Raw genomic sequence first — 57,671 nt, forward strand, 5'->3', positions numbered from 1 at the left:
GTGCGATCAGTTCTTCGACCTTCTTGCCGACGATCATCATCATGTCGGCGAATTCGTCGACCACCACCACGATGGTCGGCAGCTTGGTCAGTTTCGGCGCTTCGTCATGGATGCTTTCGCGCTTGTACAGCGGGTCATCGATAGTCTCGCCGCGCTCTTGGGCTTCCTTGATCTTGGCGTTGAAGCCCGACAGGTTACGCACGCCCATCTTCGCCATCAATTTGTAGCGGCGCTCCATCTCGGCGACGCTCCAGCGCAGGGCGTTGGCGGCGTCCTTCATGTCGGTGACCACCGGGCACAGCAAATGCGGAATGCCTTCGTAGATCGACAGCTCCAACATCTTCGGGTCGATCATGATCAGCTTGGCGTCTTCCGGGCCCGACTTGAACAGGATCGACAGGATCATCGCGTTCACCCCCACCGACTTACCGGAACCGGTGGTACCGGCCACCAGCAGGTGAGGCATCTTCGCCAGGTCGGTGATCACCGGCTTGCCGCCGATGTCGTGGCCCAGGGCCAAGGTGACCGGCGATTTGAAGTTGTCGTATTCCGGCGTCGACAGCACCTCGGAGAAGCGCACGATCTGGCGGTCTTCGTTGGGGATCTCGATACCCACGGTGGTCTTGCCGGGGATGACTTCCACAACACGTACGCTGGTCACGGCCAGGGAACGCGCCAAGTCTTTCGCCAGGTTGGAAATACGGCTGACCTTGACGCCGGCGGCCGGCTGGATTTCGTAACGGGTAATCACCGGGCCGGGATGGATCGAGTCCACCGACACTTCGACGCCGAACTCCTTGAGCTTGATTTCCAGAAGGTGGCCGACGGCCGCCAGGGATTCCGGGGAATAGTTGAGTTGTTTCTTTTCGGCCGGGTCGAGGATCGAGATCGGCGGCAAGGTGCCTTCGACGGCACTGTCGACGAACAGCGGCGCCTGTTTCTCTTTCTGCACGCGATGGCTCGGCTCTGGGGCCTTGGGCGGTGCCGGGGCGATCACCGGCGGCACCTGCTTCTCGCGGTCCGACATGTGTTTGCTCAGGGCCTGCTCGCGCTCAATGAGGCGCTCCTTGACCTTGGCCTGTTCGCGCCGGTCCGGCGTGGTCGGGGCCACCACTTCGTTGACGCGGGTGTCCACCTCACGCAGTTGGGCAACCATGCGCTTGCGGTCGACACGAGCCGCCCACCAGCGGTTGGCGGCGCCCTGGAACAGTTCCAGCAGGTCGAGGGTGATCTTGCCGGTCACGTCCATCACCTTGAACCACGACAGGTCGGTGAATACGGTGAGACCGAACAGGAACAAGGCGATGAACATCAGGGTGCTGCCCTGGATATTCAGGGTCCTGCGTGCCAGGTCACCGAGGCTTTCGCCCAACGCCCCGCCCGCGCCCGCCGGCAAGCCGGTCGGTGCATGAAAATGGATATGCGCCAGCGCCGCGCCGGACAGCACCAGAAACACCAGGCCAATCAGACGCCAGGAGAATAGCCAACCGCTCCACTGCCACGGCTCATGACGCTGGCGGAAGATCTGCCAGGTCTTGATCGCCAGCAGCAACGGGAAGATATAGGCGAAGTAACCCAGCACCATGAACAGGATATCGGCGCTGTAGGAACCGGCAGGCCCACCGAAGTTCTGCACGTCTTCGATCTTGCTATTGTGGCTCCAGCCCGGATCGTCCTTGCCGTATGTGAGCAAGGCCATCATCAGGAACAGGCACAGGGCGCCGATGGCGATCAGCGCGCCTTCCTTGAGGCGATAATGCAGGTGCTGGCGCCAGGCCGGCACGACTGCTGCTTTAGGTGTTGCGGCGGATTTCTTCAAAACGGGTCTTTTCCTGCGCCTTTAGCGCGTCCATCTGTTGAATGACTGCAAATACTGCCCAATCCGAGCAGTTGAAAAATGAACGAGCGTCGTTGAATCTACTTTTAACATTGGGCGCTTGCTGGATGAAATGACGAAAGCGCCACAATGCCCGCATTGTACGGGTTTGTGCCAGCGATGCCACGCCCTCGCCTTTTACTCGGCAGCATAGCCAATTTTGTGTCACAACATGTTCAATTTGAGCATGCATTGTCTTTGCTGACAAAGGCTTATGCGCTGTTTTTATCAATCCAGGCAAGCTTGGCAAATGGCCTGCATGGCACAGACCCGATTACGACCACGTCCCCGGCACAGAGTTGCAGAAACACCTGCTCACGCTAATCCACCTCAATAGCCGATTCGGACTGGCCCGATGGCGCCGTGTCGACAATAATCAGCACTGCGCAGACAGGTGTCATACCTGCCACTCCCCTCCCCTTCCGTAAGCCTGGATGCCATGCTGACCTGGTTACAACGCGACTCACTGACATTCCCTCCCCTGGCCAAGGCCATGCGCGAACCCAATGGCCTACTGGCTGCCGGCGGCGACCTTTCGGCGGAACGCCTGGTACACGCCTATCGCCATGGCTGCTTTCCGTGGTTTTCGGAGGGCCAGCCGATCCTCTGGTGGTCGCCCGACCCGCGCACCGTCATATTCCCCGACGAACTGCATGTCTCCCGCAGCCTGGGCAAGCTGTTGCGCCAACAGCGCTACACCGTGACCTTCGATCAGGACTTTGCCGCCGTCATCCAGGCCTGCGCAGCACCGCGCGCCTATGCCGACGGCACCTGGATCACCGAAAGCATCCAGAGCGCTTACCTGGAGTTGCACCAGCGCGGCTACGCGCATTCGGTCGAGGTGTGGGACGACGGCAAACTGGTGGGTGGCTTGTATGGCTTGGCGATGGGCCAGCTGTTTTTTGGTGAGTCCATGTTCAGCCGCGCCGACAACGCCTCGAAGTTCGGCTTTGCCACGCTGACCCGCCAGCTACAGGAATGGGGTTTTGTATTGATCGACTGCCAGATGCCCAACGATCACCTCCACAGCCTGGGTGCCCGCGCCATATCCCGCAGCGACTTCGCAGGTTTCCTGCGCGACCATCTGGATCAGCCCAGCGCTGGACCGTGGGTTTCCTAGGCGACTTCCGCGCTCCTGGCTTACACTTATTTCAAAGCTTATCCGAGGGTTGATCATGACCGAGTTGGCGCGTTTGAAGTTTTATGCCACTCAACCCCACTCTTGCAGCTATCTGCCCGACGAGCAGGCCACCACACTGTTCCTCGACCCCAGCCAGCCTATGGACGTGCATGTGTATGCCGACCTGTCGGAGATGGGCTTTCGGCGCAGTGGCGATCATCTGTACCGGCCTCATTGCCAGAACTGTAATGCCTGCGTACCGGCACGCATTCCGGTGGCGCAGTTTCTGCCGGACCGTAACCAGAAACGTATCCTCAAGCGCAATGCCGACCTGACGGTGATGCCGGCCAAGCCACGTTTCACCGAGGAATACTTCGATCTGTACCAACGCTACATCGAAGAGCGCCACGCCGACGGCGATATGTTTCCGCCCAGTCGCGACCAATTCTCCACGTTCCTGGTACGCGACCTGCCCTTTTCACGCTTCTATGAATTTCGCGCCGACGGCCGGTTGGTGGCAGTGGCCGTGACCGATTTGCTGCCTAACGGCCTGTCGGCGGTCTACACCTTCTACGAGCCTGCCGAAGAGCGCCGCAGCCTGGGACGCTTTGCAATCCTGTGGCAAATCGGCGAAGCACTGCGCCTGGAACTGGAGGCGGTCTACCTCGGCTACTGGATCAAGAACTGCAAAAAGATGAACTACAAGACCCAATATCGGCCCATAGAACTGCTGATTAATCAAAGATGGGTCGTGCTTAACTAGAACCCCTTGGCTTAAACACCCTTTTTCGGGCACAATGCACGCCGCTTTTGCCTGGCGCAGTTGCACCGGGCCATTCACTGGATACCGAGGGCTTTACTGCATGTCGAAAGAAGACAGCTTCGAAATGGAAGGCACTGTCGTCGACACCCTGCCCAACACCATGTTTCGTGTGGAGTTGGAAAATGGGCACGTCGTAACCGCGCATATCTCCGGCAAGATGCGCAAGAACTACATTCGTATTCTTACCGGTGACAAAGTGCGCGTCGAGCTGACGCCCTATGACTTGAGCAAAGGGCGCATCACTTACCGCGCTCGCTAAGCAAGTCAATACAAGACGCCCGGTTATGCCGGGCGTTTTTGTGTGTGCGCTATTTGACAATCACCACAGCCCCCACAGACAGCAAAAAGGCGCCTTTCGGCGCCTTTGCTTTATTGCAGCTATCGATCAGGCCATTTCAGCCGTGGTTTCGAACTCGAAGGTCAGCTCGCCATCCTTCAGGTCGATGTGCACCACGCCGCCATGGTCGGAAAGTTCGCCGAACAGGATCTCTTCGGCCAATGGCCGCTTGATCTTGTCCTGGATCAGACGCGCCATTGGGCGAGCGCCCATTGCCGCATCGTAGCCGCCCTCGGCGATCCAACTGCGCGCCGCTTCCGTGACATCCAGCTGCACGCGCTTGTCTTCCAACTGCGCCTGAAGCTCGGTGAGGAACTTGTCCACCACGCTTTTGATGACCTCATGACTGAGGCGACCAAACTGGATAATGGTGTCCAGGCGGTTGCGGAATTCCGGCGTGAAGCTCTTCTTGATCACTTCCATTGCATCGGAAGAGTGATCCTGATGGCTGAAGCCGATCGAAGCCCGCGCAGCCGTTTCGGCACCAGCGTTGGTGGTCATGATCACGATCACATTGCGGAAGTCCGCCTTGCGCCCGTTGTTGTCGGTCAGGGTGCCGTGATCCATCACCTGCAACAGCAGGTTGAAGACTTCCGGGTGGGCCTTTTCGATTTCATCGAGCAGCAGCACGCAATGCGGTTGCTTGGTGATTGCCTCGGTCAACAGACCGCCCTGGTCGAAACCGACATAGCCCGGGGGAGCACCGATGAGGCGCGACACGGTGTGACGCTCCATGTACTCGGACATGTCGAAACGCACCAGCTCAATGCCCATGGCCTTGGCCAACTGCCGCGCCGCTTCGGTCTTGCCGACGCCGGTCGGGCCGGCGAACAGGAACGAACCAACCGGTTTGTCCGGCGACTTGAGGCCCGCACGCGACAACTTGATCGCGGTGGACAGCGCATCGATGGCCGCATCCTGGCCGAACACGGTCAGCTTGAGGTCACGCTCCAGGTTACGCAGCAGCTCCTTATCGGAACTGTTGACGTGCTTAGGCGGAATCCGCGCGATCTTCGCCACGATGTCCTCGACCTGAGGCACGTCGATGCGCTTCACACGCTTCTCGACCGGCTGCAGGCGCTGATAGGCACCCGCCTCGTCGATCACGTCGATGGCCTTGTCCGGCATGTGCCGGTCATTGATGTAGCGCGACGCCAGCTCAGCCGCCGAACGCAGGGCTTCATCAGTGTACTCGATGCCATGGTGCGCTTCGAAACGCCCCTTGAGCCCACGCAGGATGCCGATGGTGTCTTCAACCGAAGGCTCGGACACGTCGACCTTCTGGAAACGACGCGCCAGGGCACGGTCTTTTTCGAAGATCCCGCGAAACTCCTGGAACGTGGTCGAACCGATGCAACGGATATCACCCGACGACAGCAGCGGCTTGAGCAGGTTCGAGGCGTCCATCACCCCACCGGAAGCCGCACCGGCGCCAATGATGGTGTGGATTTCGTCGATGAACAGGATAGCCTGCGGGCGTTTTTTCAGCTCACCAAGCAGCGCCTTGAAGCGCTTCTCGAAATCGCCACGGTACTTGGTCCCGGCGAGCAACGCGCCCAGGTCCAAGGAGTAGACGACACTGTTGGCCAGCAGGTCCGGCACCTGGTTGTCCACGATGCGCTTGGCCAGGCCTTCGGCAATCGCGGTCTTACCCACGCCCGCCTCACCCACCAGCAACGGGTTATTCTTGCGACGACGGGCAAGGATCTGCGCCACGCGCTCAACTTCAAGCTCACGCCCCACCAGCGGATCGATCCGCCCCTGGCGCGCCAGTTCGTTGAGGTTGCTGGCATAGGCATCCAGTGGATTGCCCGAAGAAGAAGACTCACCGCCCTCGTCGTCCTGCATATCCTGCTCACCCTCGGAATGATCGCCGTGCCCAGGCACCTTGGAGATACCGTGGGCGATGTAGTTGACGACATCGATACGGGCAACGCTCTGCTGTTTGAGCAGGAACACTGCCTGGCTTTCCTGTTCGCTGAAAATCGCCACAAGCACATTGGCGCCTGTGACTTCACGCTTACCGGAGCTCTGAACATGGAACACGGCACGCTGAAGCACCCGCTGAAAGCCCAGGGTTGGCTGGGTTTCACGGTCTTCATCGTGGACTGGAATAAGTGGCGTAGTGGAGTCGATAAACTCCTGCAGGTCATGCTTGAGTTTGTCGAGGTTGGCGCCGCACGCACGCAAAACGGTGGCGGCAGCTTCATTATCCAAAAGTGCCAGCAGCAGGTGTTCGACGGTCATGAATTCATGACGCTTCGAACGAGCCTCCTTGAAGGCAAGATTGAGGGTGACTTCGAGCTCGCGGTTTAACATAGCTTCACCTCATACCCAAGTGGTCGGCGTTAACCGTCCTTCTCGATTTCACAGAGTAGCGGATGCTGGCTTTCCCTGGCGTACTGGTTGACCTGCATGGCCTTTGTCTCGGCGATGTCGCGGGTAAACACTCCACATACTGCCCGTCCTTCTGTGTGAACGGCCAGCATTACCTTGGTCGCCAACTCGCGGTTCAGGTTAAAAAACACCTCGAGTACTTCGACCACGAAATCCATCGGTGTGTAGTCATCATTGAACAAAACCACCTTGTACATCGGCGGCGCCTGTAAGGCAGGCTTGGCCTCCTGAACAGCAATGCCTGCAGAACCGTCGTCATCATGTTCCTGATCCGGTCGATCCTGATTGAATGTTAGTCGAATCTGGCTGTTTGCATGCATGGAAAGAAAGGTTCGTCAGTGGTTCAAATACAGTGGTGGGGGCGACCTGTCAGAATTTCAACTCTGACCGACTGGTCGCCTTGACTATCGGCGAAACGGTGTTACAACCAATAGAACCCACAGTGGGTAAAAAAGGTCCGCGCAGTCAACCTTATTTATTCGGGTTAGGACGGATAAACTGGATGATACTCCAGTGATGGAGTCTGGTGCAGAGGGATATGGGTATGTCTGGCGTCAAGATCAATGGCAAGGTCAAGTGGTTCAACAATGCCAAGGGATATGGCTTTGTTAATGAAGAAGGGAAAACCGAGGACCTTTTTGCGCACTACTCAGCGATCATCATGGACGGGTACAAAACGCTGAAAGCGGGACAAGCGGTCACCTTTGAGATTATTCAAGGCCCCAAAGGGCTGCATGCCGTGAATATCGACACAGCAAAAACGGAAGTCACTGCCAGCCCAGCAGCACGCAAGAGCGAAGTAGAAAAGAAACAAACGGCGTGATCCGCCGCCAAGCGTGCAGCTAGCAAAAAAAAACGGCCACCCAATCAAATTGGATGGCCGTTTTTTATGCCGGCTTGTTTACATATGCGAAATCAATGCTTCACCAAAGCCCGACGACGACACCAGCTTCGCGCCATCCATCAAGCGCTCGAAGTCATAGGTCACAGTCTTGGCCGAAATCGCGCCATTGGTACCCTTGATGATCAAATCCGCCGCCTCAGTCCAGCCCATATGACGCAACATCATCTCGGCCGACAGAATCAACGATCCCGGATTCACCTGATCCTTGCCCGCATATTTAGGCGCAGTACCGTGGGTAGCTTCGAACATCGCCACGGTGTCCGACAGGTTCGCGCCCGGCGCAATACCGATACCGCCCACCTCCGCTGCCAAGGCGTCAGACAGGTAATCACCATTCAGGTTAAGCGTCGCGATCACATCATACTCGGCCGGACGCAGCAGGATCTGCTGGAGCATGGCGTCGGCAATGGCGTCCTTGACCACCACATTCTTGCCGGTCTTCGGGTTCTTGAACTGCATCCACGGGCCGCCGTCGAGCAGTGTGGCGCCAAATTCTTCGGCCGCCACTTCGTAGGCCCATTCCTTGAAGGCACCTTCGGTGAACTTCATGATGTTGCCTTTGTGCACGATGGTCAGTGAGTCGCGGTCGTTATCCACTACATATTGCAGGGCTTTACGCGCCAGGCGCTTGGTCCCTTCCTTGGAGACGGGCTTCACGCCAATCCCGCAATCCTGGTCGAAACGGATCTTGGTCACGCCCATTTCTTCCTTGAGGAACTTGATCACCTTGATCGCCTCGGGCGAACCGGCCTTCCACTCGATCCCGGCGTAAATGTCTTCGGAGTTTTCACGAAAGATGGTCATGTCCACATCGCCAGGCTTCTTGACCGGGCTGGGTACGCCTTCGAACCAACGCACCGGGCGCAGGCACACATATAGATCAAGTTGTTGGCGCAGGGCCACGTTCAACGAACGGATGCCGCCGCCGACGGGGGTGGTCAGCGGCCCCTTGATGGAAACCACGTAATCCTTGACCGCATCCAGGGTTTCCTGGGGCAGCCAGGTGTCCTGGTCGTAGACTTGAGTCGCCTTTTCGCCGGCATATACCTCCATCCAGGAGATTTTGCGCTTGCCGCCGTAGGCCTTTTCAACAGCTGCGTCGACCACCTTGATCATCACCGGACTGATGTCGACGCCGATACCGTCACCTTCTATATAAGGGATGATCGGTTGGTCAGGAACATTGAGAGAATGGTCTGCATTGACGGTGATTTTGTCGCCGACTGCCGGAACCTGAATCTTCTTGTATCCCATGCTGAACTCCATCTATGGATTGAACATCTGGCTGCGTTCGAGCCTACTCCAGATAAATGGCGACTGAAACCTCACGCCATGCTCATTTGCATCGAAAACAGCATAATTTGTCGCCTACAAGCCTGAAAGCAAAGGCAAAATCGCCAATCCTGAGCACATCGTGCGACTTTGGTAGCAACCTCGGCCCTGCGACCTTTAGACCAATGGACGACACACCTTTTGTATGAAGGCTCGGCGTAAGCATAGCGACCTATGTATAATGCCGCCGCTGACCCAAGAGTCACGACGGCTGACCGCTCTGGAACAGGTGCCTTCAGCTACAAAGCCGGACTATTACAATAGTCCACCCGCTTGACGCTCGACTGATGCAACCCAACATCACCGCGAAGAAACCTCGACATTTCGCTCATGGATGACTTTGAACGAACGCGCTCCACCCGGCGCATCTCGAGTTTCTGCGCACGCTTTCAGCAAAGAAGAGAGTTAATCCGAATATGCCCACCCGCTCGAAGATCATCTACACCTTCACCGACGAAGCCCCGGCCCTCGCCACCTATTCACTGCTGCCTATCGTAGAGGCCTTCACCGCTTCCGCTGATATTGCCGTGGAAACCCGCGACATCTCCCTCGCCGCGCGCATCCTCGCAAGCTTCCCCGAGCAACTGGGCGCCAAGGCTATCCCGGACCACCTCGCCGAACTGGGCGACCTGGCCGTTACGCCTGAAGCCAACATCATCAAGCTGCCTAACATCAGCGCCTCGACCCCGCAGCTGCAAGCCGCGATCAAGGAACTGCAGGCCCAGGGCTACGCCCTGCCGGACTACCCGGAAACCGTAACCACCGACGCGGAAAAAGAAACCCGTGCACGTTACGACAAGGTCAAGGGCAGCGCCGTGAACCCGGTACTGCGCGAAGGCAACTCCGACCGCCGCGCACCGCTGTCGGTCAAGAACTACGCACGCAAGCACCCGCACAAGATGGGCGCCTGGGCTGCCGACTCCAAGTCGCACATCGCCCACATGAACAGTGGCGATTTCTACGGCAGCGAAAAAGCCGTGCAGATCGAAGCCGCTGACGCTGTCAAAATCGAGCTGATCGCTCAAGACGGCACCGCGACTGTCCTGAAAGAAAAGACTTCGGTACAGGCCGGCGAAATCATCGACACCGCCGTATTGAGCAAGAAAGCCCTGCGCGCGTTCATCGCCGCTGAAATCGAAGACGCCAAGCAACAAGGCGTACTCCTGTCGGTTCACCTGAAAGCCACCATGATGAAGGTCTCCGACCCGATCATGTTCGGCCAGATCGTTGCCGAGTTCTATAAAGAAGCCCTGACCAAGCACGCCACCGTACTGGAACAGATCGGCTTCAACCTGAACAACGGCATCGGCGACCTGTACGCTCGTATCAAGGCCCTGCCGGCCGACCAGCAAGCGCAGATCGAAGCTGACATCCAGGCCGTATACGCGGCTCGCCCTTCCCTGGCGATGGTCAACTCCGACAAAGGCATCACCAACCTGCACGTGCCGAGCGACGTCATCGTCGACGCCTCGATGCCAGCCATGATCCGTGACTCCGGCAAGATGTGGGGCACCGACGGCCAGCTGCACGACACCAAGGCCGTGATCCCGGATCGCTGCTACGCCACCATCTACCAAGCCGTCATCGAAGACTGCAAGGCCAATGGCGCCTTCGACCCAACCACCATGGGCAGCGTGCCGAACGTTGGCCTGATGGCGAAGAAAGCCGAAGAGTACGGCTCCCACGACAAGACGTTCCAGATCAAGGCTGACGGCGTAGTCCGCGTCACCGACAGCAAGGGCAACCTGCTGATGGAACAGAAAGTCGAAGCCGGCGACATCTTCCGCATGTGCCAGACCAAAGACGCGCCGATCCAGGACTGGGTCAAACTGGCCGTCAACCGTGCCCGCGCCAGCAACACCCCGGCTATTTTCTGGCTGGACCCTAAGCGCGCGCACGACGGCGTCGTGGTCGAGAAAGTTCAGGCTTACCTGAAAGACCACAACACCGAAGGCCTGGACATCCGCATCATGTCGCCGGTCGACGCGATGAAGTTCACCCTGGAGCGCACCCGCAAGGGCCTGGACACCATCTCGGTGACCGGCAACGTACTGCGCGACTACCTGACCGACCTGTTCCCGATCATGGAACTGGGCACCAGCGCCAAGATGCTGTCGATCGTGCCGCTGATGAACGGCGGTGGCCTGTTCGAAACCGGCGCCGGCGGTTCGGCTCCGAAACACGTGCAGCAGCTGGTGGAAGAAAACTTCCTGCGCTGGGATTCCCTGGGCGAGTTCCTGGCCCTGGCCGCGTCCCTTGAGCATTTGGGTGTGACGTACAACAACCCGAAAGCCCTGGTACTGTCCAAGACCCTGGACCAGGCCACCGGCCAGTTCCTCGACAACAACAAGTCGCCATCGCGCAAAGTCGGCAACATCGACAACCGCGGCAGCCACTTCTACCTGGCGCTGTACTGGGCTCAAGCCCTGGCCGCCCAGAGCGAAGACACTGCACTGCAAGCGCAGTTTGGCGAACTGGCCAAGACCCTGACCGCGAACGAAGCGACCATCGTCGCCGAGCTCAACGCCGTACAGGGCAAGCCAGTGGACATCGGTGGCTACTACGCGCCGAACCCAGAGCTGACCAGCAAGGCCATGCGCCCAAGCAACACCCTCAATGCGGCGATTGCTGCACTGGTGTGATGCTTCGCGATGCCGCTGATGTGACAATGGCTGACTGATCGTCACACCAGCAGGAAATCCGGAATCCGAAAGGGTTCCGGTTTTTTTTTGCCCTTTTTTTGTGCAAGTGGGCGCAGGATTTGCTTCGTGTTTCTGTTCAAGTCATCCAGAAAACATGAAAAGGGAAGTTTCCATGCACCGAAATCACTTCCAATGGCTGGGCTGGACCACGGCAATAGCCCTGCTGACGGCCTGCGCGCCCCACTCGCCCACCTACCCTCACGTACAGGAGCCCATTGGCGACGTGCAGACCATGTACGACGGCAAACTCAGCCCTGACGCCGCTGTCAGCACCTTTCGCAACATCGATCGCTTATTCCCGGTGCGCACCATTCAAGCCGGAGGCCACCCCTTTGCGCTGCCACGCAGCAGCCAACCGCTCGGCGCCGTCGCATTCGACTACGACGGCAAACACTACAGCCTTGACGATTACGTCACCCTCAACCGGGTAACAGGCTTGCTGGTGATAAAAAACGGGCAAGTCGTTACTGAACGCTACGAAAAAGGCAACACACCGGCAAGCCGCTGGATGTCGATGTCAGTCGCCAAATCCGTTACCTCAACCCTTGTCGGCGCCGCACTGCAGGACGGCGCCATCAAAAGCCTTGATGACAAAGTGACCCGCTACCTGCCTGCTCTCGCAGGTAGCGGCTACGACCAGGCGACTGTACGCCAGGTCCTGGCCATGCGCTCCGGCGTCAAATGGAGTGAGAAGTACGCCGACCCCACCTCAGACCGACGCATGATGCTCAAGCTGCAAACCGAGCAAGTGCCGGGCTCTGCCCTCAAGTTCATGGCGAGCCTGCCCAGCGCGGCAACGCCTGGTACGCGCACCAACTACAGCACGGGCGAAACACAGGTCCTCGGCCAACTGGTCAGCGCCGCTGTGGGCAAACCGCTGGCGCAGTACCTGAGCGAGAAAATCTGGGCACCTTACGGCATGCAAACCGACGCCAACTGGTGGCTTGACGGCCCCAATGGCAACGAGGTGGGTGGTAGCGGCATCAGCGCAACGCTGGAAGATTACGGCCGCTTCGGGCAATTCGTCCTTAGCGGCGGCAAAGCCGGCGAGAAACAAGTGCTGCCCAAAGGCTGGATGAGCTTTGCCAGTACCACCACCGGCACCGACCCCGCATACGGCGACTTTGCCTCAATGTGGTGGCCCGCATGGACCGACGCCTCAAAGGCGGACAAAGCCTTCACTGCCGCGGGCATTTTCGGCCAGTTCATCTACATCAACCCCGTACAGAATGTGGTGATTGTTGTGTGGCAAGCACAAACCAAAGCCACCGGCGGTGAAGTCATCGACGACATGGTCGCCTTCGACGCCATCACCAAGGCCGCGAAGTAAACGACAGGGGCGGCACCTCTGTATGATGGGTGCCCGCCCTTCTGATCGCTTGAGACTTGCCCATGACCTGGCAACCCCACATCACCGTCGCCACTATCGTTGAGGACAACGGTCGCTTCCTCATGGTCGAGGAACTCAAGGGCGGCCGCGCCGTGCTCAACCAGCCCGCCGGCCACCTCGATCCGCATGAAACCCTCACAGAAGCCGCCGTGCGCGAAACTCTCGAAGAAACCGGCTGGGACGTCGAAGCCACCGGCATCGTCGGGATTTACCTGTACACCGCCCCCAGTAACGGCGTGACCTATCAACGGGTCTGCTTCATCGCCAGGGCCTTGAAACACCACCCAGACTATCAACTCGACGAAGGCATCCTGCGTGCCCGCTGGCTGACCCGTGACGAACTGATGGAACTGCGCAACGACTGGCGCAGCGAGCTGATCATCCGCTGTATCGATGATTATCTGGCCGGTCAGCGCCACAGCCTCGAATTGATCCGCCCTTCTCTTTAGCCTTGAAGGCCTGAGCCTGATAGAATCGCGTCCTTTTTCAAGACACCCGTTGAAACCCTATGCGTGATCCAGCCCCTTCTGACACACAAAAGAAGCGCGTCATCGTCGGCATGTCCGGCGGCGTGGATTCTTCCGTTTCCGCCGTTCTGCTCATGGAGCAGGGTTATGAGGTGGAAGGCCTGTTCATGAAGAACTGGGAAGAAGACGATGGAACGGAATACTGCACCGCCATGGACGACCTGGCGGACGCCCAGGCCGTGTGCGACAAGATCGGTATCAAGCTGCACACCGCCAACTTCGCTGCCGAGTACTGGGACAATGTGTTCGAGCACTTCCTGGCCGAATACAAGGCCGGCCGCACGCCGAACCCGGACATCCTGTGCAACCGTGAAATCAAGTTCAAGGCGTTCCTCGACTACGCCATGATGCTCGGCGCCGACCTTATTGCCACTGGCCACTATGTGCGCCGCCGCGACATCGATGGCCGTACCGAACTGCTCAAAGGCCTGGACCCGAACAAGGACCAAAGCTATTTCCTGCACGCCGTCGGTGGTGAACAGATCGCCAAGACCCTGTTCCCGGTGGGCGAGCTGGAAAAACCCGAAGTGCGCAAGATTGCCGAGAAACACGGCCTGGCCACCGCCAAGAAGAAGGATTCCACCGGGATCTGCTTTATCGGCGAGCGCCGCTTCAGCGACTTCCTCAAGCAGTACCTGCCAGCGCAACCGGGCGAAATCCACACCACCGAAGGTGAAGTCATCGGCCGCCACCATGGCTTGATGTACCACACCATCGGCCAACGCCAGGGCCTGGGCATCGGCGGCTTGAAAGACGCCGGCGAAGAACCGTGGTACGTGCTGGTCAAGGACCTGGAAAACAACGTGCTGATCGTCGGCCAAGGCAACGAGCATCCACTGCTGTTCTCCGGCGCCCTGCTCGCTTCGGAAATCTATTGGGTCAACCCGATCGACCTGAGCACCCCGCGCCGCCTGACCGCCAAAGTGCGTTATCGCCAGAGCGACCAACCCTGCACCCTGGAAAAAACCGCCACCGGTTACCGCGCCACCTTCGATGACCCGCAACGCGCTGTCACGCCTGGCCAGTCCGTGGTGTTCTACGACGGCGAAATCTGCCTAGGCGGCGGCGTGATTGAAGTGGCCGAAGCCTGGAGCAACCCGGCATGAGCCCGACCCAGGAGCAATTGACGGCGCTGGGCGGGGTTTTCCTCGCCGCTGTATTGGTGGACAAGATCGCCAAGACCGGCCAGGTCACCGAAGCCGGCCTGACCTGCATGCTCGGCAGCCTGCTGATCCGCGATCCCAAGGACACCCTGGAAGTCTACGGCGGCGACGATATCGCGCTGCGTGAAGGTTACCGCGCGCTGATCGGCGCCCTAGAGCGCGACCCAAGCACGTTGCAGCGCGAGCCGTTGCGCTATGCCTTGTCAATGCTTGGCCTTGAGCGTCAACTGGCCAAGCGCGACGACCTGCTGGAGGTCATCGGCAAGCGCTTGCCGCAGATCCAATCCCAAGTGGAACACTTCGGCCCGGCCCACGAAAACGTGATCGCGGCCTGTGGCGCGCTATACCAGGACACCCTGAGCACCTTGCGCCAACGCATCCAGGTGCACGGCGACATGCGCAACCTGCAGCAACCGAACAACGCCTCGAAAATCCGTGCACTGCTCCTGGCCGGTATTCGTTCGGCGCGATTGTGGCGTCAGTTGGGCGGTCATCGTTGGCAGTTGGTGATCAGCCGCCGCAAATTGCTCAAAGAGCTTTACCCGTTGATGCGCAACGAATAAGTCGCACCGACAGGCTATTTTCAAGCCGTTACGCGTAATACGCCGGTCAGTTGGCGACGGACCGGCGGATTTTTTCATGTATGATACGCGCCCCATTTCGTTGCCCGACTGTCCGAGAACACCCCATGCAGCTCTCTTCGCTCACTGCGGTTTCCCCTGTTGACGGCCGCTACGCCGGCAAAACCCAGGCCCTGCGCCCTATTTTCAGTGAATACGGCCTGATCCGTGCTCGTGTTCTGGTTGAAGTGCGCTGGCTCCAGCGCCTGGCCGCTCATCCCGCCATCAGCGAAGTGCCGGCGTTCTCCGCGCAAGCCAACGCTGTGCTCAACACCCTGGCGGAAAACTTCTCCCTGGAGCACGCCGAGCGTGTGAAAGAGATCGAGCGCACCACCAACCACGACGTAAAAGCCATCGAATACCTGCTCAAAGAGCAAGCGGCCAAGCTGCCGGAACTGGCCCAGGTCAGCGAGTTCATCCACTTTGCCTGCACCAGCGAGGACATCAACAACCTGTCCCACGCCCTGATGCTGCGCGAAGGCCGTGATGACGTGATGCTGCCGCTGATGCGCCAGACTGCCAACGCCATCCGCGAACTGGCGATCCGTTTCGCCGACGTGCCAATGCTGTCGCGCACCCACGGCCAGCCGGCGTCGCCGACCACCCTGGGCAAAGAATTGGCCAACGTGGTGTACCGCCTGGAGCGTCAGATCACTCAAGTGGCGGCCGTGCCGCTGCTGGGCAAGATCAACGGCGCCGTAGGCAACTACAACGCCCACCTGTCGGCCTACCCTGAGATCGACTGGGAAGCCAACGCCCGCGCCTTCATCGAAGACGAGCTGGGCCTGGGTTTCAACCCGTACACCACGCAGATCGAACCGCACGACTACATCGCCGAGCTGTTCGACGCCATTGCGCGCTTCAACACCATCCTGATCGACTTCGATCGCGATATCTGGGGCTACATCTCCCTGGGCTACTTCAAGCAGCGCACCATTGCCGGTGAAATCGGTTCGTCGACCATGCCGCACAAGGTCAACCCGATCGACTTTGAAAACTCCGAAGGCAACCTCGGCATCGCCAACGCCCTGTTCCAGCACCTGGCCAGCAAGTTGCCGATCTCCCGCTGGCAGCGCGACCTGACCGACTCCACCGTACTGCGCAACCTCGGCGTGGGCTTCGCTCACAGCGTGATCGCGTACGAGGCCAGCCTCAAAGGCATCAGCAAACTTGAGCTCAATGAGCAGAAGATCGCCGCTGACCTGGACGCGTGCTGGGAAGTCCTGGCCGAGCCGATCCAGACCGTGATGCGCCGCTACAACATCGAGAATCCGTACGAAAAGCTGAAAGAGTTGACGCGCGGCAAGGGCATCACCTCTGACGCACTGCAAACTTTCATCGACGGCCTGGACATGCCAGCCGCGGCCAAGGCCGAGCTGAAACTACTGACCCCGGCCAACTACATCGGCAACGCTGTAGAGCAAGCCAAGCGCATCTGATCTTTGCTTGACCCTTTGAGACGCCCGGCCGCGCCGGGCGTTTTTATTCCAGTCTGAAAAGTGCTTTTTTTCAATAGGTTACACATGAATCCTGATATCCCTCTTCAACTTCTGGGCGGCATCACGGCACGGGAATTCCTGCGCGACTACTGGCAGAAAAAGCCGTTGCTGATCCGTCAGGCCATCCCTGATTTCGAAAGCCCGATCGACGCCGACGAGCTGGCCGGCCTGGCCCTGGAAGAAGAAGTCGAATCGCGCCTGGTGATCGAACACGGCGAGCGCCCGTGGGAATTGCGTCGCGGCCCGTTTGCTGAAGATGCCTTCAGCACGCTGCCTGAGCGCGAGTGGACCCTGCTGGTGCAGGCCGTCGACCAGTTCGTGCCGGAAGTGGCCGAATTGCTCGAGCAGTTCCGCTTCCTGCCAAGCTGGCGCATCGACGACGTGATGATCAGCTTCGCCGCGCCCGGTGGCAGCGTCGGTCCGCACTTCGACAACTACGATGTGTTCCTGCTGCAAGCCCAAGGCAAGCGCAACTGGAAGATCGGCCAGATGTGCAACTCCGAAAGCCCGCTGCTGCAGCACGCCGACCTGCGCATCCTCGCTGAATTCGAAGAAAGCGCCGAGTGGGTGCTGGAACCGGGCGACATGCTTTACCTGCCGCCGCGCCTGGCGCACTTCGGTATTGCCGAAGATGACTGCATGACCTATTCCGTAGGTTTCCGCGCCCCCAGCGCCGCTGAAGTGCTGACCCACTTCACCGACTTCCTCAGCCAGTACCTGACTGACGAAGAACGCTACACCGACGCCGACGCCCAGCCGGTCAGCGACCCGCACCAGATCCAGGGCGACGCGCTCGACCGCCTCAAGAGCCTGCTGGCCGAGCACATGAGCGATGAGCGCATGCTGCTGACCTGGTTCGGCCAGTTCATGACCGAACCGCGCTATCCTGAGCTGGTGGCCGGTGAAGAATTGGGCGAAGAGGATTTCGTCAACAGCCTGCAAGACGGCGCGATCCTGGTGCGCAACCCAAGCGCGCGCATGGCCTGGTCGGAAGTCGACGATGATGTGCTGCTGTTCGCCAGCGGCCAGAGCCGCTACCTGCCGGGCAAGCTGCGCGAACTGCTCAAGCTGATCTGCGCCGCCGACGCCCTGCACGCCGAAAACCTCGGCCCATGGCTGGCGGACGAAGACGGTCGCGACCTGCTGTGCGAATTGGTCAAGCAAGGAAGCCTGGGATTTGCCGATGAATAAGATTCACGTAAGTGTCGCGGACTGGCAAAAGGATATCGCTGAGATTCGGCGCATTCGTGAAGCGGTGTTCATCGCTGAACAATCGGTTCCGCCAGAGCTGGAGTGGGACGCGGACGACGCCGGCGCTGTGCATTTCCTTGCATTCGAAGGTGATTTTCCGATTGGCACCGCGCGCCTGCTGCCCAGTGGCGAGATCGGACGCGTGTCGGTACTCAAGGACTGGCGCGGACTGAAGGTCGGCGACAAGCTGATGGAAGCGGTGATCGGCGTGGCCGAGAAGCGCGGCCAGACCAGGCAGTTCCTGAGCGCACAGGTTTATGCAGCGCCGTTCTATGAGCGACTGGGCTTCAAGATCGTCAGTGACGAATTCCTTGAAGTCGGGATTCCGCATGTGGACATGGTGCGCGGCGACTGATCCGAAACCGCATCGCCTGCGATAGCGATATCAGCAACACCAATAATGCCCTGCCTTGCCAGGGCATTTTGCCGTCTACGATTCAACTTGCCCCCCGCCAGGCCGACAAACTGGCAAACTCAAGCCTAATGACTCGCAGAGATAACGGACATGTCCCTACGCACCCTGCTCACCGCCCTTCTCCTGACCGCCAGCGTTTCGGCCATAGCCGACACCGAAGTGGTCAACCTGAGCAACCGCACCAGCGCCGACCTGCTCCCCGTAGCGCAGAACTTCATCGGCAAGGACGGCACCGTCAGCGCCTACGGCAACCAGCTTATTGTCAACGCCGACCCCGCCAAGATCCAGGACTTGCGCGCCCTGCTCTCCCAACTCGACACACCGGCCAAGCGGCTGCTGATCACCGTCGACACCAACGAAAACAACCAACAGAACAGCGGCGACAGCCAGACCCGCATCATCAGCTACGGCACCGCCAGCCGCGACGGCGGGATCCAGCAGATCCAGGCCAGCGAAGGCGTGCCCGCACTGATCCAGGTCGGCCAGAGCGTGCCGCTGACCACCACCCAGCAAGACAGCTACGGCCGCCTGCAGAACCAGACTCAGTATCGCAACGTCACTCAGGGTTTCTACGTGACGGCGAGCGTCACCGGCGAAACCGTGCACCTGGCGATCAGTACCAACCGTGACCGCATGAGCCAGGAACGTCCCGATGTAGTGAATGTGCAAAGTACCGACACAACCGTCAGCGGCCGCTTGGGTGAATGGATCCCCCTGGCCGGTATCAATCGCGAGACCCAGGCCGACAAATCCTCTGGAACCCGCACCTACTCTACTCAAGGCCGCGATGACCTGACTGTGCGGGTCAAGGTCGATACCCTGAACTGAAGCACCAAAAACTGACTGATGAGTCGTCTTAGACTAAAGATGTAGTGCTTGAAAATAAGCACTACAAAACATTTGACGATCCAAAAAAGCATGGGCATGATGGCCTCGCTCCCGCTAATCAGGGGCCCTGGCAAGGGCCTTCGGATCGCCGCTCCAAGCTACCCACCTGAGCCGATTCGTGTCTGTACCGCCCACAAGGCGTGTTTGACGAGGTTGCGACTGGAACGAAGTTGTCCCGAGGGACGGAAGCTAACCAGGTAACCCGGCTACACGCTGTTGAACACCCAAGGGCCCACGACGCCCTCAGACTGTTCGCGGCCCGCCTTTACCTACCGCCCCTCTCGCCAATCGTTCATCCCGTCGCATTCCCCGCCAGACCCGACATGACCGCCTAAGCTTCTGGTCAGCGAGCAGCCCTGCCCACGCATTTGAATGCAGGGCTGGCAAATGGATTTTTCCACCACAAGAAGACGCGACGAGGTTTACTTCCATGGCACTGACACGCGAACAGCAAATTGCAGCCCTCGAAAAAGACTGGGCTGAAAACCCACGCTGGAAAGGCGTGACCCGCGCTTATTCCGCTGCTGACGTCGTCCGCCTGCGTGGCTCGGTTCAACCTGAGCACACCTTTGCAAAACTCGGCGCCGAGAAGCTGTGGAACCTGGTGACCCAAGGTGCCAAGCCCTCCTTCCGTCCCGACAAAGATTTCGTCAACTGCATGGGCGCCCTCACTGGCGGCCAGGCAGTGCAACAGGTGAAAGCCGGTATCCAGGCGATCTACCTGTCCGGCTGGCAAGTGGCAGCGGACAACAACTCCGCTGAATCCATGTACCCCGACCAATCGCTGTACCCGGTGGACTCGGTCCCAACCGTGGTCAAGCGCATCAACAACTCGTTCCGTCGTGCCGACCAGATCCAGTGGAAAGCCGGCAAGAACCCAGGCGACGAAGGCTACATCGACTACTTCGCGCCGATCGTGGCTGACGCGGAAGCCGGTTTCGGCGGCGTGCTGAACGCCTACGAATTGATGAAGAGCATGATCGAGGCTGGCGCTGCCGGCGTGCACTTCGAAGACCAGCTTGCTTCGGTGAAGAAATGTGGCCACATGGGCGGCAAAGTATTGGTGCCAACCCAGGAAGCCGTACAGAAGCTCACCGCTGCACGTCTGGCGGCTGACGTTGCCGGTACTCCGACCATCATCCTGGCCCGTACCGACGCCAACGCCGCTGACCTGCTGACTTCGGACTGCGACCCGTACGACCAGCCATTCGTGACCGGCGAGCGCACTCAGGAAGGTTTCTACAAGGTACGTGCCGGCCTGGACCAGGCGATTGCCCGAGGCCTGGCCTACGCGCCGTACGCCGACCTGATCTGGTGCGAAACCGCCAAGCCGGACCTGGACGAAGCCCGTCGCTTCGCCGAGGCGATCAAGAAGGAATACCCAGACCAACTGCTGTCCTACAACTGCTCGCCTTCCTTCAACTGGAAGAAGAACCTGGACGACGCGACCATCGCCAAGTTCCAGCGTGAACTGTCCGCCATGGGCTACAAGCACCAGTTCATCACCCTGGCCGGCATTCACAACATGTGGCACAGCATGTTCAACCTGGCGCACGACTACGCCCGCAACGACATGACCGCCTACGTGAAGCTGCAAGAGCAGGAGTTCGCTGACGCCGCCAAGGGCTACACCTTCGTGGCTCACCAGCAGGAAGTGGGCACCGGCTACTTCGACGACATGACCACCGTGATCCAAGGCGGCACCTCGTCCGTGACCGCACTGACCGGCTCGACCGAAGAAGAGCAGTTCCACTAAGCACCGCGTACACGGCCACTGCGGCCCCAAGGAAGACCTAACCGCAGTGCCGCACAACAATCACGCCCCGACCTGTTCGGGGCGTTTTTTTGTCAAAACATTGATCCAGAGCGGTGTTCGCGTGGATCAGATCGGTTAAAAGATCCCCGTCAGCAACTAAGCGACACTCTAGCAAGTAACGGCAACTTCCCTCGCCACACGCGAAACATTCGCTTAAACCCCACGCAAACAATATTCATTATCATTTAGCGCATGAAAACTTCGTTACAGGATAAACAAAACACATTTGATTAAATGCCCGCTAATGCCCGCCCCACAAGGGCTACAGCCCCAAGAAGGTGCACTATGTCCTTATTCCATCGAATAATTTCGCTATAGGAATTTTACTTGCCCGGTGTTTAGCCATAAAATCACCGCGATTGATTGCAGTGCGACATATCGTCACTGCATCGTTACTTTTTCGAGCTCAGAGACCTTTGCTCTCTGTTAAGGATTTCCAGCATGACCGAAGCGACAGGACTCATGGCCCACAACTGGGGCTTTGCCATTTTCCTCCTCGGTGTTGTCGGCCTCTGCGCCTTCATGCTCGGTGTCTCCAGCCTCCTCGGGTCAAAAGCCTGGGGCCGCAGCAAAAATGAACCGTTCGAGTCCGGCATGCTGCCTACAGGTGGCGCCCGCTTGCGGCTCTCAGCCAAATTCTATCTGGTCGCGATGCTGTTCGTGATCTTCGATATCGAAGCCCTTTTTCTCTTTGCCTGGTCTGTGTCCGTCCGCGAAAGCGGCTGGACCGGATTCGTCGAAGCTCTCGTTTTCATAGCAATTCTGTTGGCAGGCCTTGTCTACCTATTTCGAGTGGGCGCCCTTGATTGGGCTCCGGAAGCTCGTCGTAAGCGGCAAGCGAAGCTGAAACAATGAGGCTTTGGCGATGCAATACAATCTCACCAGGATCGACCCGGATGCTCCTAACGATCAGTACCCCATCGGCGAACGGGAAACCGTCTCCGATCCGTTAGAAGATCAAGTCCACAAAAACATCTACATGGGCAAGCTCGAAGACGTGCTGAGTGGCGCGGTCAACTGGGGGCGTAAAAACTCCCTGTGGCCGTACAACTTCGGCCTTTCGTGCTGCTACGTGGAAATGACCACCGCCTTCACGGCGCCCCACGACATCGCGCGCTTTGGCGCCGAAGTTATCCGGGCATCACCGCGCCAGGCGGATTTCATGGTTATCGCCGGCACCTGCTTTATTAAGATGGCGCCGATCATCCAGCGTCTCTACGAGCAAATGCTCGAGCCGAAGTGGGTTATCTCCATGGGTTCGTGCGCCAACTCCGGTGGCATGTACGACATCTACTCCGTCGTTCAGGGGGTGGACAAGTTCCTGCCCGTGGATGTCTACGTGCCTGGCTGCCCGCCCCGCCCCGAAGCATTCCTGCAAGGCTTGATGCTGTTGCAGGAATCGATCGGCAAGGAGCGTCGCCCGCTTTCCTGGGTCGTTGGCGATCAAGGCGTATACCGCGCCGAGATGCCTTCGCAAAAGGAAGAGCGCCGCGAACAGCGAATCGCAGTCACCAACCTGCGCAGCCCTGACGAAGTCTGATCCAGCCCGCTTCTTTAAATAGAACGAACACCTGGCTTCATTCTTTACGTTGACCGAAAGCGATAAAAAAACCATGACTACAGGCAGCGCTCTGTACATCCCGCCTTATAAGGCAGACGACCAGGATGTGGTCGTCGAACTCAATAACCGTTTTGGCCCTGACGCCTTCACCGCCCAGGCCACACGCACCGGTATGCCGGTGCTGTGGGTGGCGCGCGCCAAGCTCGTCGAGGTCCTGACCTTCCTGCGCAACCTGCCCAAGCCGTACGTCATGCTCTATGACCTGCATGGCGTGGACGAGCGTCTGCGCACCAAGCGTCAAGGGCTGCCGAGCGGCGCCGATTTCACCGTGTTCTACCACCTGATGTCGCTGGAACGTAACAGCGACGTGATGATCAAGGTCGCACTAAGCGAAAGCGACTTGAGCATCCCGACCGTCACCGGTATCTGGCCGAACGCCAGCTGGTACGAGCGTGAAGTGTGGGACATGTTCGGTATCGACTTCCCGGGCCACCCGCACCTGACGCGCATCATGATGCCGCCGACCTGGGAAGGTCACCCGCTGCGCAAGGACTTCCCTGCCCGCGCCACCGAATTCGATCCGTTCAGCCTCAACCTCGCCAAGCAACAGCTTGAAGAGGAAGCCGCACGTTTTCGTCCGGAAGACTGGGGCATGAAACGCTCCGGCACCAACGAGGACTACATGTTCCTCAACCTGGGCCCGAACCACCCTTCGGCTCACGGTGCCTTCCGCATCATCCTGCAACTGGACGGCGAAGAAATCGTCGACTGCGTGCCCGACATCGGCTACCACCACCGTGGTGCCGAGAAGATGGCCGAGCGTCAGTCGTGGCACAGCTTCATCCCGTACACCGACCGTATCGACTACCTCGGCGGCGTGATGAACAACTTGCCGTACGTGCTTTCGGTCGAGAAGCTGGCCGGCATCAAGGTGCCCGACCGCGTCGACACCATCCGCATCATGATGGCCGAGTTCTTCCGGATCACCAGCCACCTGCTGTTCCTGGGTACCTATATCCAGGACGTCGGCGCCATGACCCCGGTGTTCTTCACCTTCACCGACCGTCAGCGCGCCTACAAGGTCATCGAAGCCATCACCGGTTTCCGCCTGCACCCGGCCTGGTACCGCATCGGCGGTGTTGCCCACGACCTGCCCAATGGCTGGGAGCGCCTGGTCAAGGAATTCATCGACTGGATGCCCAAGCGTCTCGACGAGTACCAAAAGGCTGCGCTGGATAACAGCATCCTCAAGGGTCGAACCATCGGCGTCGCCCAGTACAACACCAAAGAGGCCCTGGAATGGGGCGTCACCGGTGCTGGCCTGCGGTCCACCGGTTGCGATTTCGACCTGCGTAAGGCACGCCCGTACTCCGGCTACGAGAACTTCGAATTCGAAGTCCCGCTGGCCGCCAATGGCGATGCCTACGACCGTTGCATCGTGCGTGTCGAAGAAATGCGCCAGAGCCTGAAGATCATCGAGCAATGCATGCGCAACATGCCGGCAGGCCCGTACAAGGCGGATCACCCGCTGACCACGCCGCCGCCGAAAGAGCGCACGCTGCAGCACATCGAAACCCTGATCACGCACTTCCTGCAAGTTTCGTGGGGCCCGGTCATGCCGGCCAACGAATCCTTCCAGATGATTGAAGCGACCAAGGGTATCAACAGTTATTACCTGACGAGCGATGGCGGCACCATGAGCTACCGCACCCGGATCCGTACCCCAAGCTTTGCCCACTTGCAGCAGATCCCTTCGGTGATCAAAGGCGAGATGGTCGCGGACTTGATTGCGTACCTGGGTAGTATCGATTTCGTTATGGCCGACGTGGACCGCTAAGCATGAACAGCACGCTTATCCAGACAGACCGTTTCACCCTGAGTGAAACCGAGCGCTCGGCCATCGAGCACGAGCTGCATCACTACGAAGACCCGCGCGCGGCGTCGATCGAAGCCTTGAAGATCGTCCAGAAGGAACGTGGCTGGGTGCCGGACGGCGCCCTCTACGCCATCGGCGAGATCCTCGGCATCCCTGCCAGCGACGTTGAAGGCGTGGCCACGTTCTACAGCCAGATCTTCCGCCAGCCGGTGGGCCGCCACATCATTCGCGTGTGCGACAGCATGGTCTGCTACATCGGTGGCCACGAGAAAGTGGTTGACGCGATCCAGACCAAACTGGGCATCGGCCTCGGCCAGACCACTCCGGACGGCCGCTTCACGCTGCTGCCGGTGTGCTGCCTGGGCAACTGCGACAAGGCGCCGGCGTTGATGATCGACGACGACACATTCGGTGACGTGCAGGCAACTGGCGTGACCCAATTGCTCGAGGGCTACCCATGACCCTTACATCTTTCGGCCCGGCCAACCTGATCAAGCGTTCGCCTGAGACCCACCCGCTGACCTGGCGCCTGCGTGACGATGCCGAGCCGGTGTGGCTCGACGAGTACCAGGCCAAGAACGGTTACGCGGCGGCGCGCAAAGCCTTTGCTGACATGGCCCAAGACGATATCGTCCAGACCGTGAAAGACGCAGGCCTTAAAGGTCGCGGCGGTGCAGGCTTCCCCACGGGCGTTAAGTGGGGCCTGATGCCCAAGGACGAATCCATCAACATCCGCTACCTGCTGTGCAACGCGGATGAAATGGAGCCGAACACCTGGAAAGACCGCATGCTGATGGAGCAACTGCCCCATCTGCTGATCGAAGGCATGCTGATCAGTGCCCGTGCGCTGAAAACCTACCGTGGCTACATCTTCCTGCGTGGCGAGTACACCACCGCCGCCAAGCACCTCAACCGTGCCGTGGAAGAAGCCAAGGCGGCTGGCCTGCTGGGTAAGAACATCCTCGGTTCCGGCTTTGACTTCGAACTGTTCGTGCACACCGGCGCCGGGCGTTACATCTGCGGTGAAGAAACCGCACTGATCAACTCCCTCGAAGGCCGCCGCGCCAACCCGCGTTCCAAACCGCCCTTCCCTGCCGCCGTCGGCGTGTGGGGCAAGCCGACTTGCGTGAACAACGTCGAGACCCTGTGCAACGTACCGGCGATCATCGCCGACGGCGTGGACTGGTACAAATCGTTGGCCCGTGAAGGCAGCGAAGACATGGGCACCAAGCTCATGGGCTTCTCCGGCAAGGTCAAGAACCCTGGCCTGTGGGAGCTGCCGTTCGGCGTGACCGCCCGCGAGCTGTTCGAGGACTACGCCGGCGGCATGCGCGACGGCTACACCTTGAAGGCCTGGCAGCCAGGTGGTGCCGGTACTGGCTTCCTGCTCCCTGAGCACCTCGACGCACAGATGTATGCCGGCGGCATCGGCAAGGTCGGCACCCGGATGGGTACGGGCCTGGCGATGGCGGTGGACAACACGGTGAACATGGTCTCGCTGCTGCGCAACATGGAGCAGTTCTTTGCCCGTGAATCCTGCGGCTTCTGCACCCCATGCCGCGACGGTCTGCCGTGGAGCGTGAAGCTGCTGATGGCCCTGGAAAATGGCGAAGGTCGCGAGGGTGATATCGAAACCCTGCTCGGCCTGGTCGGTTTCCTCGGCCCTGGCAAGACCTTCTGTGCTCACGCACCGGGCGCCGTGGAGCCATTGGGCAGTGCCATCAAATACTTCCGCTCGGAGTTCGAAGCCGGCATCGCGCCTACCAGCGCCGCCGTCCCGCCTCTGGCAAGGCCGATCGTAGTCGGCGCGTAACGCTTTAAAAGGCGAAGGGTCCGTGCCCTTCGCTTTCTCATGGGCTGACGCCGTAAAGGCTGTGTTGATGCCCATGAATAACAAGATTCCATTAGCCACGCCCGCTGACAACGGGCCAACGAAGAACTTTGAACCATGGCCACTATCCACGTAGACGGCAAAGCGCTCGAAGTCGATGGGGCAGACAACCTGTTACAGGCATGTCTCTCACTAGGCCTCGACATCCCGTATTTCTGCTGGCACCCCGCGCTTGGTAGCGTCGGTGCCTGTCGCCAGTGCGCGGTCAAGCAATACACCGACGAGAACGACACCCGTGGTCGTATCGTCATGTCCTGCATGACCCCAGCCACCGACAACACCTGGATCTCCATCGACGATGAAGAATCCAAGGCGTTCCGCGCCAGTGTCGTTGAATGGCTGATGACCAACCACCCCCACGACTGCCCGGTCTGTGAGGAAGGCGGTCACTGCCACCTGCAAGACATGACGGTGATGACCGGCCACAACGAGCGCCGTTATCGCTTCACCAAGCGTACCCACCAGAACCAGGACCTCGGCCCGTTCATTTCCCACGAAATGAACCGCTGCATCGCCTGCTACCGTTGCGTGCGCTTCTATAAAGACTACGCCGGCGGCACCGACCTCGGTGTGTTCGGCGCCCACGACAACGTGTACTTCGGTCGCGTTGAAGACGGCGTGCTCGAAAGCGAGTTCTCCGGCAACCTCACCGAGGTCTGCCCGACCGGTGTGTTCACCGACAAGACCCACTCCGAGCGCTACAACCGTAAGTGGGACATGCAGTTCGCCCCGAGCATCTGCCATGGCTGCTCCAGCGGTTGCAACATCTCCCCGGGTGAGCGCTACGGTGAACTGCGTCGCATCGAAAACCGCTTCAACGGTTCGGTCAACCAGTACTTCCTGTGCGACCGTGGCCGTTTCGGCTATGGCTACGTCAACCGCGAAGACCGCCCGCGCCAGCCGTTGCTGGCCAACGGCGGCAAGCTGAGCCTGGACGACGCGCTGGATAAAGCCGCCGACCTGCTACGCGGCCGCAACATCGTCGGTATCGGTTCGCCGCGCGCCAGCCTCGAAAGCAACTTCGCGTTGCGTGAACTGGTCGGTGCCGAGCACTTCTACAGCGGTATCGAAGCCGCTGAGCTGGAGCGCATCCGCCTGGTCCTGCAAGTGCTGAACGACAGCCCGCTGCCGGTTCCGAACATGCGCGACATCGAAGACCACGACGCCATCTTCGTCCTCGGTGAAGACCTGACCCAGACCGCCGCGCGCATCGCCCTGTCCCTGCGCCAGTCGGTCAAAGGCAAGGCCGAAGACATGGCCGACGCCATGCGCGTACAGCCGTGGCTCGACGCCGCCGTGAAAAACATCGGCCAGCACGCGCTGAACCCGCTGTTTATTGCAAGCATCGCTGAAACCAAGCTCGACGACATCGCCGAAGAATGTGTGCACGCAGCCCCAGACGACCTGGCCCGTATCGGTTTCGCCGTGGCCCACGCCCTCGACGCCAGCGCACCGGCCGTCGAAGGCCTGGACACTGAAGCCGTTGAACTGGCTCAGCGTATCGCCGACGCCCTGCTGGCCGCCAAGCGTCCACTGATCATCGCCGGCACCTCGTTGGGTTCCAAGGCGTTGATCGAAGCCGCTGCCAACATCGCCAAGGCCTTGAAACTGCGTGACAAGAACGGTTCCATCAGCCTGGTCGTGCCTGAAGCCAACAGCCTTGGCCTGGCCATGCTCGGTGGCGAGTCCCTGGACGCGGCCCTGCAAGCCGTGACCGACGGCAAAGCCGACGCCATCGTGGTGCTGGAAAACGACCTGTACACCCGCACCGATGCCGCCAAGGTCGACGCTGCGCTCAACGCCACCAAGGTGCTGATCGTTGCCGACCACCAGAAGACCGCCACCAGCGAGCGCGCCGACCTGGTCCTGCCAGCCGCCACCTTTGCCGAAGGCGACGGTACCCTGGTCAGCCAGGAAGGCCGCGCCCAGCGCTTCTTCCAGGTGTTCGATCCGAAGTACATGGACGCCAGCATCCTGGTTCACGAAGGCTGGCGCTGGCTGCATGCCCTGCGCGCCACCCTGCTGAACCAGCCGATCGACTGGACCCAACTCGACCACGTCACCGCCGCCACCGCCGCGAGCGCGCCGCAACTGGCACGGATCGTCGACGCTGCACCGTCCGCCGCGTTCCGCATCAAGGGCATGAAACTGGCCCGTGAACCGCTGCGTTATTCCGGTCGTACGGCCATGCGCGCCAACATCAGCGTGCACGAACCGCGCACTCCACAAGACCAGGACACCGCGTTTGCCTTCTCCATGGAAGGTTACTCGGGCTCCGCCGAACCGCGCCAACAGGTGCCGTTCGCCTGGTCGCCGGGCTGGAACTCGCCGCAGGCCTGGAACAAGTTCCAGGACGAAGTCGGTGGTCACATCCGTGCTGGCGACCCGGGCACCCGCCTGATCGAAAGCACCGGTGATTCGCTGAACTGGTTCTCTGCCGTACCGCGTCCGTTCAACCCGGCCCAGGGTACTTGGCAGGTCGTGCCGTTCTTCCACCTGTTCGGCAGCGAAGAGAACTCTTCCAAAGCCGCGCCGGTTCAAGAGCGCATCCCAGCCGCCTACGTTGCCCTGGCCAAGTCCGAAGCCGACCGCCTGGGCGTCAACGACGGTGCCTTGCTCAGCCTGAACGTGGCCGGCCAGACCCTGCGTCTGCCGCTGCGCATCAACGACGAGCTGGGCGCTGGCCTGGTTGCACTGCCGAAAGGTTTCGCCGGCATTCCAGCGGCGATCTTTGGCAAAACCGTTGACGGTCTGCAGGAGGCAGCGCAATGACTTGGTTCACGCCGGAAGTAATTGACGTGATCATTTCGGTGGTCAAGGCCATCGTGATCCTGTTGGCCGTGGTCGTCGCGGGCGCCCTGCTCAGCTTCGTCGAACGTCGCCTGCTGGGCTGGTGGCAGGACCGTTACGGTCCGAACCGCGTTGGCCCGTTCGGTATGTTCCAGATCGCCGCCGACATGCTGAAAATGTTCTTCAAGGAAGACTGGACCCCGCCGTTTGCCGACAAGGTGATCTTCACCCTGGCACCGGTCGTGGCCATGAGCGCCTTGCTGATCGCCTTCGCGATCATCCCGATCACCCCGACCTGGGGCGTGGCGGACCTGAACATCGGCTTGCTGTTCTTCTTCGCCATGGCCGGTCTGTCGGTCTACGCGGTGCTGTTCGCCGGTTGGTCGAGCAACAACAAGTTCGCCCTCTTGGGCAGCTTGCGGGCTTCGGCCCAGACCGTGTCCTACGAAGTGTTCATGGGCCTCGCGCTGATGGGCATCGTGGTGCAGGTCGGCTCGTTCAACATGCGTGACATCGTCGAGTACCAGGCGCAGAACCTGTGGTTCATCATTCCGCAGTTCTTCGGCTTCTGTACTTTCTTCATTGCTGGCGTCGCCGTGACTCACCGTCACCCGTTCGACCAGCCGGAAGCGGAACAGGAACTGGCCGACGGTTACCACATTGAATACGCCGGCATGAAATGGGGCATGTTCTTCGTCGGTGAGTACATCGGCATCATCTTGATCTCGGCCCTGCTGGTCACGCTGTTCTTCGGCGGCTGGCACGGTCCGTTCGGCATCCTGCCGCAGTTGGCGTTCTTCTGGTTCTTCCTGAAGACCGCGTTCTTCATCATGTTGTTTATCCTGCTGCGCGCGTCCATTCCGCGTCCACGATACGACCAGGTGATGGATTTCAGCTGGCGCTTCTGCCTGCCACTGACCCTGATCAATTTGCTGGTGACGGCTGCCGTTGTGTTGTTGAACACGCCAGCCGGCGCGGTTCAGTGAGGATTTGACCCATGTTCAAATATATTGGCGACATCGTTAAGGGTACCGGTACCCAGTTGCGAAGCCTGGTGATGGTTTTCGGCCATGGCTTTCGCAAACGCGACACCCTGCAATACCCGGAAGAAGCGGTGTACCTGCCGCCGCGTTATCGCGGCCGTATCGTGCTGACCCGCGACCCCGATGGCGAAGAGCGTTGCGTAGCCTGCAACCTGTGCGCCGTGGCGTGCCCGGTGGGTTGCATCTCCCTGCAGAAAGCTGAAACCGAAGACGGTCGCTGGTACCCGGACTTCTTCCGAATCAACTTCTCGCGCTGCATTTTCTGCGGCCTCTGCGAGGAAGCTTGCCCGACCACCGCGATCCAGCTCACGCCGGATTTCGAGATGGCCGAGTTCAAACGTCAGGACCTGGTGTACGAGAAAGAAGATCTTTTGATCTCTGGTCCCGGTAAAAACCCTGATTACAACTTCTATCGTGTTGCAGGTATGGCCGTTGCCGGTAAGCCGAAAGGCGCCGCACAAAACGAAGCCGAGCCGATCAACGTGAAGAGCTTGCTGCCTTAAGGAAGAAAGATGGAATTCGCTTTCTATTTCGCGTCCGGTATTGCAGTGGTGTCCACGCTTCGCGTGATCACCAACACCAATCCTGTGCACGCCCTGCTCTACCTGATCATTTCGTTGATCGCCGTGGCCATGACCTTCTTCGCACTCGGCGCCCCGTTCGCCGGCGTGCTGGAAGTGATCGCCTATGCGGGCGCCATCATGGTGCTGTTCGTGTTTGTGGTGATGATGCTCAACCTGGGGCCGGCTTCGGTCGCCCAGGAGCGCGTCTGGCTCAAGCCCGGCATCTGGCTCGGCCCGGTCATCCTGGCAGCGCTGCTGCTGGGTGAACTGCTGTATGTGCTGTTCGCTCACCAGAGCGGTCAGGCCATCGGCCACACCACCGTAGACGCGAAGGCCGTGGGTATCAGCCTGTTCGGCCCGTACCTGCTGGTGGTCGAACTGGCTTCGATGCTGCTGCTCGCTGCAGCCATCACCGCCTTCCACTTGGGCCGCAACGAAGCCAAGGAGCAATGACGATGCCTGCTATCCCTTTGGAGCATGGTCTGGCGGTCGCCGGCATCCTGTTCTGCCTTGGCCTGGTCGGCCTGATGGTTCGCCGTAATATTCTGTTCGTGTTGATGAGCCTGGAAATCATGATGAACGCCGCTGCACTGGCGTTCATCGTTGCAGGTGCACGTTGGGGCCAGCCGGATGGACAAGTCATGTTCATCCTGGTGATCAGCCTGGCAGCCGCCGAGGCCAGTATCGGCCTGGCGATCCTGCTGCAACTGTATCGTCGCTTCCACACGCTTGATATCGACGCTGCCAGTGAGATGCGCGGATGAACATGATCTTTCTGACTTTCGTATTTCCCCTGATCGGTTTCCTGCTGCTGTCGTTCTCTCGCGGACGCTGGTCGGAAAACCTCTCGGCCCTGGTGGGTGTGGGCTCCATTGGCCTCTCGGCCATCGTGACCGCCTACGTCATCTGGCAATTCAACGTGGCCCCGCCGGAAGGCGGTCACTACACCCTCGTGCTGTGGCAGTGGATGTCGGTGGAGGGCTTCAAGCCCAACTTCGCCCTCTACGTCGACGGCCTGTCGATCACCATGCTTGGCGTGGTGGTGGGTGTGGGCTTCCTGATCCACCTGTTCGCGTCTTGGTACATGCGCGGTGAAGCCGGTTACTCGCGCTTCTTCTCGTACACCAACCTGTTTATCGCCAGCATGCTGTTCCTAGTGCTGGGCGATAACCTGTTGTTCCTGTACTTCGGCTGGGAAGGCGTGGGCCTGTGCTCGTACCTGTTGATCGGTTTCTACTACAGCAACCGCAACAACGGTAACGCAGCCCTTAAAGCCTTCATCGTGACCCGTATCGGTGACGTGTTCATGGCCATCGGCCTGTTCATCCTGTTCCAACAGGTGGGCACGCTGAACATCCAGGAACTGCTGGTGCTGGCACCACAGAAATTCCAGGTTGGCGACTTCTGGATCACCCTGGCGACCCTGATGCTGCTGGGTGGCGCCGTGGGTAAATCCGCACAACTGCCGCTGCAAACCTGGCTGGCGGACGCGATGGCCGGTCCTACCCCGGTTTCCGCACTGATCCACGCGGCCACCATGGTGACCGCCGGCGTCTACCTGATCGCCCGTACCCACGGCCTGTTCACCCTGGCGCCGGACATCCTGCACCTGGTGGGCATCGTGGGCGGCGTGACCCTGGTGCTGGCCGGTTTTGCTGCCCTGGTACAGACCGACATCAAGCGGATCCTCGCCTACTCGACCATGAGCCAGATCGGCTACATGTTCCTGGCCCTGGGCGTTGGCGCCTGGGACGCGGCGATCTTCCACCTGATGACCCACGCGTTCTTCAAGGCCCTGCTGTTCCTTGCTTCCGGTGCGGTGATCGTTGCCTGCCACCACGAGCAGAACATCTTCAAGATGGGCGGCCTGTGGAAGAAACTGCCACTGGCCTACGCCAGCTTCATCGTCGGTGGTGCCGCACTCGCAGCCCTGCCGCTGGTGACCGCCGGTTTCTACTCGAAAGACGAAATCCTCTGGGAAGCCTTTGCCAGCGGTAACCAGAACCTGCTGTACGCAGGCCTGGTGGGTGCGTTCATGACCTCGCTGTACACCTTCCGCCTGATCTTCATCACCTTCCACGGTGAAGCCAAGACCGAAGCACACGCAGGCCATGGCATCTCGCATTGGTTGCCGTTGTCCGTTCTGATCATCCTGTCGACCTTCATCGGCGCCCTGATCACCCCACCGCTGGCCGGTGTCCTGCCAGAAAGCGCCGGCCATGCCGGTGGCGCTGCCAAGCACAGCCTGGAAATCGCCTCGGGCGCCATCGCCATCGCCGGTATCCTGTTGGCAGCCCTGCTGTTCCTCGGCAAGCGTCGCTTCGTGACCGCCGTGGCCAACAGTGGCATTGGCCGTTTCCTGTCGGCCTGGTGGTTCGCTGCCTGGGGCTTCGACTGGATCTACGACAAACTGTTCGTCAAGCCTTACCTTGCCATCAGCCATGTACTGCGCAAAGACCCGCTCGACCAGACCATCGGTTTGATCCCGCGTGCCGCCAAGGCCGGTCACACCGCCCTGAGCCGCAGCGAGACCGGTCAACTGCGTTGGTATGCCGCTTCCATGGCAGCCGGTGCCGTGCTGGTGATCGGCGCCATCGTTGTGGTAGCGGTCTGACTATGAATATTGCGAACCTGCGAAAGGAAACGAGCCTGTCATGATTCTGCCCTGGCTAATCCTGATCCCCTTCATCGGCGGCCTGCTCTGCTGGATGGGTGAACGCTTCGGCGCCACCCTCCCCCGCTGGATTGCGTTGCTGACCATGTCCCTGGAACTCGCTCTTGGCCTCTGGCTGTGGGCCCATGGCGACTATTCATTTGCTCCGGCACCGGGTGTCGATCCAACGTTCGCGCTTGAATTCAAGCACGTGTGGATCCAGCGCTTCGGCATCAACGTGCACCTGGCCCTCGATGGCCTGTCGCTGTTGATGATCCTGCTGACCGGCCTGCTGGGTATCCTCTCGGTACTCTGCTCCTGGAAAGAGATCCAGCGTCACGTGGGCTTCTTCCACCTGAACCTGATGTGGATCCTGGGCGGTGTCGTCGGCGTGTTCCTCGCCCTCGACCTGTTCATGTTCTTCTTCTTCTGGGAAATGATGCTGGTGCCGATGTACTTCCTCATCGCGCTCTGGGGTCACAGTTCTTCGGACGGCAAGAAAACCCGGATCTACGCGGCGACCAAGTTCTTCATCTTCACCCAGGCTTCCGGCCTGATCATGTTGGTGGCGATCCTGGGCCTGGTACTGGTCAACTTCAACAACACCGGCGTGATTACCTTCAACTACGCCGACCTGTTGAAAACCAAGATGTCCCTGACCACCGAGTACATTCTGATGCTGGGCTTCTTCATCGCGTTCGCGGTGAAGCTGCCGGTGGTGCCGTTCCACTCCTGGCTGCCTGACGCTCACGCACAGGCGCCGACCGCAGGTTCCGTGGACCTGGCCGGTATCCTGCTGAAAACCGCTGCCTACGGCCTGCTGCGTTTCGCCCTGCCGTTGTTCCCGAATGCCTCGGCCGAGTTCGCGCCGATCGCCATGACCCTGGGTCTGATCGGGATCTTCTACGGTGCGTTCCTGGCGTTCGCACAAACCGACATCAAGCGTCTGATTGCCTTCTCGTCCGTTTCCCACATGGGCTTCGTACTGATCGGCATCTACTCCGGCAGCCAACTGGCGCTGCAAGGCGCCGTGATCCAGATGCTGGCCCACGGTGTCTCGGCCGCTGCCCTCTTTATCCTGAGTGGCCAGCTGTACGAGCGCCTGCATACCCGTGACATGCGTGAAATGGGTGGCGTGTGGTCGCGCATCGCGTACCTGCCAGCGATCAGCCTGTTCTTCGCCGCCGCGTCCCTGGGCTTGCCGGGTACCGGCAACTTCATCGGCGAGTTCCTGATCCTGATGGGTGCATTCGTGCAAACACCGTGGATCAGTGCGATTGCTACCTCCGGCCTGGTGTTCGGTTCGGTCTACTCGCTGATCATGATCCACAGCGCCTACTTCGGCCCGGCCAAGTCCGACACCGTCCTGCAAGGGATGGATGCTCGCGAACTGATCATGGTGCTCGGCCTTGCGGTGCTGCTGATCTACATCGGCGTGTACCCGCAACCGTTCCTGGACACTTCTGCCGCGACGATGCATGGCGTGCAGCAGTGGTTCGGCACCGCCTTCTCTCAACTCGCTTCGGCCCGGTAAGAGCGCTATGGAATTCACGATCCAACACTTTATCGCGCTTGCGCCGCTGCTGATTACCAGCCTCACCATCGTGGTGGTGATGCTGGCAATCGCCTGGCGTCGCAATCATTCGCAAACGTTCCTGCTGTCCTGTGCCGGTCTCAACCTGGCCCTGCTGTCGATCATCCCGGCCCTCAAGGTCGCGCCATTGGCGGTCACGCCTTTGATGATGGTGGATGACTTCGCGCTGCTGTATATCGCGTTGATCCTGGTCGCGACCCTGGCGTGCGTCACCCTCGCCCACGCCTACATGGGCGAAGGCGGCACCGGTTACCCAGGCAACAAGGAAGAGCTGTACCTGCTGATCCTGCTGGCTGCGGCCGGCGGTATCGTGCTGGTCAGCGCACAGCACCTGGCGGGCCTGTTCATCGGCCTGGAACTGCTGTCGATCCCGACCTACGGCCTGGTGGCCTACGCCTTCTTCAACAAGCGTTCCCTGGAAGCCGGCATCAAGTACATGGTGCTGTCGGCCGCCGGTTCCGCGTTCCTGTTGTTCGGTATGGCCCTGCTCTACGCCGAAGCCGGCAGCCTGAGCTTCACCGGTATCGGTCACGCCCTGGCCAGCACCAACATGCCTGCGCCAATCGCCCAACTGGGCCTGGCCATGATGTTGATCGGCCTGGCGTTCAAGCTGTCGCTGGTGCCGTTCCACCTGTGGACCCCGGACGTGTACGAAGGCGCCCCGGCGCCGGTGGCGGCGTTCCTGGCCACCGCGTCGAAGGTTGCTGTGTTTGCGGTGATGGTGCGTCTGTTCCAGATCTCCCCTGCTGCCAACACCGGTGTACTGAGCACCGTGCTGACCGTGATCGCCATTGCGTCGATCCTGTTCGGTAACCTGCTGGCCCTGACCCAGAACAACCTCAAGCGTCTGCTGGGTTACTCCTCCATCGCTCACTTCGGCTACCTGCTGATCGCCCTGGTGGCGAGCAAAGGCCTGGCTGTGGAAGCCATGGGCGTGTACCTGGTCACCTACGTGATCACCAGCCTGGGTGCATTCGGCGTTATCACGCTGATGTCGTCGCCATTCAAAGGCCGTGACGCCGACGCCCTGTACGAATACCGCGGCCTGTTCTGGCGCCGTCCGTACCTGACCGCCGTGCTGACCGTGATGATGCTGTCCCTGGCCGGTATCCCGCTGACGGCGGGCTTCATCGGCAAGTTCTACATCGTCGCCACCGGTGTTGAAGCCCACGAATGGTGGTTGGTTGCCTCCCTGGTACTGGGCTCCGCGATTGGCGTGTTCTACTACCTGCGCGTGATGGTCACCCTCTACCTGATCGAGCCAAACCTGCGCCGTGTGGATGCCGAGCTGCATTGGGAACAGAAGGCAGGCGGCGTGATGCTGCTGGCCATCGCCCTGCTCGCGTTCTTCCTGGGCGTGTACCCACAACCGCTGCTCACCCTGGTGCAGCACGCGGTGCTGGGCGTTTGATCGCTTAGCGGGATGCAGTCAACAAAACGGCGCCTTCGGGCGCCGTTTTGCGTTTCTGGGGGAGTGGCTTTTACCCTCCCCTATTCACGGAATTTTCCTCAGCCATCTGCCTCCTCATCCGGCATCTACTCGATGAAGGCCGCCGTATGGTGTCTGCGTTTTAGGAAAGTTCCCACAGCAGGGTCACTTGACCCATCGCGGGTGGGCCACCAAACTATACGCAGGCTACGTACAGAACATGGATGCTCTATTTATCGAACTGCCGGCCTTCGAGCGGCATCGCAAGGACTATCTGAGTGACGAGCTTTTCCAGGGTTTTCAACAAGAGTTGATGAAAAACCCGGAAGCAGGAGATGTGATCGAGGGAACAGGCGGACTGCGCAAGGTTCGCTTCGTCGATGAGCGGCGCAACAAAGGCAAGCGCGGTGGCCTGCGGGTCATTTACTACTGGTGGTCGGGCGGCACGCAATTCTGGCTGTTCACCCTGTACGGCAAGCACGAACAGGATGACCTGACACCACAGCACAAAAAAGCCCTAAAACACCTGCTGGACAGGGAAATCAAAGCGAGAACACATTATGAAACGTGAAATCTTTTCCGAACTGGTCGAAGGCTTCGACGCCCTGGCAGACGAACGCCAAGGCAAAGTCACCCTGCGAACCCACAAGGTTCACCTCAAAAACCTGGCGCCACTCACCGCCGAGGAAGTGGTCGCGGTGCGCCAACAACTCAACCTCTCCCGGTCGGTGTTCGCCATGTACCTGCGCACCAACACCCGCACCCTGGAAAACTGGGAGCAAGGCCGGGCCAAGCCGAACGCCCAGGCTGCTACGCTGATCCGCCTGGTGGCACGTTTCCCGGAAACCGTGGCGCAACTTGCTGCATTGGGTTGATCAGCAAAGCCCCGACAGGTTCGGGGCTTTTTCATTCAGGGCCATGGGCCGCCGAGCATGTCGGCATAGGTCTCAGCATCGGGCAATCCCTCCCCTTCCCAACGCGTCGGCGCAACGTGGGGGGAACCTTCGCTCCAGAACAACACCCGCATGGCGGGATCTGCTCGTTCGATAAGCATGGGCAATGGCAACGCCTGTACTGACTCATCAAATACTTCGAGGGAAAACGCCTCGCTCAAGGCTGACAACGCCAAGCGCTCCACCTCACCATGCCAGGTCGCATCCAACATCAGCCCGTCTCCAACTGCCGCAGCAACGGTCAGTGGAAAATAGCGCCCCACCCGATCCACACTGGGAATCATCACCCCGGCCCAGCCCTGTTCACCACACACACCCGCCGTCAACGCAAAGTGCCAGATCGGACTGCACAGATACACCTCCAGCCATTGCTCGCCCAGACGCTCATGACTGCACTGCAAACCGGCCTGCAACCAGGCGTCCCACGGGCCAAGGAATTCCGGTGCCAAGCGACGACTGACAAAGTCTCCCAGGGTGGGAACCTTGCCAAAAAATCCATTCATGGCTGTTTCCTAAAAGCTGCCCGGGCAATGGAACTGCTCGATGCTGTCGCGGCGGAACGGATTGATCACACTGCTGGCCCGCAGCAGATACGCCACCCGATGGCCTTCCAGATTGAAGGTCAGTTGCAGCTGTTCGCCCTGGGTGCTCACCACAGCCTTGTCCATCATGCGCAGCCAACCCCAGGGGCCGTCGCTGCGCAGTGGGCTGGCCAGACCTGGCGTGGCATCGAGTCGCACCAGGCCGCCGGACTTGCCGCTGGGCAGCGAGATACTGGCGAAGTCGGCCACCGTCCCAGCGTCAAACACCACCGGCTGGCCATCGATATCCAGCGTGACCTTGCTCAGTGCCGGATCTGCCCCCAGGGTTTTCAAGTCGAAACGCATGGACGGCTGGCGCGCACCGGCCACGAAGAACATATCGCGCAACTTGGCGCCACGCTGGAATTGATTGAGTACATCCTGGGAGATATTCAGCGGCGTCACGCCAGTTGAACGCCAGCGCCACTGGATGCCGCTCATGTCGACATACGCCGCAAGGTTCTTGCTGAAAAAATCGTCCATCAACCCACCGGGGCCGAAAAACTTGCCGAAGTCATCGGCGGTGGCATCGCGGGCCGAGCTGCGCACCAGCGGATAACGCCCATCGATGGCCGCCCGACAGAACGGTGCGCCGCTCGCCTCCCATAGTGCATTCAACCGGGCTTTTTCATTGCCAAGGGTCAGCGCCGTGCCCCCCGATTCCACATCCCGCAGCAGCGTCGACAACGGCGCAGGCTGCGTGTCACCCGAGCGTTTCAAGCGCCCCAACACCTCGTTGGAAGGTGCCGGCGCAGCACTGCGGCGCGCGGCGTCAGCGCTGTCGAAGAATTGCCCGGCGTCCTTCAGCGACGCCAATACCTCATCCACCGGCTGCGGACCGGTGCCGTTGCCCACCAAGCGATGCAGCGCGGCGAAATGCGGGTCCACCGGGTTGGCCGACGCGTCCGCCACCGGTGCCGGGCTATCGCCACCCAGCGCCGATTGCAGCTTTTGCGTGGCCGCAGCGATCTTGTCGCGCACGCGCTGATCGGTGTCCTTGATTGTGGTCGAGGTCAACACCCCCTCCAGCGTGGTTTCCTTCGACACCGCCACCAGCAACGCGCGCAACGGTGAATCGCTGGCGGCGAGCACATTGGTCACCAACGAGGCCTGGCCAAGGCTGGTCAACGGTGCCAGGTGCACATCCGCAAGGAAACTGTCCCATTGGCGGATGTAGTCGGCGTAGTAAAGCTCCAGCACCGCCGCCTGCATGGCCGGGTTGGCGCCGGCAATCTGCGCCGACTCCTGGCGGTCCAGTACCCAACTGTCCTTGGCCATCTCGGCCACGGCCTGCGGGGTCTTGCGGGTCAGTTCCCGGTAGCCGGCGATGCTGTAGACGCCACTCACCCCACGGGACAACGGTTCGCCACTGGCGCGGGTAAACAACGACGAAACATCCCGCCCCACCGCACTGTTCACACTCAGCTCGGGCAGGTGTTGCTGGTCGACCTGGCGCTTCACCCGGTTATAGATGCGCTGGGATAACGGCATACTCGCCAACGCCAGGCGCACCTTGGCCACCAGCGCGCTGTCCAGTTGCACCGGCTCGGCCTCGTCGTCGGTCTCCAACAGCGCCGTGACGTGGTCCGACAGTTGCTGCAACTGTGCAGGCGTGGCCTGGGGCAGTTCGCGACGCCAGTCCACATCGACCCAGGCCTGCACCGACGGCGCGTCGAAGAACTGCCGCTCGCCGAGCATCAGGTAGGCACGCAGGGTTTCGTAGAGAAACTCCTGATTGCTCGCATCGCCACGTCGCAAGGCGTTTTCCAGGTTGGCGACGATATGCGGCAACAAGGTGCTGCGCAGCAAGCGCCGATACAACGTGACTGCGCCCGCACCGAGCTTGTTGCCCTGGTACAGGCCCATGCGGCTGAGCAACGGCACACTGCGGTCGCCGTCGCTGTAGCCGCTGGGCAACGCGCGCGCAGCATTCAGCAACGGCAGGGTCACCAGCACATCGCCTTCGGCCGGCAGTGCTTTGGCCAATTGCGCGACGTTGGTGGCGGCACTGGACGCATCGGCGATCAGTTGCAGGTTGCGGGTATAACTGATGGTCATGCCGACCAGCAGCAGGACGAACGCCACACCCGCCGCCATGCGCCCCGCGCGGCCGAGCAGGCGTCGGCGCCGTTGCTCTTGGTGATTGACCCCGGCGAGCCCGGCTTCCTTGAAGATCACTTCGCGCAGCAGGCGGGTGATGAAGTAACTGCGCCCACTGGCGACATTCGGCGCCAGCACCTTGCGGCCCAGACCGAAGGACGCCGCCAGCGAGGTCAGCACCCGATCAATAGGACTGCCCTCCTGGGTGCCACTGGTGAAATACACACCCCGCAGCAGTGCCGGTTCCTGGTAGCGATTGGCTTCGAAGACTGTATTGAGAAAACGCGTGAGGCCGTCGCCCAGGCTGGCGAACTGTTGCGGGAAGCTGTAGAGCAACGCGCGTCGTGACAAGTCACGCTCCTGTTGCAAACGCTCCAGCACACGCCGTTGCAACTGACGCTCCAGGGCATCGAACTCGCCCGGGAACGACGCCAGGCCCGTCTCCACCTGGGGTGGCTGGGCCAACGGAAAGGTCACGCCCCACACCTGCGCGCGTTCGTCGCGGCCGAAGGTTTCGAAGAACTCCGAAAAGCCCGCGAGCAAGTCGCACTTGGTGATGATCACATACACCGGGAAGCGCAAGCCCAGGCGCTCGTACAGCTCATTGATGCGCGCGCGGATCGCCACGGCTTGAGCCTGGCGTTGGGCCTCGGTCTGTTGCAACAAGTCGCTGACGCTCAAGGCTACGATCACACCGTTGACCGGGCGTTGGCGGCGGTACTTTTTCAGCAAATCGAGGAAGCCGCCCCACGCGGCCTTATCGACTTCGGTGTAGCTGTCCTGGGTGGTGTAGCGCCCGGCAGTGTCGAGCAGCACCGCTTCATCGGTGAACCACCAATCGCAATGCCGCGTGCCGCCGACACCGCCGATGGCACCGCTGCCCATGGCCTCGCGCAGGGGAAATTGCAACCCGGAATGGGTCAGTGCCGTGGTCTTGCCGCTGCCCGGCGCGCCAACAAACATGTACCACGGCAATTGATACAGGTACTGCCCGCTCATCTTCCAGCCAGGATTGGCCTTGCGCAGCACCGCCATGGCCGAACGCATGCGTTCGCCCAACTCGGCCACTTCGGCCTGGGACTCACGCACGCCGGGCGCCACCGTTGGCGCATCGGCCACGCCCGCCATCAAACCACGGTTGGCACGCCAGGCCCGCCACAGGCGCCAGGCAAAATAGCTGACCCACACCAACACGAACAACCCGATCAAACCCCAGCGCCGCGACTCCGGCGCCAACGGCTCGCTGCCGTTGAACGCCAGCAACGGGCCTTCGTACCACACCAGCAGGGACAGCAAGGCCACACCGATCAGCGACAACAACCAGGGCTTGAGCAGCCACAGGATGAAGCGCTCCACCGGGGACCATAACAACGAAAACAGCGTCGAAAAATTCATGGCTATTGCGCCTGGGAAGGGATCAATACGGTGATATCGACGCGGCGGTTACGCGCGCGATTCGCCGCTGAATCGTTGGGCACCAAGGGTTCGGTTTCGCCACGGCCTTCGCTGCGGTAACGCTCCACCGGCCCGGCCCGTTGTGCCAGCAAGCGTGCGACGGTCTTGGCCCGCGCCTGGGACAGATCAAAGTTGGAGCCCAGCCGTGAGGTCGCCGAGGGCCGCACGTTGTCGGTATGCCCAACCACCACCACATCCCCCGGCACCGTAGCCAGGGCATCGCCGATGCGTGCGAGCAAGCCGTCGAAGTTGCTCGACACTTCGGCACTGCCGGAGGCGAACACCCCATCGCCGCGCAGTGTGATTACCGAGCGGTCGGCGCTGTCTTTCACCGCCACCAGCCCCTGGGCCACTTCCGGCGCGAGGAAACCGGCCAGGCGCACGGGCGCAGGCGTGGCCGGCACCGCCACCTTGAGCGGCGAAGCCACACGGATCGAACCCAGCTGGGCAAACACCGGGTCGGACGCACGGTTGAGCAACCAGCTGTAGGTCAGTTGCACACTCAACAGCAGCACCGCCGCCACCGACGCCAACACCCACAACGGCACCCGCCGCAACATCGAGGCCTGCGGCGCTTCGGCACCGCGCCAACGCGGTGACAAGTCTTGCTCCTGATTGCCACGTTGCTGGTTGATCAAGTGCAGCAGGCGTTCACGCAGCAACCCCAACTGATCGAGGCCGCGATCCAGCACGCGATAACGTCCCTCCAGGCCCAGCGCCATGCACAGGTACATCAACTCCAGCACGTCGATATGGGTACGCAGGTCCTGGCTCAGGCGCTGCAGGATCATGAAGAACTTCTCGCCGCCCCACGCCTCGTTGTGGAAGGTCACCAACAGGCTGCGGCTGCCCCACACTCCGGCGCCCCACGGGGTGCTGGCGATGGTTTCGTCGACCAGAGTGCACAACGCGTAGCGCGCGGCGGCCACGGTTTCCACGTCGACCTGGCTGGCGCGGGCCTGGGCTTCGAAGGCCTGCACCGCCTGGATCAGGCGTTGGCGCAGGCTTTCCATATCCGGCATGGCCGTGAGGCTGCGCAACGGCACCACCAGGTCCAACAGCGGGTTGGCGGCACGCACCAGCGGGTTGAGCCCCTGGCCCTGCAACACCATGGCTTCGCGCTGTACCGGTGTTACCGGCGGTGCTGCCCTGCGTCCACCTGGAGTGGGAATCAGCAGGGTGCGATCCGGGTCGCCTTCAAAAGTGTCGTTCACGTCAGTCACCTTGCCTTAGTTGCGGATCGCCCAGAACTGCATGTCCAGCCCTGGGAACACCCCGGCGATATGCAGGGCAAAGCCGGCCGACTGGCTCAGCAATTGCCAATATTCGCTGCTGCGATCAAGTTCGAAATAGGTAAAACCGGCGTGGAACGGCAACTGCCGTGGCGCCACCGGCAAGGGGCGCAGACCGATGCCCGGCAGTTGCAGGTTGACCAGGTCGCGGATCTTCTCCACCGAGCCGATCTTCACCTGCGGCGGGAAGCCGTTGCGCACGCTCTCGGCGGACATCTGTGCCTGCACCGCCAGGATAAAGGTGGCCGAACGCAGCAGGTCCTGGTCGGGCAGCACCGCCACACGAATGCCGTACTGGCGCTCTTCCAGCGGGATCGCGATGGCGCGCGCATCCATCACCGTCGACAGTGCACGGCGCAGGTCGAGCATCACCGGGGCGAAGGTTTCCGCCAGGGCTGCATGGCGGTACGCCGGGTAGGCAGAGGCGCGCTTGTCATCGCGGGTAAAGGTCGCCAATTCACCGGCCAGGCTCGCGAGGTCGCGGTACAACTGCTCGGGATGCAGGCCGGTCATCGCGGCCAAGTGGCGCACCAACGGCAGGCTGCGATTGAGTACCTGCAACAGCAGGAAGTCGGCGATTTCTGCGGCGCCGCTGCCATCGGGTTGAGTCAGGCGCGACGCCAGCGCCTCGACCCGCTGCTGCACCAGGCCCAGCAGCTCATCGACAAACGCCCCCAGGCGTTCGGCGGCACGGATGTCCAGACACGGCGGGCAGTAAGTGCGGTCGAGCACCACGCTTTTGTCGGCACGTTTTTCCACCACATGGGCGATGCCCAGGGTGGTGTAGGCATCCGCTACATCGCCTTCAAACGCCAGGCGCAGACGCAGTTTGCCGATGCTCATCAACGCGCTGCTGTCCAGGCCATTGCTGTCCCAGGCTTCGTACTCGCTGCTGCGATGGCGGGCGAAGTTTTCAAAGCTGGGGTTGTCATCCACCTCCGACACGCCAGGACGCAGGCTGGGCAGCGCCAACACCACTTTCAGATCGCGGGCGTCGCCGGGGATCTCCAGTGGCAACGGCATTTCATCGCCGAAAGGCAGGCCAACCGGCGTACCGTCAGGCAACACGCCGCTGAACGACAACAAGGACAACTTGCCCATGGCCAACTGCTGCGGGTCGATTTCCAGCGTGGAAAAACCCCAGCTGTAAGCACGCAAGGCACTGACGCGGGCTTCCAGTTGGGCCTGCAGGAAACGGTCATGTTGTTGCAGGTGTTGAGGCTGCAACAGCATGCCTTCGGACCAGACGACTTTGTTATTCCAGGACATGACTATTACTCAAAAATGGGTGGATGGCTGTGGTGAGCGGGCTTGTCCCGCATTGGCCTGCGAAGCGGGCCCTGCCCCTCATTGCCGCATCCGCGCGACCTGTTCCTCATAAGCCTTGGAAAACAGCTCACCAAACAACCGCTGCAAATCCTCATCGGCATCCCGTGCCAGGTCTTCGTAGCGCTCCACCAAACGGTCCCACAACCGCGCCTTGCGCCGCGCCGGCATCCACTTGTCCAGCGCGCCATGGGTGGTGCGGCGTTGCTCGACCCGTGCCGGATCAAAGCGCTGCACCACCGCACCAAGGGCCGCGCGCATGCCGGCGATCACCGCCAGTTCATGAGCCTTGAGGTCTTCAAATGAGGCGTTCATCGCCTTGACCGGGCGCATATAGGCCGGCGAGTCGCCACCGAGCATCTGGGTAAGCGCGCTGTCGGCGTCGGGGAAGAATTTGAGTGGGTTGTTGGAATAGGCACCGATCATGGTCATGTCGATATGGCTTTCGCGCTTGGTCAGCGCGCGGGCCATGAGCACATCCATGGTGCCGGTGGTGGCGGCGCGGAGCATTTCGCCGACCAACTGGGCCAGCTCCGTGGGGGTACGGGTGGTGTGAAGGTCGGGGAGGCCCAGGCCTTGGAGCAACGCATGCAACACAGCGTCATCACTGTTGGACGCGGTCAATGTGGGAGCGGGCTTGCTCGCGAAGGTCTCCAAGACGATCGGTTGTTCCTGGATGACCGCGTTATCGTTCTTCGCGAGCAAGCCCGCTCCCACATGGGGTTCCGGGGCAACCGTGGGTTGGGTGGACAGGCCAAACAACGGGTCGTAATCCTCCGGAATCACCTGCGGCTCCGCTTGCCACAACGGCGCGTTGAACGCCTGCAACTGCGGCGCCACGTGGTCACTTTCAGTGCCGCGAAACGCTGGCGTCAGCGATGGATTCAACCCCAACGGGTCCGACAACGGCATCGCCCCGTCAAACAACGAGCCGCCCTCCAGAATGCGCGCACCGGCCAAGTCATCATGCAGCAGCACCGGCACCACCACTTCCGGGTTGCGCACCAACGGCTGGGGCACTTCCAGGGGTGGCAGCGGCGCGGCCACGGGCGGCGGTGGAGGTACAAACAACGGCGGCAGGATCCGTGTCGCCAGGGCATCGTCTTCGGGTTCGACGGCGGCTGGCTGCTCCAGGCGCACTTCCAGGGCGTAATCACCGATCACCAGGCGATCCCCCTCCTCCAGCACGCGCTCGCGCCCGTTACCCAGCGGACGCTCATTGACCAGGCTGGGATTGCTGCCGGTGTCAGTCAGGTAAAACTCGGCGCCACGCAGCTCGATGCGCGCATGCACCCGCGAAATGTATTTGCCAGGGTCGTCCAGGGTCAGGTCATTGTCCGGACCTCGGCCGATGGAGCCACCCACCTCGGTAAACCGGCAGATCACGTCACCGGGCATCGGTTGGTCACGGTAGCTTTTGACCAGCAGGATCAGGTTCATAGTGGGCTCCTGTAAGGGTTATTTGCCATCGTCGGCCTCCTTGGGCGGCAACGGCACGCCGGCAGGTCCGGTGGCAGCCGACAGTGCCAGTGCGGTCGCGGCAGTGCCGGCCTGGGGCAATGGGATGGGAATGGTCGAGGCGAGAATCATCGCCGGGGTGAGGGTGAGAAAGGTCGTGCCGACCTTCAGGGTGATGGTCGCCCCGGCTTCGATCACCACGTTCATGCCACCCTTGATATGCACGTCGAGGCCGGCAGTAACACCGGTCTTCAACTTGCCATCGATGATCATGTTGGTGCCGGCGGTCATCGACACGGCGCCGGTGGCTTTTTCGTTGCGATTGCCGCCTACTGAGGAATGCCGGTCACCGCCGACTTTCTCGCGCAGGTCGTTGTCGACTTTTGAATGGCGGTCACCGCCGACCCAGTCCAGGGAGTCCTTGAGCACGCGCTGGTCGAGGTTCTTCTGGGCGTGCAGGAACACCTGTTCCGCGCCTTTCTTGTCTTCGAAACGCAGCTCGTTGTAACCACCGCCGCCCTTGGATGAGTTGCTTTTGATCGTCGAACGCGTGGCATTTTCCGGCAGCGCATAGGGCGGCAGGGTGTCGGCGTTGTAGACACTGCCGGTCACCAGCGGTTGGTCGGGGTCGCCTTCAAGAAAACTCACCACCACCTCCTGGCCGATACGCGGCGTGTACAGCGCGCCCCAGCGTTTGCCAGCCCAGCCCTGGGCCACACGAATCCAGCACGAACTGTTTTCATCGCGCTTGCCTTCGCGGTCCCAGTGGAACTGCACCTTGATGCGCCCGTATTTATCGGTCCAGATTTCCTCGCCTTGCTTGCCCACCACCATGGCCGTCTGCGGGCCGTGCAGCAGCGGCTTGCGCGACACACACGGCGCACGGAATTGCTGCTGGCGCGACAGGGCAACGAACTCGCAGGTGAGCACCGGCTCGGGATGGTCCGGCGGCGTCGGCTCGTAGGTGTCCGAGGACAAGCGATAACGCGCCTCCAGCAACAGGAATTGCGCGTTCTGCTCGCTGCGCGGGTGTTCGGTCAAGGTCATCAGCGCGCCCGGAAACAACCCGCGCGCGCGGGTGGCGCCAGTGACGCGCTGGGTGCCGGTGTGCAGCGACTCGATCAGCGTGCGCGCGTAGGTTTCACCCTGTTTGCGCTCGGTGTACTTGCCGGGGTAGTCGTAACGTTCATGACGCGACTGCGGGTAACTGCCGGCCAGGGTCGACTTGGCCAACAGGTTGGCACTGGGCTTTTCGAAGTCGAAGTCCTGCAGGGTGTAGCCGCCCGGTTCCACCTCGCCACTCATGCGCCAGTCGTAGATCACTTCGCTTTCGCGCATGGCGTGGTCTTCGGCGGGCATGAAACGCACCTGGGCGTACTTCGGTGCGGGCGAATGGGCACCGTAAGAATCAGCCAGTACCAAGGTGTGACGCCCGGCCGCGCTCTTGAAGAAGTAGTAGATGCCCTGCTGTTCCATCAAGCGGCTGACAAAATTGAAGTCGCTCTCGCGGTACTGCACACAGTAGGTCAGCGCCTTGTAGCTGGCGCTCAAGCCCGAGGTGTCGACATCCGCAATGCTGTAGGGCGCGAACACCTGCTTGAGGATGTCCGGCACGCTCAGTTCCTGGAAAATCCGGCAGTCGCTGGCCAACGTCAGGAACCACAGCCACGGTCGCAACACCGCCGTGTACGTGGCGTAACGCCCCTGGCGACCGGTGAACGCGAAGTGGCTGACGTGCCCGTTGAAGTAGCGGCTGCCGCCCTTGGGCAGGTCCACCGCGACCGTCATCTGGGTGGCCAGCAGGTCATCGATATTCAGGTCGGCGCGCTCGCTGTACAGCTCCAGCCGGTATTCGCTGAGCTGGGACAGGCCCTCAAGGGCCTGCATGCGCCGGAACAGCAACACGTCGGCTCCCAACACACTGGTGACCTGGATTTCGCGATGAGCTTGGGTCGTGGCCATGGCGTCAAGGCACCGGGTAGAAGGTATGGATGTGCAGGGTGCCGTCAGGCATGCGGTCGACCAGCATGCAGGCCGACGAGATCTGTACCAGGCCTGGCGTATCGCCGCCTACCACATCGCGGCGCGACTGATAGAGCAGCACCGGATTGACGCCGATGACAGGGTTGACCGGTGTTTCGATCGTCGCGCGCGTCGCGCCGGCATCGAGTGTCTGTAGCTGCTGAAAGCCGATGGTGGAATTGAGCACATCGCGAGCGACAATCGCGGCTTGCTGGGAGTCGGCAAACACCCCGGAAAACTCGGTGCCCAGAAACTTGTTCACGTAGGTCCGGTTGATCCGATTGACAATGGCCCCGCCGACAGCGGTGGGCAGCGGTTGCGCGGCCAGGGCATTGGCATTGTCGATCAGCCGCTGCCGGCCGGACGCCAGGCCGGCGTTAATGCGCGCGGTAATCGCGCTTCGATTTTTTTGCAGCTCGAAATGCTCCCAAGTGTCCTTGACCTCTTGGCCATTGGCGGGTCCTGGGAGGGTCGAGGTACCCATGATGAACGCCCGCCCTGGCTCAGTGATGGGTGCTGTTCCCGGATTACCAATCGATCGGCCAGACGGGCTGGTCTTGCCCTCGTACCCGCCCGGCAAATCCTCACCGGTTGGCCGCACCCGGTCGGAAATCTGCAAGCCACGGGCATCCACATGCAAGGCCAACGCATGCCCCGGTTGCCCGTTGTGCGGACTGGCACGGCCGTCACTTTGCTGCAACGCGGTCATGACTTCGTAAAGGCCATAGTTTCTTGCGTAAGGCATAGGTATCACTCCTGTCATCAATGGGCTCAGGCAAACCGATATCTGAATTCGCCGCCTTCGACGGTGACAGCCACGCAGGTGGCCGGTGTTCCAGCGAGCAAGCGCTTGAGAAATTCGGTACTGATCGCCGGCAACATCGAGTTGGTCAGGATCGCGTCGATCATCCGTCCGCCGCTTTCCAGCTCGGTGCAACGGCTGGCGATCAGTTCCACGACGTCCTCGCTGAAGGTGAACGGGATCTTGTGGCCCTCGGCGATGCGCTTCTCGATACGCCCCAGTTGCAGGCGGATGATGCTGCCGAGCATGGCGTCGCTCAGCGGGTAATAAGGGATCACCACCAGGCGCCCGAGCAAGGCCGGTGGGAAAACGTCGAGCAAGGGTTCGCGCAGCGCCTTGGCGATGGTGTCCGGCGCGGGCAGGCTGGTTTGCGGATGGCGGCAAAGACGACTGATCAACGCGGTGCCGGCGTTGGTGGTGAGCAGGATCAGGGTGTTCTTGAAGTCGATGATCCGGCCTTCGCCGTCCTCCATCCACCCCTTGTCGAACACCTGGAAAAACAGTTCGTGCACGTCCGGGTGGGCCTTCTCCACCTCGTCCAGCAGCACCACGCTGTACGGCTTGCGTCGCACCGCTTCGGTCAGCACGCCGCCTTCGCCGTAGCCCACGTAACCGGGCGGCGCGCCCTTGAGGGTGGAGACGGTGTGCGCCTCCTGGTACTCGCTCATGTTGATGGTGATGACGTTCTGCTCGCCGCCATACAACGACTCGGCCAGGGCCAGCGCGGTTTCGGTCTTGCCCACCCCGGAAGTGCCGGCGAGCATGAATACGCCCACGGGTTTGCCGGGGTTGTCGAGGCCGGCGCGGGAGGTCTGGATGCGCCGCGCGATCATCTCCAGCGCATGGTCCTGGCCGATGATGCGCTGGCCCAGGCGCTCGGCCAGGCGCAGTACGTTTTCGATCTCGTTCTTGACCATGCGGCCCACGGGAATGCCGGTCCAATCCTGCACCACCGAGGCCACGGCCTGTTCATCGACGCTGATGAGTACCAGCGGATGTTCGCCCTGCTGCGCGATCAGTTCGTCCTGCAGTTGGCGCAAGTCGGCCAGGCCGGCTTCGCGGTCATCGGACTCGGCCAATTGGCTGCGCAGGCGCTGGATCTGTTCCACCAGCGCCAGCTCGTTATCCCAGCGCCCTTCCACTTCGTCCAGGCGTTCGCGTTCACTGGCCAGCAAGGCTTCGACCGAGGCGCGACGGCTGACGGTGTCCACGCCGATGGCGGTCTCGCGCTCGATGATTGCCAGCTCGGTTTCCAGGGACTCGATACGGCGCCGACTGTCATCCACCTCGGCCGGGGTCGCATGCAGGCTGATAGCGACGCGAGCACAGGCCGTGTCGATCAGGCTGACGGCCTTGTCTGGCAGCTGCCGCGCCGGGATGTAGCGGTTGGACAAGCGCACCGCCGCTTCCAGCGCCGAATCGAGGATGTGCACCTGATGATGGTTCTGCATGGTTTCGGCAATGCCGCGCAGCATCAGGAGCGCGCGGGCTTCATCCGGTTCGTCCACCTGCACGGTCTGGAAGCGTCGGGTCAGCGCCGGGTCTTTCTCGATGTGCTTCTTGTACTCGGCAAAGGTCGTCGCGCCTACTGTGCGCAAGGTGCCTCGGGCCAACGCCGGCTTGAGCAGGTTGGCCGCATCGCCGGTCCCGGCAGCACCGCCCGCGCCGACCAGGGTATGGGTCTCGTCGATAAACAGCACCACCGGCTTGACGCTGGCCTGCACCTCGTCGATCACCGAACGCAGGCGCTGCTCAAACTCGCCTTTCATGCTCGCACCAGCCTGCAACAGGCCGACGTCGAGGGCCAGCAGTTGCACATCCTTGAGGCTGGGCGGCACGTCGCCACGGGCGATGCGTTGGGCAAACCCTTCGACCACGGCGGTCTTGCCGACGCCCGCCTCGCCCACCAGGATCGGGTTGTTCTGGCGGCGACGCATGAGGATGTCGATCACCTGGCGAATCTCTTCATCGCGACCGACGATGGGGTCCATCTTGCTCGTACGCGCTTGCTCAGTGAGGTCGACGGTAAAGCGCTTCAGGGCTTCCTGCGGTTTGCTCGGGGCCAGTGCGCCGAGGTCTTCGCCGGGCGCCTGGTAGCCGTCGCTGGCGCTCATCCGGGCTTCGGGGGAGTCCTTGAGCAACGCTGCGAATCGCTCACTCAAGTCATCGATACCGACCTTGTTGAACTCACGGGAAACCCCGTACAAGCCGTTGCGCAGGCTGGGGGTTTTCAGGAGTGCCAACAGTAAATGGCCGGAGCGCACCTGGGACTCGCCGAGCATCAACGTGGCATACACCCACGCACGTTCGACGGCTTCTTCCACTTGCGACGACAAGTCGGTGACCGACGTCGAGCCGCGGGGCAAGCGGTCGAGGGCCGCCGTCAGGTCACGGGCCAGTACGGCCGGGTCGATGCCGTAATGACGGATCAGCCGCAGCAGGTCCGAGTCGGTCAGTTGCAGGATCTGCTGCAACCAGTGCACCAGCTCCACATAGGGATTGCCGCGCAGCTTGCAGAACACGGTGCTGCTTTCAATCGCCCGGTAGCACAGGCTGTTGAGTTTGCCGAAAAGCGCGACGCGACTGATATCAGCCATGGGCAGGTCCTTGAGGGGTAATGGAGAGGCGCGGGTTGATCAGCAACTGCCGATCATCCTGCTCGGGGGCCTGGCTTCTCAGCCAACTGGTCCAGCCCAGGGGCGCGGAACCGAGGCGCAAGCCAGGCAGTTGTTCTTTCTTGACGATCAGGTTGACGTCCCAGTCCAGCGCCAGGCCGACGTATTGGCGCACCCAGTCCTGCACGCGCTGCAGGCTGTCGCCACCGGGCAGCAGGCGACGGGTTTGCGCCAGGTCAAGGGGGCCGATCAACAGGCGGAACTTGTGCTGGGTGTTCCAGACTTTCTTGCCCATCACGGTGGTCTGGCCGAGTACGGCGGCATCGGGGCCGCTGCGCAGCGCGCACAGGCCGTCGGCGGGCAATTTCATCCAGTGGCCGACAAACTGCTCGACCCGCACCGGCACGCCGAGGTAGTCGGTCAGTAGCGCGGCCAAGCCCTCGGCATTGCGCGTCTGCGGGCCCAGCCGTCCGGCGAAGTGCAGCTTGGCCACGTCGGGCACTGCGTTGCGGTCCAACAGTGAAGCCTGGCCGATGCCGATCAGGGAGCCCAGGTACTGCGCAAAACGGTCCGCTCCCGGGCGGTCCAGGCTCACCGCCGGCTGGGCACTGGCCCAGGCGCGGTAGAACAGGCTGATCATGCGGTGGTGGAACACGTCGCAGAACGCCGCGAGTGTGGGGTCGTTGCGGTTGCGTTGGCGGTCGCGGATGTATTCGGTGAGGTGAATCGGCAACGGACCGTTGGCGCCCATCAGGCCAAAGAAATTCAACAACAACTTGGGCACAGCGCCGGGCGTGAGCGCAGCGATCATCGCTGGCTCGAACGCCAGCGACGGCTGCTGCCCGAACCGCACGGCCTCATCCGCCGGGCGCGCGGCCTGGCCGATACGCGGCAAGTGCGCAAACGCGCACTCGAGCTGACGCAGCGCGCCGTAGAAATCGAAGCGCGCCGGGTGCGCCTCCAGGGCACCGAGCAGGGTCAGAGGATCTCGCATCTGCCCACCCGCGCTGGCCATTGCATGATCACGCCACGCGTGGTGCTCTTGATCAGCGTTTCGGTGAATGCGTTGAGCGATACGTACTTGGCAAAAAACTGCTCCAGCACCGAGCCCAGCACAAATACACCAGCGCCTTCGAACGCCGCTTCATCCAGGGTCACGCAGACCTGCAAGCCACGGCCATAGGTGATCGGCCCTGGCAACGGCAGGCGCCGCACGATGCTTTCGGCCGTCACCGAACGCAGGCCTTCGATCTGCTTGTGGGCGGCTTCGTCTTCAATACGGCAATACAGGCGCAGTAACTCGCGCAATGCACTGGCACCCTGCTCCTTGTCCTGGTCCAGCAACGACAGGTAGTTGAGGGACAAATGGCTGACCAGCCGCCATGCGGTTTCGCCCTCGGCAAAGGATGGCGCCGGCACCGTGGGCCCGGTGAGGCATCGCACCGCCTGCACCGGCGCGCCGGACTCGACGCTGAAGTCGCTGCGGCCACTGCCTACCGGCATGCTCAACACCAGGTCACGGTTGCTGCACAGGGTGTCGATGCCCAACTGGCGAAGGTCGCTGCGGTGCGGGGCTTCCTGGGCGTCCACCAGGGACAGGAACAACTCGCTGCCGATGTAGCTGGAACGAGGGCCTTGGCGGTGCTGTTGCTCGGACAACACCCGCGCATCTCGGCGCACTTGGTAAAAGGCGTTAGGCGGCTTGCGGGCGTGCAGGTCATTGGCGCGGTAGAACGACTCGAAGGTCTGGCTGGCTTCCGCGCCACTGCCGTAGCCGGTCACACCTTCGATCTGGTAGATCTCGTAATCCATCGGCCGCGTGCGGTCCGCAATCACGTGGTATTCCGCCTGCTGGTCGGACAGGTGCACACGCTCGGCGCGCATCGGGAACAGGTTGATCGCCGGCGTGCAATACAGGCCGAAATTCGCTGCGCTGAGGCTTTGTTCCAACAGCGGATCGAGCTTCTTGAACAGCACGATCACGTCCAACTGTTCAGCGCTGCAGCGGCTGACGCTATTGCCCAGTCCCACCACGTCGGCAAACATGAAGCGCTGCGGCATGGCGAAGTATTCCTGCAACAGCCGATAGCCCTGGAACTGACGCGGGCCGGTGGGCAGCAACGCTTCGCTGTCGCTGTAGCCCAGGCTGCGAATCGCGCTCTTGGGCAGGAATTGGTGCCAGTCGACATGCTCCTGCACCGGCATCACCAGCACGCCGACGGCCTGGGCCAACAGGTGTTCGAGGATGCGCGACGGCATGGCGTCGCCGCCACGGATGTGCAGCGGCAGGTTATCGAGGGACAGGTCGCTGAAAGTCAGGCCGGCACCGACCCTGAGGCGCAGGCGCAGGGCCGCCTTGACCCCGCCCAGGCGCGACAGATCAACACCTGCCACGTGTGTGCCGCAGGCAAAGTAGCGCGCCTCGACCAGCTCGATCGGCCACAAGGTCACATCATGGGCCGTGCGGAATTCGCAGGCGGTCTGGTCGCCCTTGCCCAATTGGCTGTGCAGCGCGGTGTCGCGTGGCACCTTGAACCCAGAGGCCAGGCTGCCCTCGCCCATGTCCGGCTGCAATTGCACCACCGCCATCGACGGCGTGGGCGCCAGGTATTGCGGGTACACCAGTTCCAGCAAGTGGTTGGTAAAGCGTGGGAACTCGGCGTCGATCTTCAACTGCACCCGCGCCGCCAGAAAGCTGAACCCCTCCAGCAACCGCTCCACATAAGGGTCGGCACAGGCATAGGTTTCCAGCCCCAGGCGTCCGGCGACCTTGGGGTAGTCACGCGCGAATTCACCGCCGACTTCCCGCAGGTGTGCCAGTTCACGTTCGTAATAGCGCAGCAGTTTGGCGTTCACCGCACGTCCCTTGTCTCGATATCGAAGACCCTGGCCTCACCTGCTTCCAGGTCGAGTTCGGTCTTCAGGTACAGGCGCTCGGGCAACGGTTGGCCCCAGAGTTCGCCATGAATTTCAAAGGCCATCTGGTTAGGACTGGCCGTAGCCCACGAGGGCACCACCGGCACCACCCGCACGCTGTTGCGTAAAATCCGCGGTTCAAAATCCCTGATCGCCTGGCGGATGCGCCGCCCAAGCTCGTCACGGTCCAAACCGGCGGCGGTCTTGCCGGCAAGATCCGGCAGACCAAAATTGACCACCGACTGCATCGCCAGTGGGTAGGCGCTCAAGTCACGAAAACTGCCCAGGCTGGTGCTGTTGAGCAGCCACCCCAGGTCACGCAACACCGCCTGGCGCAGGCCGCGCATGGACAGCACGCGCTTGTCCCGAGGCTCCACGGCATGCTCAGTGTCGTCATCGCTCAAGCGGTCGAGCAACGACGGTTGCAGGCGTTCGCGACTGGTGAGTTCAGCCATGGTTAAGGCCTTGAGTAAGGTTCACAATGTTCTCCACTGTGGCGAGGGAGCTTGCTCCCGCTGGGCTGCGCAGCAGCCCCAAAAACTTAGGGCCGCTTCGCGCCCCAGCGGGAGCAAGCTCCCTCGCCACATCCACCGGGGTGTCAACATCAGATTTTCTGGTTCTTTTCCAGGTCCCACTTCTTCGGCGTGCCGGTGATCACGGTGTCGCCGGTGAAGGAGTCGAACTCGTAGCTGATGGTGGTGAAGTTGATAGAGATGGTTTCGCTCGGGCGCTCGCCGTTGCTGCTGGCGGAGTAGGAGCTGATGATCGCGCTGCCGAGGATCAACTTGAGGAACACCTGTTGCTTCTTGTCCGGGCCGCCGGTCTGGATGAAGTGGATCTCGGCATCACCCAGGCTCTTGCCGCACACGGCCTGCATGAACAGGTCCGCGGAGGCCAGGTCGGTGACCTTGGTCATGGAGATTTCCGAGAACGACGGGTTACTGGTGTCGCGATCGGCGCCGCCACCGCTGGTGGAGATCGCCCGGCCGACACCCATCTGGATTGCATCGATGGTGATCCAGTCCTTGTGCCCGTCGACGGTGGAAGTGCCTTTGATCTGGGTGCCTTTGAAGTTCAGCAAAATCATGGTGGTTACCTTTCAGGGTTGATCAGTTGGATTTGGTGGACGGCAGCTTGGAGACCAGGCGCAGGGACACGGTCAGGCCTTCGAGCTGGTAGTGCGGGCGCAGGAAAAACTTGGCGCCGTAGTAGCCGGGGTTGCCTTCGATTTCTTCCACCACCACTTCAGCGCCGGCCAGTGGCTTGCGCGCTTTGTCGGCGTCGGTGGCGGTGGCCGGGTTGTGTTCCACGTAGCGGCCGATCCAGTTGTTGAGCCAGATCTGCATGTCATCGCGCTCTTTGAACGAGCCGATCTTGTCGCGCACGATGCACTTCAAGTAGTGGGCGAACCGGCAGGTGGCGAACAGGTACGGCAGGCGCGCGGCCAGGTTGGCGTTGGCGGTGGCGTCCGGGTCTTCGTACTCGGCGGGTTTGTGCATCGACTGCGCGCCGATGAAGGCCGCCAGGTCGCTGTTCTTCTTGTGCACCAGGGGCATGAAACCGTTCTTCGCCAGCTCCGCTTCACGGCGGTCGCTGATGGCGATTTCAGTCGGGCAGGTCATGTCGACGCCGCCGTCATCGGTCGGGAAGGTATGCACCGGCAGCCCTTCCACCACACCGCCGGATTCAATGCCGCGAATCTGCGAGCACCAGCCGTAGTGTTTGAACGAGCGGTTGATGTTCACAGCCATGGCATAGGCGGCGTTGGCCCAGGTGAAGTCCTTGGCGCCAGCGGCGTCGGTGGTTTCTTCGAAGTCGAACGCTTCCACCGGGTTGGTCTTGGCACCGTAAGGCGCGCGGGACAGGAAACGCGGCATCGCCAGGCCCACATAACGCGAATCTTCACTGGCACGGAAGCTGCGCCAAGCTGCGTGTTCCGGGGTCTGGAAGATCTTGGTCAGGTCACGCGGGTTGGCCAGTTCCTGCCACGACTCCATCAGCATCACGCTGGGGTCGGCGGCGGTGATCAACGGGCAGTGCGCCGCCGCACTGACGCGGGCCATCTGGGTCAACAGCTCCACGTCCGGGGCGCTGTTGTTGAAGTAGTAGTCGGCCACAAACGCGCCATAGGGCTCACCACCGAACTGGCCGTATTCTTCTTCGTAGAGCTTCTTGAAGATCGGGCTCTGATCCCAGGCCACGCCCTTGAACTTGCGCAACGTCTTGTGCACTTCGTTCTTGGAAATGTTCATGACCCGGATCTTCAGCGACTCGTCGGTCTCGGTGTTGTTGACCAGGTAATGCAGGCCGCGCCAGGCGCTTTCCACGCCCTGGAATTCCTCGTGGTGCAGGATGTGGTTGACCTGTTCGGTAAGTTTCTGGTCGAGGGCAGCGATCAGTCCTTCGATGGTGCCCAGCACGTCGTGGGGCATCAGCTGAGTGCCTTGCAACGCTTGCTCGGCCAGGGTGCGCACGGCGGTTTCCACCGCTTCCTTGGCTTTGTCGGTCTTGGGCTTGAACTCTTTTTGCAACAGGCTGGCGAAGTCGCCGGCGTCGAACTCGGTGGTGACCAGCGGCTGTCCGGCCTGTTCCGATTGCGGAGTGGACATGACGGTTTCCTCGAATTTTGGGCAAAGCTTCCCCGTACCGGGGCAAACGAGGCTCCGGCAGAGTCAGCGGTTATTCAGTTATTCAGGCTGTTTGGGCGCAGTGCTCAAGGCCTGCATCACGCTCGGGTCGGCGAGCAGTTTGGCCAGCAGTTCCTCGGCACCCACCTTGCCGTCCATGTAGGTCAGCAGGTTGGACAATTGGCTGCGCGCGGTGAGCAGTTGGTTGAGGCTCGGGACCTTGCGGGCGATGGCGGCCGGGCTGAAATCGTCCATGGTTTCAAAGGTGATCTCCACCGGCAGGTTGCCCTCGCCGCTCAGAGTGTTGGGCACCTGGAACGCCACGCGCGGCTTCATCGATTTGAGGCGCTCGTCGAAGTTGTCGATGTCGACTTCCAAAAACTTGCGCTCGGCCACCGGCGGCAACGGCTCGGCGGGTTTGCCGGAGAGGTCGGAAAACACCCCCATCACGAAGGGCAACTGCACGGTTTTTTCCGAGCCGTAGATCTCCACGTCGTATTCGATCTGCACACGTGGCGCCCGGTTGCGAGCGATAAACTTCTGACTGCTTTCTTTGGCCACAGGACGAGCTCCGGTGAGTGGGTTTGATACAAAAGGGTCAGTTGTCGCTGTTGCGAATACCGCTGACCAGCGCCAGTTGCGCAAGACCATCGGGAGCGAGGTCTTGCAGCAATTCCATGAAATTCTTGTCGATCAGTTTCTTCGCCCGTTGCAGCAAAAACGGCACGGGACTGGCCGGTTCGTGAGTCTGGAAATAGGTGCACAGGCGGTCGAGCGTCTGACGCGCGTCTTCGCGGCTGTTGATCTCGCCACGGTTGGGTTGCGGCGTTAAGGCCGGGGCATCGGCCGTGATAACCGGTGCTGCCACATCCAGTTGCGGACGACGGATCACGTCACCGGCACGCCGCAACAGTGTGGCCAGGCTGCTCAGATCGATAGCGCGGCCGACGCCGACTTTCTCCGTGAGCAGCTGCTCGATCTGCACGCTCAGCGCCAGGGCCTGGGCCAATGCGGTTTCGGTGGCGTTAAGCTCAAGCGGGTCCGCCTCGGCCAAGGCGCCTTCG

At 61.2% G+C, this 57,671-nt stretch carries 49 protein-coding genes (2 of these 49 cut by a window edge); 29 read left to right on the forward strand and 20 right to left on the reverse strand.

Going from position 1 to position 57,671, the window contains the following annotated elements:
• Positions 1 to 1,819, reverse strand: partial view of a DNA translocase FtsK gene (locus tag H096_RS03535; RefSeq protein ID WP_033896820.1) — the 5' portion only. It extends 590 nt beyond the left edge of the window; the window shows 1,819 of its 2,409 coding nt (coding positions 1–1,819); its start codon is at positions 1,817 to 1,819; its stop codon lies beyond the left edge, outside the window.
• Positions 1,794 to 2,069, reverse strand: coding sequence for a hypothetical protein (locus tag H096_RS33820; RefSeq protein WP_156717464.1), 276 nt, complete (start codon positions 2,067 to 2,069; stop codon positions 1,794 to 1,796). Before H096_RS33820 ends, H096_RS03535 begins: the two co-directional genes overlap by 26 nt.
• Positions 2,070 to 2,315: 246 nt before the next feature.
• Between H096_RS33820 and aat the strand changes: the two genes are divergently transcribed.
• The 3 genes from aat (at position 2,316) to infA (ending at position 4,078) form a co-directional block, all read left to right on the forward strand.
• Entirely contained in the window at positions 2,316 to 2,996 is a 681-nt protein-coding gene (gene aat, locus H096_RS03540) for a leucyl/phenylalanyl-tRNA--protein transferase (protein WP_033896821.1), read from the forward strand.
• A 55-nt stretch (positions 2,997 to 3,051) separates the two neighbouring features.
• Positions 3,052 to 3,759, forward strand: a complete 708-nt coding sequence (locus tag H096_RS03545) for an arginyltransferase (RefSeq protein ID WP_016975530.1) — start codon at positions 3,052 to 3,054, stop codon at positions 3,757 to 3,759.
• 100 nt (positions 3,760 to 3,859) lie between these two features.
• On the forward strand, positions 3,860 to 4,078 hold the full coding sequence (gene infA, locus H096_RS03550; RefSeq protein WP_002553999.1) for a translation initiation factor IF-1: 219 nt from the start codon (positions 3,860 to 3,862) through the stop codon (positions 4,076 to 4,078).
• Between the two features lie 126 nt (positions 4,079 to 4,204).
• Here infA and clpA read toward each other — a convergent pair whose 3' ends face one another.
• Positions 4,205 to 6,475, reverse strand: a complete 2,271-nt coding sequence (clpA, locus tag H096_RS03555; protein ID WP_033896823.1) for an ATP-dependent Clp protease ATP-binding subunit ClpA — start codon at positions 6,473 to 6,475, stop codon at positions 4,205 to 4,207.
• A gap of 29 nt (positions 6,476 to 6,504) precedes the next feature.
• The gene (clpS, locus tag H096_RS03560) at positions 6,505 to 6,873 is read right to left on the reverse strand and encodes an ATP-dependent Clp protease adapter ClpS (RefSeq protein ID WP_005789091.1); all 369 of its coding nucleotides are present in this window, start codon (positions 6,871 to 6,873) and stop codon (positions 6,505 to 6,507) included.
• Positions 6,874 to 7,097: 224 nt separating this feature from the next.
• Between clpS and cspD the strand changes: the two genes are divergently transcribed.
• Positions 7,098 to 7,376: a cold shock domain-containing protein CspD gene (cspD, locus tag H096_RS03565; protein WP_033896873.1), complete on the forward strand. Its 279-nt coding sequence runs from the start codon at positions 7,098 to 7,100 to the stop codon at positions 7,374 to 7,376.
• Positions 7,377 to 7,454: 78 nt separating this feature from the next.
• Here cspD and icd read toward each other — a convergent pair whose 3' ends face one another.
• A complete protein-coding gene (gene icd / locus H096_RS03570; RefSeq protein ID WP_033896874.1) occupies positions 7,455 to 8,711 on the reverse strand; it encodes an NADP-dependent isocitrate dehydrogenase in 1,257 nt (418 codons plus the stop codon).
• Positions 8,712 to 9,205: 494 nt separating this feature from the next.
• Here icd and H096_RS03575 point away from each other — a divergent pair, with 494 nt between their 5' ends.
• The 25 genes from H096_RS03575 (at position 9,206) to H096_RS03695 (ending at position 37,335) form a co-directional block, all read left to right on the forward strand.
• Positions 9,206 to 11,431: an NADP-dependent isocitrate dehydrogenase gene (locus tag H096_RS03575; protein WP_033896828.1), complete on the forward strand. Its 2,226-nt coding sequence runs from the start codon at positions 9,206 to 9,208 to the stop codon at positions 11,429 to 11,431.
• 172 nt (positions 11,432 to 11,603) lie between these two features.
• Positions 11,604 to 12,821 carry a serine hydrolase gene (locus tag H096_RS03580; protein WP_241495479.1) on the forward strand — a complete coding sequence of 406 codons (1,218 nt, stop codon included), beginning with the start codon at positions 11,604 to 11,606 and terminating at the stop codon, positions 12,819 to 12,821.
• Positions 12,822 to 12,883: 62 nt separating this feature from the next.
• Positions 12,884 to 13,330, forward strand: coding sequence for an NUDIX hydrolase (locus H096_RS03585; protein ID WP_033896830.1), 447 nt, complete (start codon positions 12,884 to 12,886; stop codon positions 13,328 to 13,330).
• A gap of 59 nt (positions 13,331 to 13,389) precedes the next feature.
• Positions 13,390 to 14,514, forward strand: coding sequence for a tRNA 2-thiouridine(34) synthase MnmA (gene mnmA / locus H096_RS03590; RefSeq protein WP_033896831.1), 1,125 nt, complete (start codon positions 13,390 to 13,392; stop codon positions 14,512 to 14,514).
• Positions 14,511 to 15,134 (forward strand): high frequency lysogenization protein HflD, encoded by a 624-nt coding sequence (gene hflD / locus H096_RS03595; RefSeq protein ID WP_033896832.1) that lies wholly within the window; start codon positions 14,511 to 14,513, stop codon positions 15,132 to 15,134. Before mnmA ends, hflD begins: the two co-directional genes overlap by 4 nt.
• Before the next feature lie 125 nt (positions 15,135 to 15,259).
• A complete protein-coding gene (purB, locus tag H096_RS03600; RefSeq protein ID WP_033896833.1) occupies positions 15,260 to 16,630 on the forward strand; it encodes an adenylosuccinate lyase in 1,371 nt (456 codons plus the stop codon).
• A gap of 84 nt (positions 16,631 to 16,714) precedes the next feature.
• The gene (locus H096_RS03605) at positions 16,715 to 17,881 is read left to right on the forward strand and encodes a cupin domain-containing protein (protein ID WP_033896834.1); all 1,167 of its coding nucleotides are present in this window, start codon (positions 16,715 to 16,717) and stop codon (positions 17,879 to 17,881) included.
• Entirely contained in the window at positions 17,874 to 18,296 is a 423-nt protein-coding gene (locus H096_RS03610) for a GNAT family N-acetyltransferase (RefSeq protein ID WP_033896835.1), read from the forward strand. The genes H096_RS03605 and H096_RS03610 overlap by 8 nt, the downstream gene beginning before the upstream one ends.
• A 150-nt stretch (positions 18,297 to 18,446) precedes the next feature.
• A complete protein-coding gene (locus H096_RS03615) occupies positions 18,447 to 19,184 on the forward strand; it encodes a secretin N-terminal domain-containing protein (protein ID WP_033896836.1) in 738 nt (245 codons plus the stop codon).
• Between the two features lie 490 nt (positions 19,185 to 19,674).
• On the forward strand, positions 19,675 to 21,000 hold the full coding sequence (gene aceA / locus H096_RS03620) for an isocitrate lyase (protein WP_003174717.1): 1,326 nt from the start codon (positions 19,675 to 19,677) through the stop codon (positions 20,998 to 21,000).
• Between the two features lie 501 nt (positions 21,001 to 21,501).
• Positions 21,502 to 21,915: an NADH-quinone oxidoreductase subunit A gene (locus H096_RS03625; protein WP_003219575.1), complete on the forward strand. Its 414-nt coding sequence runs from the start codon at positions 21,502 to 21,504 to the stop codon at positions 21,913 to 21,915.
• 10 nt (positions 21,916 to 21,925) lie between these two features.
• Entirely contained in the window at positions 21,926 to 22,600 is a 675-nt protein-coding gene (locus tag H096_RS03630) for an NADH-quinone oxidoreductase subunit B (protein ID WP_016975544.1), read from the forward strand.
• 73 nt (positions 22,601 to 22,673) lie between these two features.
• On the forward strand, positions 22,674 to 24,458 hold the full coding sequence (nuoC, locus tag H096_RS03635; RefSeq protein WP_033896875.1) for an NADH-quinone oxidoreductase subunit C/D: 1,785 nt from the start codon (positions 22,674 to 22,676) through the stop codon (positions 24,456 to 24,458).
• Positions 24,459 to 24,460: 2 nt separating this feature from the next.
• Positions 24,461 to 24,958: an NADH-quinone oxidoreductase subunit NuoE gene (nuoE, locus tag H096_RS03640; RefSeq protein ID WP_033896837.1), complete on the forward strand. Its 498-nt coding sequence runs from the start codon at positions 24,461 to 24,463 to the stop codon at positions 24,956 to 24,958.
• A complete protein-coding gene (gene nuoF / locus H096_RS03645) occupies positions 24,955 to 26,310 on the forward strand; it encodes an NADH-quinone oxidoreductase subunit NuoF (RefSeq protein ID WP_003174722.1) in 1,356 nt (451 codons plus the stop codon). Before nuoE ends, nuoF begins: the two co-directional genes overlap by 4 nt.
• Before the next feature lie 135 nt (positions 26,311 to 26,445).
• A complete protein-coding gene (gene nuoG, locus H096_RS03650; protein WP_033896838.1) occupies positions 26,446 to 29,160 on the forward strand; it encodes an NADH-quinone oxidoreductase subunit NuoG in 2,715 nt (904 codons plus the stop codon).
• Positions 29,157 to 30,164, forward strand: a complete 1,008-nt coding sequence (gene nuoH, locus H096_RS03655) for an NADH-quinone oxidoreductase subunit NuoH (RefSeq protein WP_017137518.1) — start codon at positions 29,157 to 29,159, stop codon at positions 30,162 to 30,164. The genes nuoG and nuoH overlap by 4 nt, the downstream gene beginning before the upstream one ends.
• 11 nt (positions 30,165 to 30,175) lie before the next feature.
• Complete coding sequence (nuoI, locus tag H096_RS03660; RefSeq protein ID WP_003174725.1) at positions 30,176 to 30,724, forward strand: NADH-quinone oxidoreductase subunit NuoI; 549 nt, start codon at positions 30,176 to 30,178, stop codon at positions 30,722 to 30,724.
• Positions 30,725 to 30,733: 9 nt separating this feature from the next.
• Positions 30,734 to 31,237 (forward strand): NADH-quinone oxidoreductase subunit J, encoded by a 504-nt coding sequence (gene nuoJ, locus H096_RS03665; RefSeq protein WP_016974946.1) that lies wholly within the window; start codon positions 30,734 to 30,736, stop codon positions 31,235 to 31,237.
• A gap of 2 nt (positions 31,238 to 31,239) precedes the next feature.
• Positions 31,240 to 31,548, forward strand: a complete 309-nt coding sequence (gene nuoK / locus H096_RS03670) for an NADH-quinone oxidoreductase subunit NuoK (protein WP_003174727.1) — start codon at positions 31,240 to 31,242, stop codon at positions 31,546 to 31,548.
• Positions 31,545 to 33,398, forward strand: coding sequence for an NADH-quinone oxidoreductase subunit L (gene nuoL / locus H096_RS03675; RefSeq protein ID WP_033896839.1), 1,854 nt, complete (start codon positions 31,545 to 31,547; stop codon positions 33,396 to 33,398). Before nuoK ends, nuoL begins: the two co-directional genes overlap by 4 nt.
• A 40-nt stretch (positions 33,399 to 33,438) precedes the next feature.
• Complete coding sequence (gene nuoM, locus H096_RS03680; RefSeq protein WP_033896840.1) at positions 33,439 to 34,971, forward strand: NADH-quinone oxidoreductase subunit M; 1,533 nt, start codon at positions 33,439 to 33,441, stop codon at positions 34,969 to 34,971.
• A gap of 7 nt (positions 34,972 to 34,978) precedes the next feature.
• Positions 34,979 to 36,442 carry an NADH-quinone oxidoreductase subunit NuoN gene (gene nuoN, locus H096_RS03685; RefSeq protein WP_033896841.1) on the forward strand — a complete coding sequence of 488 codons (1,464 nt, stop codon included), beginning with the start codon at positions 34,979 to 34,981 and terminating at the stop codon, positions 36,440 to 36,442.
• Between the two features lie 238 nt (positions 36,443 to 36,680).
• On the forward strand, positions 36,681 to 37,031 hold the full coding sequence (locus H096_RS03690; protein WP_033896842.1) for a toxin: 351 nt from the start codon (positions 36,681 to 36,683) through the stop codon (positions 37,029 to 37,031).
• Positions 37,021 to 37,335, forward strand: a complete 315-nt coding sequence (locus tag H096_RS03695) for an XRE family transcriptional regulator (protein ID WP_033896843.1) — start codon at positions 37,021 to 37,023, stop codon at positions 37,333 to 37,335. The genes H096_RS03690 and H096_RS03695 overlap by 11 nt, the downstream gene beginning before the upstream one ends.
• 35 nt (positions 37,336 to 37,370) lie before the next feature.
• Here the strand turns inward: H096_RS03695 and tagF are convergent, their stop codons facing one another.
• The 15 genes from tagF to tssA all read right to left on the reverse strand — a co-directional run.
• On the reverse strand, positions 37,371 to 37,916 hold the full coding sequence (gene tagF / locus H096_RS03700) for a type VI secretion system-associated protein TagF (RefSeq protein WP_033896845.1): 546 nt from the start codon (positions 37,914 to 37,916) through the stop codon (positions 37,371 to 37,373).
• 9 nt (positions 37,917 to 37,925) lie between these two features.
• Positions 37,926 to 41,489 carry a type VI secretion system membrane subunit TssM gene (gene tssM / locus H096_RS03705; protein ID WP_051421940.1) on the reverse strand — a complete coding sequence of 1,188 codons (3,564 nt, stop codon included), beginning with the start codon at positions 41,487 to 41,489 and terminating at the stop codon, positions 37,926 to 37,928.
• Between the two features lie 2 nt (positions 41,490 to 41,491).
• Entirely contained in the window at positions 41,492 to 42,763 is a 1,272-nt protein-coding gene (icmH, locus tag H096_RS03710; protein WP_033896846.1) for a type IVB secretion system protein IcmH/DotU, read from the reverse strand.
• A gap of 15 nt (positions 42,764 to 42,778) precedes the next feature.
• Complete coding sequence (gene tssK, locus H096_RS03715; RefSeq protein WP_033896847.1) at positions 42,779 to 44,110, reverse strand: type VI secretion system baseplate subunit TssK; 1,332 nt, start codon at positions 44,108 to 44,110, stop codon at positions 42,779 to 42,781.
• Positions 44,111 to 44,188: 78 nt separating this feature from the next.
• Positions 44,189 to 45,607 carry a type VI secretion system-associated FHA domain protein TagH gene (gene tagH / locus H096_RS03720; RefSeq protein ID WP_033896848.1) on the reverse strand — a complete coding sequence of 473 codons (1,419 nt, stop codon included), beginning with the start codon at positions 45,605 to 45,607 and terminating at the stop codon, positions 44,189 to 44,191.
• 18 nt (positions 45,608 to 45,625) lie between these two features.
• Positions 45,626 to 47,587, reverse strand: a complete 1,962-nt coding sequence (locus tag H096_RS03725; protein ID WP_033896850.1) for a type VI secretion system tip protein VgrG — start codon at positions 47,585 to 47,587, stop codon at positions 45,626 to 45,628.
• A 4-nt stretch (positions 47,588 to 47,591) separates the two neighbouring features.
• Complete coding sequence (locus tag H096_RS03730) at positions 47,592 to 48,392, reverse strand: hypothetical protein (protein ID WP_033896851.1); 801 nt, start codon at positions 48,390 to 48,392, stop codon at positions 47,592 to 47,594.
• Positions 48,393 to 48,418: 26 nt separating this feature from the next.
• On the reverse strand, positions 48,419 to 51,046 hold the full coding sequence (gene tssH / locus H096_RS03735; RefSeq protein WP_033896853.1) for a type VI secretion system ATPase TssH: 2,628 nt from the start codon (positions 51,044 to 51,046) through the stop codon (positions 48,419 to 48,421).
• Complete coding sequence (gene tssG, locus H096_RS03740) at positions 51,039 to 52,058, reverse strand: type VI secretion system baseplate subunit TssG (RefSeq protein WP_033896877.1); 1,020 nt, start codon at positions 52,056 to 52,058, stop codon at positions 51,039 to 51,041. The genes tssH and tssG overlap by 8 nt, the downstream gene beginning before the upstream one ends.
• Positions 52,043 to 53,920, reverse strand: coding sequence for a type VI secretion system baseplate subunit TssF (gene tssF / locus H096_RS03745; RefSeq protein ID WP_033896854.1), 1,878 nt, complete (start codon positions 53,918 to 53,920; stop codon positions 52,043 to 52,045). Before tssF ends, tssG begins: the two co-directional genes overlap by 16 nt.
• Positions 53,917 to 54,435 (reverse strand): type VI secretion system baseplate subunit TssE, encoded by a 519-nt coding sequence (gene tssE, locus H096_RS03750; protein ID WP_033896855.1) that lies wholly within the window; start codon positions 54,433 to 54,435, stop codon positions 53,917 to 53,919. Before tssE ends, tssF begins: the two co-directional genes overlap by 4 nt.
• 149 nt (positions 54,436 to 54,584) lie before the next feature.
• Positions 54,585 to 55,067: a type VI secretion system tube protein Hcp gene (locus tag H096_RS03755; RefSeq protein WP_016978511.1), complete on the reverse strand. Its 483-nt coding sequence runs from the start codon at positions 55,065 to 55,067 to the stop codon at positions 54,585 to 54,587.
• A gap of 22 nt (positions 55,068 to 55,089) precedes the next feature.
• On the reverse strand, positions 55,090 to 56,589 hold the full coding sequence (gene tssC / locus H096_RS03760) for a type VI secretion system contractile sheath large subunit (RefSeq protein WP_033896856.1): 1,500 nt from the start codon (positions 56,587 to 56,589) through the stop codon (positions 55,090 to 55,092).
• A 78-nt stretch (positions 56,590 to 56,667) separates the two neighbouring features.
• On the reverse strand, positions 56,668 to 57,168 hold the full coding sequence (gene tssB / locus H096_RS03765; protein WP_033896857.1) for a type VI secretion system contractile sheath small subunit: 501 nt from the start codon (positions 57,166 to 57,168) through the stop codon (positions 56,668 to 56,670).
• 37 nt (positions 57,169 to 57,205) lie between these two features.
• Positions 57,206 to 57,671, reverse strand: partial view of a type VI secretion system protein TssA gene (gene tssA / locus H096_RS03770; protein WP_033896858.1) — the 3' end only. 548 nt of this gene lie beyond the right edge of the window; 466 of the gene's 1,014 nt are visible here — the last part of the coding sequence; its start codon lies off the right edge, out of view; it ends in the stop codon at positions 57,206 to 57,208.

The sequence above is a fragment of the Pseudomonas sp. FH1 genome (genome assembly GCF_000510895.2).
Lineage (GTDB): Bacteria > Pseudomonadota > Gammaproteobacteria > Pseudomonadales > Pseudomonadaceae > Aquipseudomonas > Aquipseudomonas azotoformans_A.

Bases quoted from the DNA above. Each gene is read 5' to 3' on its own strand.
- H096_RS33820 (WP_156717464.1), bottom strand. From the start codon at position 2,069: ATGCATGCTCAAATTGAACATGTTGTGACACAAAATTGGCTATGCTGC.
- aat (WP_033896821.1), top strand. From the start codon at position 2,316: ATGCTGACCTGGTTACAACGCGACTCACTGACATTCCCTCCCCTGGCC.
- H096_RS03545 (WP_016975530.1), top strand. From the start codon at position 3,052: ATGACCGAGTTGGCGCGTTTGAAGTTTTATGCCACTCAACCCCACTCT.
- infA (WP_002553999.1), top strand. From the start codon at position 3,860: ATGTCGAAAGAAGACAGCTTCGAAATGGAAGGCACTGTCGTCGACACC.
- clpA (WP_033896823.1), bottom strand. From the start codon at position 6,475: ATGTTAAACCGCGAGCTCGAAGTCACCCTCAATCTTGCCTTCAAGGAG.
- clpS (WP_005789091.1), bottom strand. From the start codon at position 6,873: ATGCATGCAAACAGCCAGATTCGACTAACATTCAATCAGGATCGACCG.
- cspD (WP_033896873.1), top strand. From the start codon at position 7,098: ATGTCTGGCGTCAAGATCAATGGCAAGGTCAAGTGGTTCAACAATGCC.
- icd (WP_033896874.1), bottom strand. From the start codon at position 8,711: ATGGGATACAAGAAGATTCAGGTTCCGGCAGTCGGCGACAAAATCACC.
- H096_RS03575 (WP_033896828.1), top strand. From the start codon at position 9,206: ATGCCCACCCGCTCGAAGATCATCTACACCTTCACCGACGAAGCCCCG.
- H096_RS03580 (WP_241495479.1), top strand. From the start codon at position 11,604: ATGCACCGAAATCACTTCCAATGGCTGGGCTGGACCACGGCAATAGCC.
- H096_RS03585 (WP_033896830.1), top strand. From the start codon at position 12,884: ATGACCTGGCAACCCCACATCACCGTCGCCACTATCGTTGAGGACAAC.
- mnmA (WP_033896831.1), top strand. From the start codon at position 13,390: ATGCGTGATCCAGCCCCTTCTGACACACAAAAGAAGCGCGTCATCGTC.
- hflD (WP_033896832.1), top strand. From the start codon at position 14,511: ATGAGCCCGACCCAGGAGCAATTGACGGCGCTGGGCGGGGTTTTCCTC.
- purB (WP_033896833.1), top strand. From the start codon at position 15,260: ATGCAGCTCTCTTCGCTCACTGCGGTTTCCCCTGTTGACGGCCGCTAC.
- H096_RS03605 (WP_033896834.1), top strand. From the start codon at position 16,715: ATGAATCCTGATATCCCTCTTCAACTTCTGGGCGGCATCACGGCACGG.
- H096_RS03610 (WP_033896835.1), top strand. From the start codon at position 17,874: ATGAATAAGATTCACGTAAGTGTCGCGGACTGGCAAAAGGATATCGCT.
- H096_RS03615 (WP_033896836.1), top strand. From the start codon at position 18,447: ATGTCCCTACGCACCCTGCTCACCGCCCTTCTCCTGACCGCCAGCGTT.
- aceA (WP_003174717.1), top strand. From the start codon at position 19,675: ATGGCACTGACACGCGAACAGCAAATTGCAGCCCTCGAAAAAGACTGG.
- H096_RS03625 (WP_003219575.1), top strand. From the start codon at position 21,502: ATGACCGAAGCGACAGGACTCATGGCCCACAACTGGGGCTTTGCCATT.
- H096_RS03630 (WP_016975544.1), top strand. From the start codon at position 21,926: ATGCAATACAATCTCACCAGGATCGACCCGGATGCTCCTAACGATCAG.
- nuoC (WP_033896875.1), top strand. From the start codon at position 22,674: ATGACTACAGGCAGCGCTCTGTACATCCCGCCTTATAAGGCAGACGAC.
- nuoE (WP_033896837.1), top strand. From the start codon at position 24,461: ATGAACAGCACGCTTATCCAGACAGACCGTTTCACCCTGAGTGAAACC.
- nuoF (WP_003174722.1), top strand. From the start codon at position 24,955: ATGACCCTTACATCTTTCGGCCCGGCCAACCTGATCAAGCGTTCGCCT.
- nuoG (WP_033896838.1), top strand. From the start codon at position 26,446: ATGGCCACTATCCACGTAGACGGCAAAGCGCTCGAAGTCGATGGGGCA.
- nuoH (WP_017137518.1), top strand. From the start codon at position 29,157: ATGACTTGGTTCACGCCGGAAGTAATTGACGTGATCATTTCGGTGGTC.
- nuoI (WP_003174725.1), top strand. From the start codon at position 30,176: ATGTTCAAATATATTGGCGACATCGTTAAGGGTACCGGTACCCAGTTG.
- nuoJ (WP_016974946.1), top strand. From the start codon at position 30,734: ATGGAATTCGCTTTCTATTTCGCGTCCGGTATTGCAGTGGTGTCCACG.
- nuoK (WP_003174727.1), top strand. From the start codon at position 31,240: ATGCCTGCTATCCCTTTGGAGCATGGTCTGGCGGTCGCCGGCATCCTG.
- nuoL (WP_033896839.1), top strand. From the start codon at position 31,545: ATGAACATGATCTTTCTGACTTTCGTATTTCCCCTGATCGGTTTCCTG.
- nuoM (WP_033896840.1), top strand. From the start codon at position 33,439: ATGATTCTGCCCTGGCTAATCCTGATCCCCTTCATCGGCGGCCTGCTC.
- nuoN (WP_033896841.1), top strand. From the start codon at position 34,979: ATGGAATTCACGATCCAACACTTTATCGCGCTTGCGCCGCTGCTGATT.
- H096_RS03690 (WP_033896842.1), top strand. From the start codon at position 36,681: ATGGATGCTCTATTTATCGAACTGCCGGCCTTCGAGCGGCATCGCAAG.
- H096_RS03695 (WP_033896843.1), top strand. From the start codon at position 37,021: ATGAAACGTGAAATCTTTTCCGAACTGGTCGAAGGCTTCGACGCCCTG.
- tagF (WP_033896845.1), bottom strand. From the start codon at position 37,916: ATGAATGGATTTTTTGGCAAGGTTCCCACCCTGGGAGACTTTGTCAGT.
- tssM (WP_051421940.1), bottom strand. From the start codon at position 41,489: ATGAATTTTTCGACGCTGTTTTCGTTGTTATGGTCCCCGGTGGAGCGC.
- tssK (WP_033896847.1), bottom strand. From the start codon at position 44,110: ATGTCCTGGAATAACAAAGTCGTCTGGTCCGAAGGCATGCTGTTGCAG.
- tagH (WP_033896848.1), bottom strand. From the start codon at position 45,607: ATGAACCTGATCCTGCTGGTCAAAAGCTACCGTGACCAACCGATGCCC.
- H096_RS03725 (WP_033896850.1), bottom strand. From the start codon at position 47,587: ATGGCCACGACCCAAGCTCATCGCGAAATCCAGGTCACCAGTGTGTTG.
- H096_RS03730 (WP_033896851.1), bottom strand. From the start codon at position 48,392: ATGCCTTACGCAAGAAACTATGGCCTTTACGAAGTCATGACCGCGTTG.
- tssH (WP_033896853.1), bottom strand. From the start codon at position 51,046: ATGGCTGATATCAGTCGCGTCGCGCTTTTCGGCAAACTCAACAGCCTG.
- tssG (WP_033896877.1), bottom strand. From the start codon at position 52,058: ATGCGAGATCCTCTGACCCTGCTCGGTGCCCTGGAGGCGCACCCGGCG.
- tssE (WP_033896855.1), bottom strand. From the start codon at position 54,435: ATGGCTGAACTCACCAGTCGCGAACGCCTGCAACCGTCGTTGCTCGAC.
- H096_RS03755 (WP_016978511.1), bottom strand. From the start codon at position 55,067: ATGATTTTGCTGAACTTCAAAGGCACCCAGATCAAAGGCACTTCCACC.
- tssC (WP_033896856.1), bottom strand. From the start codon at position 56,589: ATGTCCACTCCGCAATCGGAACAGGCCGGACAGCCGCTGGTCACCACC.